We start from the raw sequence: 54,905 nt of genomic DNA on the forward strand, positions 1-54,905 counted from the left end.
CGGATCCCCCTTGCGGACCGGCTTGCCGCAGACGCACACGGCATCGTGCGGAGCCTCCCGGGTTCCGGCGAACGCGGGGAAACAGGTCGTGCAGATGATGTGGCGCAACCGGTCTCCGGGGTCGGTGCTCTGCGACTCCTCACGGGCCGTGTCCTTCCTGACGGGAGAGCCGAAGCCGGTGCGCGGCGCGGTCGTGTCCATCGGATTCCTTACCGTCGTCGCCGATCGTGCGGCGAGTTGCGCCCGGAGGGCAGGGCCCTTCTCCGCTACCCCCTACCAGGCTGCGCATGTCCACTGCCACGGGCATGGGCGGGGTCAGTGGTGCGTGGAACGCTGGGAACGGGTAGGCGCTGCCAGTGAGCGAGAGAGCGAGAGAAGGGGAGGGCTGCCAAGACCATGGGCGAAGCGTCGATCAGGGCAATGGGGTGGGCACGGTCCTTTCCCGCCAGCAGCGGTGTCCGGGCCGGGCGGCGCTGGGCACTGGAGCACTTGGAGCAGCTCGGTTGGACCACGCAGGCACCGGAGACTGTTGACGATGTGCTGCTGACGGTCAGTGAGTTGATCACCAATGCCCATGTCCATGCGCACAGTGACGCGCAGGTCGTGCTGACCTGGGACCGGGAGTGCCTTCACGTCAGTGTCAGCGACTCCTCCACCGACCTGCCCGCACCCCGGACGGCCGATCCCGACAGCGTTTCCGGGCGAGGAATGGCCATCGTCGACGCCCTGGCCGACGATTGGGAGGCCCGTCCGCAGGCGCGCGGCAAGACGATCAGGGCCTGCTTCCATCCGCCCGGCTCGCAGCTCCCGCATCCGCGGTGACCTGGCCCGGAGGAACTAGGCTGGGGGCTCGCTGTTCGTACCGTGGGAGATGCCGTGGATGTCGACTTGCGCAAGCTGCGGTACTTCGTGGCGGTGGCTGAGGAGTCGCACTTCGGACGGGCGGCCGAGCGGCTGCACATCACCCAGCCGGTGCTGTCCCGGCAGATCCGCGCGCTGGAGGGCGAACTCGGCGCGCAGTTGTTCAGCAGGGGCAAGCAGTCCACCGAGCTGACCGGGGCCGGCCGTCAGCTGCTGGAGGACGCCCGGCCCCTGCTGGCCTCCGCCCAGGCGCTCGGACGGCGGGTGCAGCGGGCCGCACGCGGGGCGTCCGTGTTCACGGTCGGGTTCATGCCCGGGATCACCGTGACCCGCGCCGTGCGGGAGTTCACCGCCAGGCACCCCGAGCTGGATCTGCAGGTGGTGCGCACCTCCTGGGACACCCAGGTCCGGGCGGTGCACGAGGGGGTGCTGGACGTCAGCTTTGTGCGGTTGCCGGTCGACCACCGCGGGCTGACGCTGCGCCCGGTGTTCCGCGAGCCGCGCGTCGCGGTGCTGCCCGCGCACCACCGCTTGGCGGGCAAGCAGTCCCTCGGCATCGCGGACCTGGCCGCCGAGCGTCTGCTGCAGGACCCCGACGCGGTGCCCGAGTGGCGCGACCTCCCGGACCGGCGGGTCGACGGGGAGGACGCCGGCCCGGTGGCCGCCTTCCGCAGTGTGGAGGAGAAGCTGGAGCATGTGGCGCTCTCCGGGGGCGTGCTGGTCCTGCCGTTGTCGACGGCGACCTACTACACCCGTACCGATGTCGTCCATGTGGCCATCGACGACATCGGCCCCAATGAGGTGTGTGTGGCCTGGAGCGCCGACCGGAACTCCCCGCTGCTGCCCGAATTCGCCGAGATCGCCGCGATCGCCGTCACCCAGGGCTGATGCCCGCAGGGCATCAGCCCTGACAGAAGAGGTCTTGGACGTCCGCCCCGGCGGGGCCGCAGGGTGGAGGGGCGGCGGAGTTCGATCCCCGTCGCATCGACCGTTGAAGGGATGATGAGGGCGATGAAGGTCTTTGTGACAGGCGGCTCCGGATACATCGGCCGTTCCACCATCCGGGCGCTGACCCGGCGCGGTTTCGAGGTGACGGCGCTGGCGCGCAGCGAGCGGTCCGCACGCACCGTGGCTGAGCTGGGGGCCACCCCGGTCGCGGGTTCGCTGACCGACTACGACGTGCTGCGGGACGCCGCCGGCCGGGCCGACGGGGTGATCCACCTCGGAGTGGACTACGCCGAGGACACCGCGGACGTGGACCGCGCCGCGGCCGAGGCGATGCAGGACGGCGCCGGCAGCCGTCCGTATGTGCATACCGGTGGTGTGTGGGTGTACGGCGACACGGACGGGGTCGTGGACGAGGACGCGCCGCGCAACCCGCCCGGCATCACCGCCTGGCGGCTGGACAACGAGAAGCGGGTGCTCGACCGGGCGGCCACCGGGGAACACCCCGTGCTGGTGATGCCCGGGCTGGTCTACGGCCACGGCGGCGGGCTCGCGCAGGCGTTCTTGGTGGAGCCGGGGCGCGCCGCCGGCGCGGTCCCCTGCATCGGGGACGGCTCCGCCCACTGGGCGCTGGTGCACGTGGACGACATCGCCGAGTTGTATGTGCTGGCCCTGAACGCCCCGGCCGGCTCCAGCTACGCCGGGGTCGGCGGACAGAACCTCCCGCTGGCGGACATCACCCTGGCGCTCAGCCGCGCCGCCGGATGCCCGGGCAGCATCGACTCGCTGACGCTGGACCAGGCGGTGCAGCGGATGGGCCCGATCGCCGAGGCGTTCGCGCTCGACCAGCAGTTCAGCGGCGCCCGGGCCCGGCGCGAACTCGGCTGGACGCCCGCACAGCGCGACGCGCTCGCCGAACTCGCCCAGGCCTGAACCACCCGCCCCCGCTGATAGGTTGCCTCGATGAGGGAGCACCTGCCCGAGGGCGGCACCGAGTTGTCACCGACCGAGATCGAGGCCCTCGGCGCCCGGTGGTCCTCCTGCTGGGCCCCGGGCGAGATCGCAAGCCGCCTGGCCGGCGTGGCCACGCCCTGGTGCGTGGCCGCCGGCTGGGCGCTGGACCTGTTCCGCGGCACGCAGACCCGCGAGCACGGGGACATCGAGATAGCGATCCCGGCCGCGGACTTCCCCGAGGTGCGCGACCGCTTCCCCGGATACGTCTTCGACGGGGCAGGCGGCGGCCGGATCTGGGAGGACGCCGCACCGGAGGTGCTGGCGGCGGTGCACCAGACCTGGCTGCGCGATCCGGCCACCGGCGACTACCTGGTCGACGTGTTCCGCGAACCGCATGACGGCGACACCTGGATCTGCCGCCACAATGAGGCGATCCGGCTGCCCTACCGCGCCATCATCCACCGTACCGGTGACGGGATCCCTTACCTGGCACCCGAATTGGTCCTGCTGTTCAAGGCCAAGCACGCCCGGGAGAAGGACCGGGCGGACTTCGACGCCACCGTCCCGCTGCTCAGCCCGGCTCAGCGCGGGACCCTGGCCGAGCTGATCGCCCGTACCTACCCGGGGCATCCCTGGCTCGCGGCCCTGTGAGCACCCGTGCGGCGGTCAGCCCAGGCGGAACTGCTGGGCCGCGGTGCTGTTGCAGTCGTAGAGCTGCAGCGGATCGCCGGACAGCCCGGCGCCGTTGCGATCGTCCAGGCAGCGGCCGGAGGCGGGGTTGAGCACGGACCCGTCGGCCCGGGTGACCCAGGTCTGCGCGCCGGTGCCGTTGCAGTCCCACAGTTGCACGGCGGTGCCGTTGCCGGTCGCGCCGCCCGCCGCGTCCAGGCACTTGCCGAAGTCGCGCAGGGTCTGGTCGCCCGGCGCCGACCAGCGCTGGGCGTCGGTCCCGTTGCAGCCGGCCAGTTGGACCGGGGTGGCCGAGGCGGGGTCGGCGTTGGCCACGTCCACGCACAGTCCGGCCGGTCCGGTGATCTGACCCGGTGGCAGCTTCCAGAGTTGCGCCGCGGAGCCGTTGCAGTCGTAGAGCTGCAACTGCACCGCGCCCGGTGTGGTGTTGGCGTTCGGGACGTCCAGGCAGCGGCCCGAGGCCGGGTTGACCAGGGCGCCGTTGGACCGGTGGGACCAGCTCTGGGCCGCCGAGCCGACGCAGCCGGCGATGCCGACGGCGGTGTTGTCGGCGGTCCCGCCGCCGCTGACGGTCAGACACTTCCCGAGGACCCCAACGGAGTTGTCGCTCTGGTAGGAGACCTGCTGGGCGGCGCTGTGGTTGCAGCCCCACAACTGGACGGCCGTGCCGTCGGCGGTGAGGCCGCCCCGCACGTCCAGGCACAGGCCGCCGTCGCCGAGGACCTCGCCCGAGGCCGGGTTGGCGGTGGCGCTGCCGGACAGGGTGACGGTGTGCGCGGATGACAGCGGCAGTGCCCCGGTGGTCACGGTGACGGTCCGTCGGTTCACGTTCCAGGACCAGGCCGTCTCCGGCACCTGGACGCCGTCCACCAGCACCGCGGTGGGGGCCGCCGAGTTCGACAGCCGCAGGGTGTAGCCGCGGGCGGTCGGGGCGCCGCTCCAACTGCCGCTCTGTGCGCCCACGGTGAGCGTACGGGTGGCGTCGTTCCAGGCCAGCGGGGCGGAGCTGGACTGCCCGCTCTGGTAGCCGGTGCCCTCGCCGGCGTCCTGGTAGAGCGAGAAGCTGCCGTTCGCCCCGGCCGCGACGTTCACGGTCAGCTGGGTCAGCGGGCGCTGCGCCTGGTTGTCCACGTAGTCGGTCCTGGTCGGCAGGATGCCGCCGGCCTTGACCAGCACCGGCAGTTGCGACAGCGGGTCGGTGATGGTGACCGTCGTCGGGCCGGTGTAGCTGCGGCCGGTGAAGTAGTCGGTCCAGGTGCCCGGCGGCACCCAGACCGAGGCCGAGCCGTTGCCCGAGGCGTCGTCGGGCGAGGTGATCGGCGCGACCAGCACATTGTCCCCGTACAGGTACTCGCCGGTGGCGGTGTACGCGGCGGCCTCGGCCGGGTAGTCCAGGTACAGCGGCTGGACGATCGGCACGCCGGTGCTGTGGACCTGCTGCGCCAGGGTGTAGGTGTAGGGGACCAGGGACTCGCGCAGCCGCAGCGAGGACTCGGCGCTGGCTGCCGCCGCGCCGGTGTAGTTCCACGGCAGCCGGTCGCCGTGGTCCGAGTGCAGCCGGTCCACCGGCTGGAACACCCCGAGTTGGAGCCATCGCGCGTAGAGGTCGTCGGGGAGGTGGCCGCCGTGGAAGCTGCCGATGTCGTCGCTGATGTTGGACAGGCCGGCCGCGGCCTCGTCCGGGGTGAAGCGCGCCTCGAAGGCCAGCATGTCCCAGGTGGCCGGGGTGTCCCCGGTGAACTGCATCGAGTTGCGCCGCTCGGACCAGGGGCCGATGGCGTAGTTGCTGTCGTCGCCGCCCTGCTCGGAGCCGCCGATCCGGGCGAAGGAGAAGCCGCGCAGGCCCTTGGCCGCGGCGTCGTCGGCGTACGCCTGGTTGATCAGGTTGTCGGGCGCGACCTGCGGGTCGGAGGCGGTGGAACCGCCGCAGTTGGTGCAGTAGTCCAGCCACCATTCGCGGACGCCCTGCTGTTCGAAGGGCTGGTGCAGCGCGAAGTAGGAGGCCAGTTGGGCGGGCTTGGACCAGTCGAAGGCGTAGGTGCTGCCGCCGTCCGGCAGCAGGCCGCCGGCCTGGCTGTCGGCCGCGGCGAACTTGGGGTCGGCGCTGTCGATGGTGGGGTGGATGTTGAGGGCGAGGGAGAGCCCCTGCTGCTTGGTCCAGTCGACGAAGGACTGCGGGTCGGGGAACAGCGCCGGGTTCCAGTTCCACCCGTTCCACTGGGAGGGCGACTTCCAGTCGGTGTCGGTGACCAGCCAGTCGATCGGGGTGTTGCTGCTGCGGAAGGCCGGGAGCAGGGTGTTCTCGTAGTCGGCGGTCGAGTAGGCGTAGTAGCGCGAGTACCAGACGCCGTAGGCGGACTCGGGCAGCAGCGCGGTGCCGCCGGTGAGTGTGTTGAGGTCGGCCAGGCCCTGCTTGTAGTTCTGGCCGTAGCCGAAGAAGTAGCCGTCCTGGTAGGGCTGGCCGCCGTGCGGGGGACGGTCGGTGACGGTGTGTCCGGTGCTGCCGCCGGTGCCGCTGCCGGTGCTGGTGAGCAGCGCGGTGCGGGTGTCGTCCAGCAGGTACCAGCCGTCCCGGTCCAGGATGCCCGGGTGCTCCGGGACCGGCAGGGTCTCCGGGTTGTCCAGGGTCCGCGACCAGCCGCCGAGGGTGTCGGTCGGACCGGCCCCGTACCCGGTGCTGGTGAGCGCGGTGGACGCGGCCGGGTAGGCGGTGGTGGACACCGGGGTGACCGCGAGGCTGTCGATGTTGACCTTGCCGGTGTCACCGGCGTTCTGCAGCAGGCCGACGGTATTGCTGCCCGCCGTCAGGTTCACCGTGACCGAGGCGGTGGACCAGGCGTTCCAGGAGGAGGTGACGGGCAGGCTGAGGGCGGGTCCGGCCGCGCCGTTGACCCGGGTGGACAGGCTGCCGGTGCTGCCGTTGGCGTTGGAGTAGCGCACCGACAGCCGGTAGCTGCCGGTGGCCGGGACCTGGGAGACGTCCTGCGACACGCCGCTGCCGGTGCCCTGGAACCCGGCGACAAAGCCCGTGCCGGTGTGCCCGGTGTGGTCGTAGGCCGTCGCCGCCAAGCCGCTGAACAGGCCGTTCTCCGCCTCGCAGGCGTTGCCGACGGTGCAGAAGGAGGGGAACGACGGCGCGGCCTGGACGCTGCTGCCGGCCAGGGTGACGGAGACGTTGGCCGAGGTGAACGGCCCGCTGCCCTGGCGGTAGCGCAGCGTCAGTCCGCTGGTGCGGATCTCGCGGTAGCCGTCCGCGCTGACGTCGGTGCTGAAGGCGGGCACCGGGAAGGCGCGGTTGACGGCGGTGAAGGTGGTCCCGTCCTGGAACGCGCCGTCGCCGGCGTACTCCAGCCGGACCAGGGTCGGACTGAGCACCTCGAAACGGGCGTTGCCGTCGGTCACCACATTGCTCGCGGCCTGGGCGGGTGGCGCTGACGCCAGTCCGGTCGCCGCCAGGGTGAGCAGCAGCGCCAGACAGCTTCCGGCCGAGAGCGCCGACGAACGGCGGGACAACCGGGACAACCGGGGGATCCAGGGGAGCCGACCTAGCCGCATGGGTCCTCCGAACGGGCGGGAGCGGAGCGTGCCTGACCACAGGCCGTCAGTGTGTTGTCATGTCCCTTTAAGTGTCAATGCCCCGAACAGAAGGAACAGAAGCGAACACGCTCATGCCGGCGCGGGGCGACTCGTGGCCAGGAGGTGGCGCCATGCCGCCCGGCGGGCCGACCAAGGCGGCTACCCGGCGGCAGACTTGACCCATGACCACTTCGGATCCCAAAGCCGACCTTCGGTTCTATCTGCAGTCCGCCCGCGATGCCCTGCTGTGGAAGCTCGAAGGGCTCTCGGAGTACGACATCCGCCGCCCGCTGACGCCGACCGGCACCAATCTGCTGGGGCTGGTGAAGCATGTGGCCGGGGTGGAGCTGGGCTACCTCGGTGACACCTTCGGCAGGCCGTCCGGCGAGACCCTGCCGTGGCTGGAGGACGGCGGGGAGCTCAACTCGGACATGTGGGCCACCGCCGCCGAGTCGCGGGAGCACATCGTCGAGCTCTACCGCCGGGCGTGGGCGCACGCGGACGCGACCGTCGACGCGCTGGAGCTGGACGCGGTCGGCCGGGTGCCGTGGTGGCCGAGCGGCGGGGACGAGGTGACGCTGCATCACGCCGTCGTCCGCGTGATCGCTGATACGCACCGGCACGCCGGCCACGCCGACATCGTCCGCGAGCTGATCGACGGCGCCGTGGGGATGAACGAGGGCAATGACAGCATGGCGCCCGGCGACGCGGCCTGGTGGGAGACCTATCGGGGCGAACTGGAACGCGTGGCCCGGCAGGCCGACCTCGACGGCGGGTGACTGCGCAGGGCGCTGGCGATTTTCCGTTGGAAGCTGTCACTCCGGCCACTGGGGTGCGTGGGAGCGTCCGGTTGCTGTACGCCGGCGGGTCGGCCTCCGGCGGAGCGGTGGGCGTGGAACTGGTGTCCGCCGAGGGTCCGCGTGAGGTGGTCAGCGGGACCGGCGGCTGATCCTGGTCCCCGGGGAGGAGGTCCCGCTCGACTCCCTCGCCCTCGACGGAGACCGGCTCAGCTGGAACCAGGCCGTCACCAAGCCCCTGCGGCTGAACCTGGCCTTCGCCGTGACGGTCGACGGCGGCACCCTGACCGGCACCTCCAGGGCCGGACGCCTGCCCGCCGCCAACCTGAGGACATCGCCCAGCAGTGCGGGGTGAGCACACGCACGCTGCTGCGGCGCGTCCGTGAGCAGGTCCGGCAGGCGCAGTTCCTGCTGGGGACCACGGCGCACCCGGTCGACCGGATCGCCGGTGTGAGCCCCCGGGCCTACCGGGACGCCGTCCAGTAGCCGGACGCCGACCGACAAGTTTTCTTGTCTTGACAAATTTTATGGTCGGTCCGATCCTGGAGTGGTGCTGGATATCGCTGTGATCGAAGAACCCGCCGCGGCCGAGTCGTCCCTGGACCCCATACGTTCCCGGATCCTCGCCGCCCTGGCCGCGCCCGGCTCGGCCGCCATGCTGGCCCTCCGCCTGGGGCTTCCCCGGCAGAAGGTCAACTACCACCTCAAGGAGCTGGAGCGGCACGAGCTGGTCGAGCTCGCCGAGGAACGACGCAGGGGCAATGTCACCGAACGGGTGTACCGCGCCACTGCCGCCTCCTACGTGATCTCGCCCACCGCCCTGGCCGCTGTCAGGCCCGACCCCTCCCGCTCGCCCGACCAGCTCTCCGCCGGCTGGCTGCTGGCCCTCGGCGCCCGGCTGGTGCAGGAGGTCGGAACGCTGCTGACCGGGGCCTCCAGGGCTGGGCGAAGGGTGGCCAGCTTCGGCATCGACGCCGAGGTCCGCTTCGCCACGGCGGCCGACCGGACGGCCTTCGCCGAGGAACTGTCCCAGACCGTGGCAGCCCTGGTGGGCCGCTACCACGACGAGGCCGCCCCCGGCGGCAGGAGCCACCGCCTGGTCGTCGGGCTCCACCAGATCCCCGCCGCGAAGCCGATCCCCGCCGCGGAGCCCACGGGGGCGCAGCCGGCCGAATCCGAATCCGATGCAGGACAGGAGAACTGACGATGACGCACCCGTTCGAGATCGAGCAGAGGGTGACCCTGCCGGGGAGTCCGGAGCAGGTCTGGGAGGCGATCGCGACCGGACCGGGGATCGACTCCTGGTTCATGGGGCGCAACGAGGTCGAGCCGCGCGAGGGCGGCGTCGCCGCCATGGACACCGGCGGCCACCGGGAGGAGGCGGTGATCACCGGTTACGAGCCGGGCAAACGCCTCGCCACCCGCACCGCCACCGCCGGCGACGGGCGGTTCATGGCCTTCGAGTACCTGATCGAGGGTCGGGACGGCGGCAGCACCGTGCTCCGTGTCGTCCACAGCGGCCTGCTCGGCGACGACTGGCAGGACGAGTACGACGCCCTGCGCCGCGGCTGGCCGTTCCACCTCCACACGCTCCGCGAGTACCTGGCCCACTTCCCGGCACGCACCGCTGTGCCCGTCTTCGGCTTCGCACCGTCGGCGGACAGGACGGCGCAGCAGACCAGGGCGGCCCTCAACCGCGGGCTGTCGCTGTCGGCCTCGCCCGCGGTGGGGGACCGGGCGCAGGCCGAGCCGGCGGGTCTGCCGCCGCTGGACGGCGAGGTGGTCTGGGCCGACGACGAACGCGTCGGGATCCGCACCGCCGACGGGCTCTACAGCTTCCACCACGGCTCCGGCACCGCACTGATGTTCCACCACCTGTTCGGTCCGGACCCGGACGGAGCCGAGGCCGCCTGGCAGCAGTGGCTGACCGGCGTCCTGGCCTGACCCGAACCACCCACACCGCACAGCAACTCCACACCGCACAGCAACTACAGACCCGAGGAAACCACCATGCGTACTCTGATCAGCTCCGCCTTCATCTCGCTCGACGGCGTCGTGGAGGCCCCGGGCGGCGAGCCCGGCTACCGCAACTCCGGATGGACCTTCAAGGACGTCCCGTTCCTCCCCGAGGCATTCGACATCAAGGGGCGGGAGCAGGAGGAGTCCACCGCGATCCTGATCGGCCGGGTCAGCTACGAGGCGTTCAGCCCGGTGTGGCCGGACATGGCCGAGTTCGCCCATTACCGGACCCTGCCGAAGTACGTCGTCTCCACCACCCTCGGCGACGACAAGCTCGTCGCCAACTGGGGCGAGACCACCATCCTGCGCTCCCTCGACGAGGTCGCCGCCCTCAAGGAGACCGAGGGCGGGCCGATCATCGTCCACGGCAGCGTCGCCCTCAACCACGGCCTCGCCGACGCCGGCCTGGTCGACCGCTACCACCTTCTCGTGTACCCGCTGCTGCTCGGCGCGGGCAAGCGGCTGTTTCCGGCCACCGACAAGGACACCCAGAAGCTGGAGCTGGTCGAGCACGCCGTGTACGCCAACGGCCTGCAGCTGAACGTCCTCGACGTGGTCCGCTGAGCCGTACCCGGACGGCGGCCCCCGGACGCCCCGTCAGGAGGGTTGGATCGAGCGGTAGTACTGGACCTTCCCCCTGAGGTGCAGCTGCTGGGCGCGGAGCAGCGCGATCTGCTCCTCGATGCCCCTGTCGTGGTCCTCCAGCAGGGCTATCCGCTCGGTCAGCGAGTGCGGCTCCTCGCTCCGGGCCAGCTCGGCGTAGCGGCGCATGTCCGCGATGGGCATCCCGGTGTCGCGCAGGCAGCGCAGGATGCCCAGCCACTGGAGGTCCTGCTCGGTGAAGCGCCGGTGCCCGCTGGGGGCGCGCTCCACGGTGTCGAGCAGGCCGATGCGTTCGTAGTAGCGCAGGGTGTCCAGGCTGAAGCCGGATCGTTCGGCGGCCTGGGCCGGGGTCAGGTGGTGCGTCGCGGAAGCGGTCATGGGAGGCATTCTGGCCGCTGCTTGACCTGGAGCGCGCTCCAGTTGTGAGCATCGTGGTGTCGCGTACGGCGGCACCGGCACCACGGTCGCGAGGAATCGCGGGCACACATCGCGATGAACGCGAAGAAGAGGACACCCATGCGCTACCGCACCCTTGGCTCCCGTCGGATCTCCGTTCTCTGCCTGGGCACGCTGCCCTTCGGCTCGGCCGTCGACGACGGGACGTCCTTCGCCCTGCTCGACCGGTTCGTCGAACGCGGGGGCACCTTCGTGGACACGGCCAACTGCTACTGCTTCTGGCGCGAGGGCAGTGACGGCGGCGACAGCGAGCGCCTGCTCGGGCGCTGGCTGAAGGCACGCGGCAACCGTGAGGAGATGGTGCTGGCGACCAAGCTCGGGGCGCTCCCGGCCGGAGCGGGCGAGTGGCCGGCCAACCGCGAGGGGTTGTCCGCGCGGACGGTGTCCGACGCCGTGCGCGGCAGCCTGAACCGGCTCGGCACGGACCGGGTGGACCTGCTGTACGGGCACGTGGACGATCCGCGTACCGCGCTGGAGGAGACCGTCGGCGCCTTTGCCGGGCTGGTCCGGGAGGGCCTGACCGAGCAGGTCGGCATGAGCAACCAGGGCCGGGAGCGCTTCGCCGCCTCCCGGGAGCTGGCCCGGCTGGCCGGTTTCCCCGGCTACGCCGCGCTGCAGCAGCGGCACAGCTACCTGCGGCCCGCGCCGGAGGCCGACTTCGACTACCAGGTGGCGCTGGACGAACCGATGCTCGACTACGTCCGCAGCCAGCCGGAGGTCACCGTCCTCGCCTACGCCGCGCTGCTGAACGGCGCCTACGCGCAGCGGGGGAGGGCGGTGCCGGCCGAGTACGAACACGCGGGTGCGGCGCGGTCGCTGACGGCGCTGGCCGAGGTGGCGGCGGAGACCGGTGCCACGCCCAACCAGGTGGTCTACGCCTGGATGCTGGGTGGTGACGTGGCTGTCGTCCCGCTGGTCGGGGTCAGCAGCCTCGCGCAGTTGGACGAGGCGCTGGACGCGGTCGAACTGGACCTGACCGCCGATCAGCGCGCACGACTGGACGCCGCCCGCTGAGCCGTAGGGTGGGGCGGGTGAGCCTCAATGAGAATCCTGCGGGCACGGCCCGGTTGATGTGGACGCTGTTCGAGCCCCTGCACGCGGTGACCTACTTCGCGCCGCAGGCGCGCGGCGCGTTCGAGCAGGTCGGCCTGCGCGGGTTCTGGCGGGGGTACTTCGCCGGACGGGCCGCACCGCTCGGTCCGGTCGGACCGGCTCCGGTGTTCGCCGCGTTCTACGGTTTCACCCGCCCGATGGTCGAGCGGGCGCTGCCGTCGGTGTGGGCGCTGGCCGAGCCGCAGCAGGTGCTGGACGCCCGTGCCGCCGGCGCCGGGGCCGCGCTGCGGGAACTGCTCGGGACCGCCGCGGCCGACGGGGCCGAGGTCGCCGAGGCGGCGCGGCTGTGCCGGACGGCCGCCGAGGCGGTCGAGGTGACCGGCCGGGTGCTCGCGGCGGCGAACGCCGCGCTGCCCTGGCCGGAGGACCCCCTGGCTGTGCTCTGGCACGCGGCGACCGTGCTGCGCGAGCACCGGGGCGACGGGCATGTCGCGGCCCTGCTGGTGGCCGGCCTGGACGGATGCGAGAGCCTGGTGTGGCGCGCGGCCGTGGACAACGAACGGCGGCTGCTGCAACCCGCTCGCGGCTGGTCCGACCAGGAGTGGGAGGCCGCCGAGGCCCGGCTGACGGCACGCGGCTGGCTGCACCCCGACGGCGGTCCCACCGACCTCGCCACCACCGCGCGGGAAGAGATCGAGGCGCGGACGGACGCGCTGGCCGCCGGCCCGTGGGAGGCGCTGGGCAGCGCGGGCGTGGCCCGGCTGGTCACCCTGCTGCGGCCGATCGCCCACGCGGCGGCCAAGGCGCTGCCCTTCCCCAACCCCATCGGACTGTCGCAGGCGTAGTTTCGAGACAGGAGGATCGCCATGACTGAGCTCAAGCCCGTGCGGACGAAGAACCTCGACGCCCAGTACGGCACCGTGACGCTGGAATGGGACCGGGTGGAAGCGGTGGTCGCCGCCTTCCGGGCCGGCCCCGGTCGTTCCTGGTTCCTGGGCACCGTGCGGCCGGACGGTCGCCCGCACGCGGCCGGGATCGGACACGTCTGGCACCAGGGGGCGATCTTCTTCACCACGCACCCCGAGGCGCAGAAGACCCGCAACCTGCTCGCGGATCCGCGCTGCACGGTCTCCGCCGGCCTGCCCGCCTGGGACTTCGTCTTCGAGGGCGAGGCCGTCCGGGAACGGGACCAGGTTCTGCTGGCCGCGGTCACCGCCAAGTACCGCGAGATCGGCTGGCCCGCGGAGGCGCAGGGCGACGTGGTGGCCGCTCCGTACAGCGCGCCGAGCGCCGGGGCCGGGCCCTGGCACCTGTACCGGATGACGGTGCACACGGTGGTCGCCACCGCGATGGAGGAGCCGAACGGTGTGACCAAGTGGTGGTTCCGCTGAGGGAGTCGAAGCCGGGGACGGCGTAGGGCTCAGTCCGCGTGGCGGCGACGGTAGGCGCGGGTCTTGTTGCGGTTCCCGCAGGCCTCCATCGAGCACCAGCGACCGCCGCCGTTGCGTGAGGTGTCGTAGAAGGCCCAGCGGCAGTCCGTCGAGGAGCAGAGCTTCAGGCGGCTCCAGCCGCCGCCGGCCACGTTCGACGCGACCGTCTCGACGATGGCGTCGAGGCCGGCCGTGCCGCTGGTGGCGGCGAGGCGCAGTCGGCCGGACGAGTCCGGCGCCAGCCGCAGCGGGAAGGCGGCGAGCGCCTGCGCGGTCTTCGCGCCGTCGCCGTCGTCGATGAGCGCCGCCCGCAGGCCGTCCCGCAGGGCGACGGCGGCGGTCAGGTCGGCCGGACCCAGTTCCTGCCCCGCGGTGACCAGGCCGTGCGCCTCGAGCCACCCGGACAGCGCCTGCACCGAGGTCAACCCGTCATGGCCGGTGTGACGCTCACCGTGCCAGCTGAAGGTCCGCTCGTCGAGCGTGTTGAGGAACTGCTCGACCACGACCAAATCCACGGTCACATCCACGATTCCATCATTCACGACACCAGTGTATCCCGAAGCTGGTGTTGACAATTTTCGACACCGGCTATAGCTTTTAGTGGTGTCGAAAACCTGGCAGACCCCGAAGACAGATACCCGCCCCCTGATCGCGGTGCCCGACGCCGCCCTCGACGACCTGCGAGCCCGTCTGCGCGGGACGCGATGGGCGGAACCGTGGCCCGTCGCCGAGTGGCAGGCGGGCACCGACCCCGAGGAGCTGCGGCGGCTGGTCGCGTACTGGGCCGACGGCTACGACTGGCGCCGGCACGAGGCCGCCGTCAACGCGCTGCCGTCCCGGTTCGCCGACATCGACGGCAGCACCGTGCACTACCTGCGCTTCGACGCCGAACGCGACGATGCGCTGCCGCTGGTGCTGACCAACGGCTGGCCGAGCTCGTTCTACGAGCTGGTCGAACTGGCGCGGAGGCTCTCCACGCCGTCGCGTTACGGCGGCGACCCGCGGGACGCCTTCACCGTGATCGTGCCGTCCCTGCCCGGGTTCACCTTCTCCGCCCGGCCCGCGAGCCTGGAGCACACGCTGCCCACGCACGAACTGTGGCACCGGCTCATGCACGACGAGCTCGGCTTCGACCACTACGGCGCGCACGGCGGCGACCTCGGTTCGGGGATCACCGCGCGGCTCGGCCAGGCCCACCCCGAGTGCGTCGTCGGGATCCACCTGCTGGACGTCCTGGGCACACCGCCCGACGCCGCCGCCGAGCTGAGCGACGAGGAGCGGGCCTACCTGGGCGGGTTCGGCGCCTGGGCCCAGACCGAGGGGGCGTACGCCCACCAGCAGCGCACCCGTCCGCTCACCCTGGCCCAGGGGCTGAGCGACTCGCCGGCGGGCCTGCTCGGCTGGATGGTGGAGAAGTACCGGGCCTGGAGCGACTGCGGCGGCGATCTCTCCACCCGGTTCACCGACGACTTCCTGCTCACCCAGGCGTCGCTGTACTGGTTCACCAACACCATCTCGACGTCGTTCATCCCGTACTACGCGTCCGGCCAGGGGCTCGTGCCCAAGGTGGAACGGGTGGAGGTGCCGACCGCGTTCGCGCTGTTCCCCGCCGACCTCGGCGTCGTCGCGCCCCGCGGCTTCGTGGAGCGCACCTACCACCTCGCCCGGTACACGACCATGCCGCGCGGTGGGCATTTCCCCGCCCACGAGGAGCCCGAACTGCTGGCCGCCGACCTCACCGCCTTCTTCCGGGAGCTCCGTGTCGCTGCTTGACGGAGTTACTTATACGAAGCACAATCATTGTTATGACTACAACTAAAGTGCTTCTGATCGGGGCGTCGCGCGGTCTGGGTCTCGCGCTGGCCCGGGAGTGGGCGCGGGACGGCCGACATGTCGTGGCCACCGTGCGCGGCTCGGGCCGCACCCCGCTGCACGACCTCGCCGACGCTGACGCCGGCTCGGACGGTGGGCCGGAGCCCGGGCGGATCGAGATCGAGACCGTGGACGTCACCGAGCCCGCGCAGGTCACGGCGCTGCGCGACCGCCTCGCGGACCGGACGTTCGACCTGCTGTTTGTGAACGCCGGTGTCACCAACCAGCCCGAGGGCACCGTGGCCGAGACCTCGACCGAGGAGTTCACCCGGGTCATGGTCACCAACGCGCTCAGCCCGCTGCGCGTCATCGAGACCCTGCAGGACCTCGTCGCACCCGGGGGCACCATCGGGGTGATGTCCTCGGGGCAGGGCAGCGTGGCCAACAACGAACGCGGCGGCCACGAGGTGTACCGGGGCAGCAAGGCCGCGCTCAACACCTTCATGCGCAGCTACGCGGCGCGGCACGAGGGCGAGCGCCGCGCCCTGGTGCTGATGGCCCCGGGCTGGGTGAGCACCGACCTCGGCGGTCCGGGCGCCCGGCTCAGCATCGACGAGAGCATCCCCAACGTCGTCAGGACACTTGACGCACTCCGGGACAAGCCCGGTCTGCACTACGTCGACTACCTCGGCCGGACCGTGGCCTGGTGAACGCGGCCCAGCAGCAGGCATGGGCGCTGATGCAGCGGTTCGTCGAAGCCCACAGCCGTCGGGGCGAACTCGCCGAGGCGCTCGGATTCCGACTCGGCGGCGGCCGGGGAAAGGTCCTCTTCCAACTCCGCGACGGACCGGCGACCCTGGTCCAACTCGCGCAGGCCAACGGCGTGGACGCCCCCTACGCCACCCTGATCGTCGACAAGTTGGAAGCCCACGGCCTGGTCGAACGCCGTCCGCACCCCGACGACCGCCGACGCAAACTGGTCACCCTCACCCCCGCCGGACACCGGGCCATCGCGACCGCCGACGCCATCCTGCTGCGCCCGCCCCCGGCGATGGCCGCCCTCCCGCCCGAGGACCTCGGCCGGCTCACCGCCCTCCTCGCCCGCCTCCTCGACGCGGACGCAGCTGGGCAGGACTAGCCGCGCTCGGAGGGGGTGCCGGGGGAGATGAGGCCGGTCTCGTAGGCCAGGACGACGGCCTGGACGCGGTCGCGCAGACCGAGTTTGGAGAGGATGCGGGCCACATGGGTCTTCACCGTGGTCGCGCTGAGGGTGAGGCGCTCGGCCAGTTCGGCGTTGCTCAGGCCGGTGGCCAGCAGGCGCAGCACCTCCAGTTCCCGGGGCGTCAGTTCGGAGAGGCCGCGGTGCACGGTGGACCTGGCCTCGTCACGCGGGGCGAAGCGCTCGATCAGTCGGCGGGTGATGGTGGGGGCGAGCAGGGCGTCGCCGGAGCGGACCACCCGCACCGAGGCCACCAGGTGCTCCGGGGTGACGTCCTTGAGCAGGAAGCCGCTGGCACCGGCGGTGAGGGCCGCGTAGACGTAGTGGTCCAGGTCGTAGGTGGTGAGAATGAGGACCTTGGTGCCGCCCGCGCCCTCGGTGCCGGCCGTGCTGTTCGCCATGATCTGCCGGGTGGCCTCCAGACCGTCCAGTTCCGGCATCCGGATGTCCATCAGCACCACGTCCGGCTTGGTGCGGCGGACGGCGGCGACGGCGTCCGCGCCGTTGACCGCTTCGGCGACGACCTCGATGCCGTCGGCGGCGAGGATCATCCGGAAGCCGGTGCGGACCAGCGCCTGGTCGTCGGCGATGACGGCGCGCAGGGGCGGTTGACTCACGTGGTGCTCCAGGGGATTCGGGCCATGATGCGGTAGCCGCCGCCGATCGTACGCCCCGCGTCGAGCGTCCCGCCGTAGACGGCCAGGCGTTCGCGCAGGCCGAGCAGGCCGCGGCTGTTGCCGGACAGGGAGTGGACCGCCGGGGTGCCGCCGGTGTCGACGACCTCGATGGTCAGCGCCTGCTCGTCGTGGTCGATGGTGATGGCCGAGGCGGCCCCCGCGGCGTGCTTGATGGTGTTGGTCAGCGCCTCCTGGACCACCCGATAGGCCGTCAGATCCACTCCGGAGAGCAGGGGTTCGGGCGGCAGCGACAGCGACAGCGTGACCGGCAGCCCGGCGCCCCGCACCCGCTGCACCAGGGCGGTGAGCTGGCCGAGACCCGGCTGTGGTTCGAGTTCGTCGGACGAGGGGCGGCCGTTGGCCGGCTCCCGGCTCCCGCCCGTTCCCGAGACTGCCAACAGGCCCATCACATGCCGGAGTTCGGCCATCGCGGCGCGCCCGCCGGCCTCGACCGCGAGCAGGGCCTCCTTGGCCAGCTCCGGCGAACTGTCCAACACCGTTCGCGCGGCCCCGGCCTGAATGACCATCACACTCACATTGTGGGTGACCACATCGTGCAGCTCGCTCGCGATCCGTGAGCGCTCCTCCTCGACCGCGCGGCGCATCGCTGCCGCCTGTTCCTCCTGCAGTTCGGTGAAGCGCAGCCGGGTCGCGGCCAACCGCAGTTGCCAGAACCGTCCGACGCCGCCGAGCAGGCCGAGGACCAGCATCATGACCAGCAGTCCGCGCAGGGTCGGCGTCGCGTTCTGGAAGGTCGTGGTGACCAGCAGCGCCCCCAGCACAAAACTGCCCATCACCGTGGCCGGGTTGCGACCGTGGATCGCGGCGGCGCAGATGGCGAGGCCGCAGGTCAGCACCGCGGCGAAGGTCGGCAGGTAGTAGGCGACCTCGACCGAGACCAGCACCACCCAGAAGGTGGCGAGGGGGAACCTGCGCCGCGCGGACAGGGCCAGCCCGGCCAGGGCGGGGACGACGTAGTCCTTGGCGTCCGGTGCCACCGGGAGCACCGGTGGCCCGAACTGGGCGGGGTCGGGCGGCCGAGGGGCCAGCGGCGGGATGCCCGGCATCGGCGACGCCCTGGGGTCCTGCCAGGCGATCACACTGTGACGCAGCGACAGCAGCACCACGGCCGTCACCAGCAGCGCGAAGATCATGTCGGCCCGCAGCGACCAGCGGGGCAGCACGGGTGACTGCCGTTCGGTGCGGAGCACCGCGCGCACATGTCGGCCCAGCTCGCGCCCTTGCAGTATGTCCATGCCGCCATTCTCGGAGCCGGGCGCCGGTCCGCGCATCCGTCTTGATGTCCCTCCCCGACGCCGAGCGGAGTACATCGCAGGGATGACCCCGCGACCGGGTCGTCCGCGCGGCCGACAGAAGGTCCGCTCGACGGCCGACGCGGGCCGACCCGGGTCGCTCGTAGCGTCGTTGCGGCCGGCCGGGAACAGCCGCCGGCCGCCGCAACGACGAGGACAAGGACGGACCCGCTGATGGGGAATGTGATCGAACTGGAGGGCGCGGTCAAGCAGTACGACGGCGCCGGCGCCCCCGCGCTGGGGCCGGTGACCCTGACCGTCGCCGAGGGGGAGGCCGTGGCGATCACCGGGCCCTCCGGGAGCGGGAAGTCGACACTGCTGAACCTGGTGGCGGGTCTTGACAGGCCGAGCGAGGGCCGGGTGTCGGTCGGCGGCCTGCGGATCGACGGCCTCGGCGAGAAGGCGCTGGCACGGTTCCGCCGGGAGCGGATCGGGATGGTGTTCCAGTTCTTCAACCTGCTGGACGATCTGACCGTGGTCGACAACATCATGCTGCCGGCCCAGCTCGCCGGTTCGCCCCGGAGCAGGGCGGGGGAGCGTGCGGCGGAGCTGATGGAGGTGCTCGGCATCAGCAAGCACGGCGGTGCCTACCCGGGACGGCTGTCCGGCGGTGAGCGGCAGCGGGTCGCCGTCGCCCGGGCGCTGATCAACCGTCCGGCGCTGCTGCTGGCGGACGAGCCCACCGGGGCGCTCGACACCGCGTCGGGGCAGGAGGTGCGGGAACTGCTGGTCGACCTGCACCGCAGCGGTCAGACCGTGGTCCTGGTGACCCATGACCTGGCGCTCGCCGAGGCCTGCGCCGAGCGTACGGTCCAACTGGTCGACGGGGTCGTCGCGGCGGACCGGGCCAGGAACGCGGAGGCGGTCCGATGAGCGCGTTCCGCGGCAACCCCGGTGGCGGCCGGAGAATCAGGTTGGGCCGGGTCGGCCGGCGGCGGGTGCAGACCGTGGTGATGACCCTGTCGGTGCTGATGGCGGTGGCTTCCGCGGTCGCCGCCGGGTCGCTGATGGTGAGCGCGTCGGCGCCGTTCGACGCCGCCTTCGCGCGGCAGCACGGTGCGCAGCTCACCGTGCAGATCGACGCGAGCAGCGCCGGCGCCGACCGGATCAGCGCCACCGCGCACCTGCCGGGGGTCACCGCGAGCGCGGGCCCGTTCCAGACCGCGCAGATCAGCCCGCCCGGGCCCGGCGGGCTGGACCTGCAGCAGTCGGAGACGGTCGTCGGGCGGTCCACCCCGACCGGCGGCGTGGACGACATCGTGCTGAGGTCCGGCCGCTGGGCGACCGGGCCGGGGGAGATCGTGCTCTCGACGGACGCGGACGTGGTGGGCCCCGGCACCAGGCCGGGCAGCACCATCAAGGCCTCCTCGGCCGCCGACAGCCCCACCCTGACCGTGGTCGGGCTGGCCTCGTCGGTCACCGGCAGCGCGGACGGCTGGGTGGTCCCGGCGGAGATCGCCCTGCTGCGTGCCCCGGGCGCACCCGTCAGCGCGCAGATGCTCTACCGCTTCAGCTCCGCCGCCACCACGGCCGAGCTGAACGCCGACCGGGCCGCCGTCGCCGCCGCGCTGCCGGCCGGCGCGGTCACCAGTGCGCAGTCCTACCTGGATGTGAAGCTGGCGGCCGACGAGAACACGGCGCTGTTCGTCCCGGTGATGCTGGCGTTCGGGGTCCTGGGCCTGCTGATGTCCGTGATCATCATCGCCAGTGTGGTGAGCGGGGCCGTCGGCGCGCAGATCCGCAGGATCGGCATCCTCAAGGCCATCGGGCTGACACCGGGTCAGGTGGTGCGGACCTACCTGGCCCAGGCGCTGGTTCCGGCCGGCATCGGGGCGGTGCTGGGGGTCGTCCTGGGCAATCTGCTGGCGATTCCGCTGATGAGCGACGCGGGGGAGATGTACGGGGGAGGGTCGCCGGGGGTGGCCTGGTGGATCGATCTGGCGGTGCCCGGCGCGGCGCTGGTCGTGGTCACCCTGGCGGCGCTGGTGCCCGCGCTGCGGGCGGGCCGGCTGCGCACCGTCGAGGCGCTCGCGGTGGGACGCGCGCCCCGCAGCGGGCGCGGCCAGTGGGCCCAGCGGCTCGCCGCACGGCTGCCGCTGCCCAGGGCCGTGACGCTGGGGCTCGCCTCGCCCTTCGCCCGACCGGTCCGCTCGGCGGCGCTGCTGGCGGCGGTGCTGTTCGGCACCGCGGCGGGGACCTTCGCCATCGGACTCACCTCCTCGGCCAGCGCGGTGACCGCGGCCCGGGAGCCGAGTCAGCGGATCCCGGTCACGGTGTACCTGGGCCTTCCCGTCGACGGCGCTCCCGGCGGCGCTGTTCCCGGCCCCCAGGGCAGCCCCGCGGCCACGCAGAGCACCCCCACCACCATCGACCCGGCGAAGACGCTGGCGGTCATCAGGGCACAGCCGGGCACCGCCGCGGTCGTCGGCCAGACCCAGGGCACCGTCACCGTGGCCGGCGCGACCGGGGCGATCCGGGCGCGGCTCTACCAGGGGCCCTCCGCCACCGAGGCCATCGCGCTGATCTCCGGCCGCTGGTTCAACGGCCCCGGCGAGGTGGTGGTGCCGACGCACTTCCTGGACACCACCGGCCACCAGGTGGGCGACAGCATCACCCTGATCGACCGGGGCGTCAGAATTCCGGTGCGGATCGTGGGCGAGGACTTCGACCCCGGCGAGGCCGGGCTGACCATCAACACCGACATCGGCACCCTCGCCGCCGCCCAGCCGGAGCTGCACCCCGACTTCTACGACGTGACCCTCAAGCCCGGCACACCGGTCGCCGGTTACGTCAGCGCGCTCAGCACGGCGCTGAAGTCGACCGACGCCCAGGCCGAGGCCAACCAGGCGGAGCACCTGAACCCCACCCAGATCGCCTTCGACGCCATGGCGGTGCTGCTCACCCTGATGCTGGTCTCGGTCGCCGGGCTCGGGGTGCTCAACTCGGTGATCCTGGACACCCGGGAACGGGTCCACGACCTGGGGGTCTGCAAGGCCGTCGGGATGACGCCGGGTCAGACCGTCACCCAGGTGCTGACCTCGGTCGCCGGTGCCGGGGTGATCGGCGGCGCGGTGGGTGTGCCGGTCGGGATCGCCCTGCACGACTACGTCATCCCGCTGGTCATGCGGGCAGCAGGCAGCGGCACCCCGGCCGTGGTCCAGGACGTCTTCGGCCTGCCGGAGCTGGCGCTGCTCGCCGTCGGCGGGGTGGCCATCGCCGTGTGCGGGGCGCTGCTCCCGGCCGGCTGGGCGGCCAGGACCCGCACGGCCACGGCGCTGCGCACCGAGTGATCCTGACGCAACAGGGCTGAAGCCCGGGTCGGGGCCCGGACTCGGGTCAGGGCCCGGGTCCGGCCGTCCGCTCGGGCGGCAGGACCCGGCCGACCGACCCCGCCAGGATCTTCTGCAGCAGGCTGTAGGCCAGGATCGGCAGCAGCACCGCCGGGTGGTCCGGTATCCGGGTCGCCGCCAGCACGGCACTGGCACTGCTGTTGTTCATGCCGGAGGCGTAGGTGAGCGCCACGGCGTCGGCGCGACCGCAGTTCAACCGCCCGGCGATGACCCAGCCGCAGAGGAACGACAGCGAGCACATCAGGGCCGCGACCAGGACCACCAGCAGCAGGAAGTCAGGATCGGGTCGGCTGATGACCGGCCGGAGCGCGCCGCAGGCGTTGGTGTAGCTGAGGGTGACCACAACCACCAGGTTGACCAGCCGGACCACTGGCAGGACGGGCGCGAGCAGCCCGCCGGAGCGGTTCGGCAGCCGGTTCGGGAGCAGGTTCGGCAGCCGGTTCAGCAGACGCCCCGTCAGCAGGCCCAGGAGGCAGGGCAGTACGACGGCCAGGACGGCGAACATGCTCCCGGCCGACCGCGCGGCGCCGTGCAGCTCGGCCGCGTAGGAGCCGGTGGTCAGCAGGCCGCCCAGATGCAGGCCGAGCGGGATGGTCAGCGGGCTGAGCAGGGTGGAGCCCAGTACCAGGCCCAGGCTGAGGGTGGCGCTGCCCTCGCTGCCCTGGGCGAAGACGGTGGCCCCGGCGGCCACCGGCATCGCCCCGATCAGGGCCAGTCCGGCCAGCATGCTCTGCGCCTCGCCGGCGCTGTGCCACGCCTCGGCGCCGACCGAGGCCAGCGCCAGCAGCAGGGTGGGCAGCAGGGCGTTGATGGCCACCCCCAGCGCCAGCGGGCCGGGACGGCGCAGCAGCAGCGGCAGCTGCTCCGCCCTGGCGGTCAGCCCGGCGTTGAACACCACGACCGCCAGCAGTCCCGTCTGCAGCGGGAAGGCGGTGCCGCCGACCCGTGCCAACGGCACCGCGCGGAGGGCCTCGCCCGGGCCGGGCAGCAGCCCGGCCAGCAGGTAGGCCCCGATCATGATCCATAACAGCTGCCGTTGGAGCGTTCCGGTGAGCTGTTGCAGTGCGTGCATCGGACGAGTCGGCGACCCGGCCATGGTGGTTCCCCCTGTTCGTCGGTCCCCGTCCCGGCCCTGGTCCCGGGCGCCGATCCGGCGGACTGTTCCGACCGCATCACGGCAGCGGAGGCGATGTCACGCCACACTCCGGATGATCACCTGATCGAGTGCCGCACCGGGACCTTCTGGATGGCTGGATGGTGAGGGGATCACCATTGACGAAGTTTCGATCGAGACTGATGATTCAATCAATCATTGGAGCCTGCGGGAACGGGAAGCCATGCACCCCCTTGTCCACGACCTTGTCCAGGACGCCGTGCCACCCCTCGGCGGCGCCATCGACGTCCATGCCCACTACCTGACCGATCGCCTCCGCACGGCGATGACCGACGCGGGCCACGGGATGCCGGACGGGATGCCGGCGATCCCCGAGTGGAGCCCGCGCGCCGCCCTGGAGCTGATGGACCAGGCGGGCGTCCGGGCCGCGCTGCTGTCGGTCTCCTCGCCCGGTGTGCACTTCGGGGACGACCGCGCCGCCGCCGCGCTGGCCCGCAGTGTCAACGACGAGGGACTGGCCCTGGTCGAGCGGTACCCGGACCGGTTCGGCCTGATGGCCAGCCTCCCGCTCCCGGACGTACCGGCGGCGATCGCCGAGGCCGAACGCGCGCTGGACGCGGGCGCGGACGGGATCACGCTCAAGACGCACTACGACGGCAGCTACCTGGGCGATGCCCGCTTCGATCCGCTGATGGAACTGCTGGACGAGCGATCCGCCGTGGTGTGCCTGCACCCCACCTCGTCCCCGTGCTGGGAGGCGACGAGCCTGGGCCATCCGCGCCCCATGCTGGAGTTCCCGTTCGAGACGACCCGTGCAGTGGCCAACCTGGCGCTGTCGCGGACCTTGGAGCGCTGCCCGCGGATCTCGTTCATCGTGCCGCACGCCGGCGCCGCGCTGCCGGTGCTGGCCGACCGGATCGCCGCCTTCGCGCTGATGGCGCAGCCGGGCCCGGCTGTCGACGTCCTGGTGGTACTGCGCCGCCTGTACTACGACACGGCGGGGTTCTCGCTGCCCCGCGCCCTTCCCGCGCTGCTCCACCTGGTCGACGGCGACCGCCTGCTGTACGGCAGCGACTACCCGTTCACGCCCGGCTGGGTCGTACAGGCACTGGCGCAGGGCCTCGCCGAGGACGGCGGGCTGACCCCGCCGCAGCAGGCGGCGATGCTGCACGGCAACGCCTCCCGGCTCTTCCCCCGCTTCGCCGTCCAGTCCGCGGTGTGAGCTAGGGTCCACTGCTGCTGGGTGGCAGCTGCCACCTCAGCTCGCCGTCCTGCCACTGGTCGGTGGGGGTGAGTCCGGCGGCGGTGGCGACGGCGGCGGACGCCCGGTGGTCCGGGTGGATGTGGGCGATCACCGCCCGGACCTGACGTCGACTCAGCCAGGCCACCAGTGCGGCGGCGGCCTCGGCGGCGATGCCCCGGCGCTGCCAGGGGCTGCCGATCACCCAGGCGATCTCGGCGACGGGACCGTCCGGCCGGGCGCTGACCGTCGCCTGGACGGTGCCCACCAGGCGGGCTTCGTCGCGCAGCCGGATCACCCAGTTCCACCAGGCGACGTCGGGGTCGGGCGACCCGGCGACCAGCCGCTCGTAACGTGCGCGCAGGGCCTCGGGCGCGGCGGGTGCCCCGCCTATGAAGGCGTGCAGAGCCGGATCGGACAGCACGGTGGCCATCTCCGCGGCATGCTCGACAGCCAGCGGCAGCAGGTCGAGCCGTCCGGTGGTGATGATCCGCGAGTCCACGATCATCACGCTACCGTCCGGCCGCGGTCCTCGACGTGGTGCACGCCATACCCCGCTGTCTACTCCGTTGTAGACATCCGTTTACGGATCTCTATAAGGTATGCCTAAGCTAAGCGAGCGTGCGAGCGAGTCGAACAAGAGGATCACCCATGTGGGACGACGCATTCCCGAGCTTTCTCATCGGGCTCAGGGAAGGCCTGGAGGCCGGGTTGGTCGTCTCCATCCTGGTGGCCACCCTGGTCCGCTCGGACCAGAAGGCCCGGCTGCCGCAGGTGTGGACCGGGGTGCTGGCCGCGATCGGCCTCTCGCTGAGCTTCGGCGCCGTGCTCACCTTCACCGCCAACAGCCTGTCAGCCACCGCGCAGGAAGCCTTCGGTGGGACGCTCAGCGTCATCGCCGTCGCCTTTGTCACCGCGATGGTGTTCTGGATGCGGCGCAACGCCCGCAACCTCTCCGGTGAGATCCGCGACAAGGTCAACGCGGCGCTCGCGGTCGGTGCCGGGATGCTGGTCGCCACCAGCTTCCTCGCCGTCGGCCGCGAGGGCCTGGAGACGGCGCTGTTCATCTGGACCACCGCGCAGACGGCCGGTGAGTCCACCGGTCCGCTGATCGGCGCGGCCGTGGGCCTGGTCCTGGCGACGGTGCTGTGCTGGGCGCTCTACCGGCGGGTGCTGACGATCAACCTCACCCGGTTCTTCAGCTGGACCGGCGCCGGACTGATCGTCATCGCCGCCGGGGTGCTCGGCTACGGCCTGCGCGACCTCCAGGAGGGCGGCGTGCTGCCCGGTGCGGGGAGCTTCGCCGTGGACCTGAGCGGCAGCATCGACGCCAACTCCTGGTACGCCACCCTGGTGCAGGGCGTGTTCAATCTGATGACCCAGATGACCTGGCTTCAGATCAGCGCCTATGTCGCCTACCTGGCGATCGTGATGACCCTGTTCGTCCGCGGGCTGCGCACCCCCAGGCCCGCGGTGACGCCCGCAGCCGAGCCGGGCGCTGAGCCGGGTTCCGAGCCGAGCGTTGAGCCCACCACCGGGTCCACGTCCACGCCCAAGTCTACGCCCGCCCCCGCGCGGCCCCGCCCGCGCTGGCTGGTGCCGGCCGCGGTCGTGGCCGTCCCGGCGGTGGTGGCCGTCGCCGTGATCGCGTCCAGCGGCGGCAAGCCCACCGCCACGGCCACCGTCTCGGTCTCCCCGACCGCCTGCGGCAAGGGCTTCACCGCGCCCAAGCCGGGCCAGCAGACCTTCCAGATGCACAACACCGGCAAGGCCACCTCCGAGGTCTATCTGATCGACCCGGCCAGCAACGCCGTCTACGGGGAGATCGAGGGCCTCGCCCCCGGCACCACCCGCACCCTGACCGCGACCATCGGCAGCGGCAGCTACGCCTGGCGCTGCGTGCCCACCGGCGGCACCGCGGTCACCTCCGCCGCGGTCCAGGTGCGCGGTGGCGGCGCGGCCGTCAAGCCGGTGCTTCCGCTCGCCGCCGCCGACCTCGACGCGCCGCTCGCGGCCTACAAGTCCTACGTCGAAGCGGGCCTGGCGACCCTGGCCACGGAGACCGCCGGGCTGCAGGCCGACCTGCACCGCGGCGACCTGGCCGCGGCCAGGGCCGACTGGCTCACCGCCCACCTCCAGTACGCCTCGCTGGGCGCGGCCTACGGCACCTTCGCCGACTTCGACCAGAGCATCAACGGCCGGGCGGACGGGCTGCCGGGCGGGGTCCAGGACAAGGACTTCACCGGTTTCCACCGGCTGGAGTACGGCCTGTGGCACGGGCAGTCCGCGCAGGCCCTGGCGCCCGTCGGCGACCGGCTGGCCGCGGACGTCGCCGGGCTGCGCAAGGCGTTCCCGACCCAGGACTTCGACCCGGCCGACCTGCCGCTGCGCACCCACGAGATCCTGGAGAACACGCTCCAGTTCGAGCTGACCGGCGACACCGACGAGGGCAGCGGCAGCAACCTCGCCACCGCCCGGGCCAACCTGGCCGGCACCAGGGAGCTGCTGTCGGTGCTGCGTCCGCTGATCGCCCAGCGCAGCCCCACTCTGCTGACCGCCGTGGACGCCGACGTCACCCGCCTCTCGGGCCTGCTCGACGCCGCGCACAAGGGCGCCGTCTGGACGCCGGTGCAGCAACTCGACCCGGCCGCCCGGGCCGCCATCAACGGCGCGACCGGACAACTGCTGGAAGACCTCGCCCCCATTCCCGACCTGCTCGAGATCCGGAAGTCCGCCTGATGACTGCTCAGCACCAGCCTGCTCAGCACCAGCCCTCGACGGGAAGCTGCCCCTTCGGCTACGGCACCTCGCGCCGCACCGTGGTGAAGTCGGCGTTGGGCGCGGGCGCGGCGAGCGCCGCCCTGGCCACCGGGGCGCTCACCCTCGGCAGCGGCTCCGCCTCCGCCACGAGCACCGAGTCGGCCGCCGCACCGAGCAACGGCGCGGTCCCGTTCCACGGCCCGCACCAGGCCGGGATCACCACCCCGGCCCCCGGTTTCGCGCTCTTCCTCTCCTGCGAGGTCATCGCCGCCGACCGGGCCGGCCTGGAGCTGCTGCTGCGGACCCTGACCGACCGGATCCGCTTCCTCACCACCGGCGGCACCCCGCCCGACCTGGGCGTCGGCTCGCCGCCGTCCGACAACGGCATCCTCGGACCGGTCGTCCCCACCGACGACCTCACCGTCACCGTGGGGGTGGGCGCCTCGCTGTTCGACGCCCGCTACGGCCTGGCCGCGCTGAAGCCGCGTCGGCTGACCCCGATGCGGACCTTCCCCAACGACAACCTCAGGGCCGCCGAGTGCCACGGCGACCTGTCGCTGCAGATCTGCGCCGACCGCCAGGACACCGTGCTGCACGCGATGCGCGACATCGCCAAGCACACCCGCGGCCAGATGCAGGTCAAGTGGCGGATCGACGGCTTCCAGAACACCCCGCGCCCCAGCGGCGCCCAGCGCAACCTGCTGGGCTTCAAGGACGGCATCGCCAACCCGGACACCACGTCCGCCCGGGAGATGGACCGGCTGGTCTGGGTGGACGCGGGCGGCGGCGAGCCGGCCTGGGCCACCGGCGGCAGCTACCAGGTCATCCGCATCATCCGGATGCTGGTGGAGTTCTGGGACCGGGTCTCGCTCACCGAGCAGGAGCTGATGTTCGGACGGCGCAAGGACACCGGCGCGCCCCTGGACGGCGCCAACGAGACCGACATCCCCGACTACGCCAAGGACCCGCAGGGCAACGCGATCCCGCTGGACGCCCACATCCGGATCGCCAACCCGCGTACCGCGAAGACCGACGACTCGCGGATCCTGCGCCGGGGCTTCAACTACGACCGGGGCATCGACGCGGTCGGCAACCTCGACATGGGGCTGGCCTTCTGCTGCTACCAGCAGGACGTCAAGCGCCAGTTCGAGGCGGTGCAGACCCGGCTGATCGACGAGCCCCTGGTCGACTACATCTCGCCGACCGGCGGCGGCTACTTCTTCGTCCTGCCCGGTGCCGCCGATCAGGCCGACTGGCTCGGACGCGGACTGCTCGCCGCGGCCGGCTGAGGGCTCGGCTGAAGGCCCGTCAGGGGTCCGGCATGATGGACCGGTGGACTTCGAGCCCTACCGCGGCGAACTGACGGCGTACTGCTACCGGATGCTGGGCTCCTACCAGGACGCCGAGGACCTGGTGCAGGAGTCGCTGCTGCGCGCCTGGAAGGCACGGGAGCGGTACGACCCGGCGCGGGCGTCGGTGCGCACCTGGCTGTACCGGATCGCGACCAATGTCTGCCTGACCGCGCTGGAGGGCCGGGCCCGCCGTCCGCTGCCGTCCGGGCTCGGCGCGCCGGGGCGGGACACCGGGGTGCCACTGGTGCCGGCCCCGGACATCCCCTGGCTGGGGCCGTTCCCCGACGCCCGCTTCGATCTGGAGGCGCGGGCCGACCTGCGGCTCGCCTGGGTGGCGGCGGTGCAGCTGCTGCCGGCCCGGCAGCGGGCCGTGCTGGTGCTGCGCGAGGTCCTCGGGTTCACCGCCGCGGAGGTCGCGGACCAGCTGGAGACCACGGTCGCGGCGGTCAACAGCGCACTGCAGCGGGCCCGGGGCGCGGTCGCCGGGGAGCGGATCCGGCTCACCGAGGTCGCCGAGCCGGACGATCCGGAGGCGCGTGCGGTGGTGCAGCGCTACGCCCGGGCCTTCGAGGCGGCCGATGTCCCGTCCCTGGTCCGGCTGTTGGCCGAGGACGCGATCCTGGAGATGCCGCCGGTCCCGCTCTGGTACCTGGGCCGCGAGGACTACGGCCGGTTCATGGACCGGGTGTTCGAGATGCGCGGTCCGGTCTGGGCCACCCGGGAGCTCAGCGCCAACGGCCAGCCCGCGCTGGCCGCGTACGCGCCCTCGGCCGAGGGTCTGCTCCAGCTCCACAGCCTGCAGGTCTTCACCGTCCACGGCGGCCGGATCACCCACAACGTGGTGTTCGCCGACCCCCGGCTGCTCGACCCCTTCGGCCTCCCTCGACAGATTCGCTGAATTCCCTCCGAAAAGCTGCGCCGGCGGCGATGAGTCCGGTGGGTGGCGCCGGTACGTACTGGTGAACACCACACCGAAGGAGACTCACCATGAGCGTCATCGTCATCGCGTTCAGCACCCTGGACGGGGTCGTGTCCGACCCCGACGGCTCGGCGGGCACGCCGCAGGGCGGCTGGATGTTCCGGTTCGGCCGCGAGGAGATCGACGGCGACAGGTTCGGCCTCGACGGCATCCTGGCGGAAGGGGTCCTGCTGCAGGGCAGGGGGACCTGGCAGCAGTTCTCCCAGCTCTGGCCGCACCGCGAGGGGCCGTTCGCCGCGCGGATGAACGCCGTCCCGAAGCTGGTCGCCACCCGTACCCTGACCGACACCTCCGCCTGGGCCAACTCCCGCCCCCTGGACGGGGATCTGATCGACGCGGTGAAGCGCGAGGAGCGCGACGTCGTGGTCATGGGCAGCCTGGGCGTGGTGCACCAGCTGATGGCCGAGGACCTGGTCGACGAGTACCGGCTGCTGACCTTCCCCACCGTCGTCGGCGCGGGCCGCCGGCTCTTCCCGGCCGACGGCCCGCACGCGGACCTGGAGTGCCTGACCGCGGAGCGGTCCGGCGCCCTCGTCCTGACCCGCTACCGGCGGCGCCCGTAGGCGGGGCGGCTCACGCGGGCAGGCGCTGGGCGAGGTTGTCGACGATCAGGCCGAGCGCGAAGTCGAAGCGCTCGTGCCCGGTGCCGGAGGTCAGCTCGGCCGCGTAGCGCCTGGTCTGCGGGAAGGTGTCGTCGGGCAGCGCGGCGAACCGCTGCACCAGTTCGTCGCGGCCGACCACCCAGTCGTCCTCCTGCCGACCGCGGCGCTGCGCGACCAGCGAGGTCTCCAGCGCGTAGCCGGCGACATAGAGCGAGAGGGCGTCGATCGCCCAGGCCGCCGTCTGCGGCTCGATGCCGCCGGCGAGCAGGATGGCCAGCATCCCCTCGTTGACCCGCAGCACGTCGAGGTTGGTGGCGACCATCGCCAGCGCGGCGCGGGAGATGCCCGGGTACCGCAGGTACTGGTCCCGGATCTGCGCGCAGACGTCGAGGATCTGCCCGCGCCAGGCCGCCGGGTCGGGCGCGGGCAGGGCCAGCTGCGAGCAGAGCCGGCCGATGATCAGCTCGTCGATGTCGGCCTTGTTGACGACATGCGCGTACAGCGAGGCGGGGCCGGTGTCGAGGACGGCGGCCACGCTGCGCATGGTCAGCGCGTCGTAGCCCTGGGTGGCGACGACCTGGAGCGCGGCGTCGGTGATCCTGGCCACGGTGATCGGCGGCTTCCGGCGCCGCTGCGGGGCCGGGGGGCTGGTCGGTTGGACGTGCCGGGCGGCGCGGCGACGTTCCGGATCAACGGTCATGGGGCTCAGCCTACCTTGACACGAACATTGTTCGTCACGTAGAACTTAGTTCGTGACTGTAGAACAAAGTTCGTTGGAAGCGCCGAGCGACATCGCCGCGCTTCCACTCCGCCGGGCCTGGCTGGTCCTCGCGGTGGTGTTCATCGCCGATGTGATGGACGTGATCGACTCGACCATCGCCAACCTCGCCGGACCCTCGATCCGCGCCGACCTCGGCGGCAGCGAGACCACCCTGCAATGGGTGCTCACCGCCTACACCGCGGCCTTCGCCATCGGCCTGATCACCTCGGGCCGGCTCGGCGACCTGCTCGGCCGCCGCCGGCTGTTCCTGCTGGGCATGGCCGGCTTCACCCTCGCCTCGCTCGCCTGCGGCCTGGCGCCCGGCGTCGGCTTCCTGATCGGCGCCCGCCTGGTGCAGGGCCTGTGCGGCGCGGTGATGATCCCGCAGGGCTTCGCCATGGTGAAGGTCGTCTTCCCGCCGCAGCAGCTCCGCAAGGCGCTCATCCCGTTCGGCCCGGTGATGGGCCTGGCGACCGTGGCCGGGCCGATCCTGGCCGGCTGGCTGCTGCACCTGGACCTGTTCGGCAGCCAGTGGCGCGCGATCTTCCTGATCAACGTGCCGGCCGGGGTGTTCGCCCTGGCCCTGGCCTGGCGGTTCCTGCCGCACCGGACCGGCGAGGACGCCACCGCCCGGCTCGACCTGGTCGGCGTCGCCCTGCTCACCCTGGCCTCGGCGCTGCTGATCATCCCGCTGGTCCAGGGCCGCGAGCTCGGCTGGCCGCTGTGGACCTACCTGTCGATGGCCGGTTCGCTCGTCGCGCTGGCCCTGTTTGTGGTCTCCGAGCGGCGCAGCAGCCACCCGGTGATCACCCCCTCGCTGTTCGGCAAACGCAGCTTCGTCGCCGGGCTGGCGATCGTGGGCGCGTTCTTCGCCGGACTGAGCGGATTCCAGCTGGCCTTCAACCTGCTGCTGCAGCTCGGCCTGCACTGGACCCCGCTGCACACCAGCCTCACCCTGATCCCCTGGGCCCTCGGCAGCGCCGTCGCGGTGGCGCTGGCCGGTGCCGTGCTCACCCAGCGGCTCGGCCGCGCCACGCTGCACCTCGGCCTCGCCGTCGCCGTGGTCGGCCTGCTCGCCCTGTGGTGGACCCTGGCCCACTCGGGCGGCGGCCTCAGCTCCGCGGCGCTGGCCCCCTCACTGCTGCTCATCGGCTTCGGCACCGGCCTGGTCTTCGTCCCGATCTTCGACTTCATCCTCGGCGCCGCCACCGCCGAGGAGGTCGGCACCGGCGCCGGCCTGCTCAACGCCGTCCAGCAGTTCTCCGGCGCCCTCGGCGTCGCCGCCCTCGGCACGGTGTTCTTCGCACGGGTCGGCACCGGCACGACCGCGGCCTTCGACCACGCCGGCGAACTCGTCATCGGCCTGGCCGGACTGCTGTTCCTGATCGCCTTCGCCCTGGTCCGGCTGCTGCCGAAGCACGCCCAGCAGCCGGAGGGCTGATCCCTCAGTTGTTCGGCAGGCCGGCGGTCCTGGCCAGCGAGGCGAGGACCCGCAGCTTCTCGTCGCTCTCGCTGCCCTGGTCCGGGTAGTAGAGGACCAGCAGGAGACCACCGACCGGGAGCTTGTCCCGGTGCAGCTGCAACTCGCCGACGACGGGATGGTTCACGGTGGTGCTGCCGCCGTCCAGGCCGCGGATGTCATGGCGGGCCCAGAGGGTGCGGAAGCGCTCGCTGGACAGGGAGAACTCGCCCACCAGCTCCACGAAGCGCGGGTTGTCGATGTCGTCGCCGATGGACTTCCTGAAGGCGGCGATGAAGCCCTCCGCGGAGCGGGTCCAGTCCTGCTGGAACGCCTGCTCCTCGGGATCCAGGAGCAGCGACCGCAGCCGGTTGTACCCGGGCTGGAGGCGCGGCGAGAGCGCGACCGCGAGCTGGTTGGAGGCGAGCACGTCGAACGCGCGCCCCTCCACGAACGCCGGGACCTGCACGCTCGCGAGCAACTGGTGCAACCGTGCCGGCACACGTTCGGGCTTGCGCTGCCGCCGCTGCGTCCGGGGGCGCGAGGCGGCCAGGCCGAGCAGGAAGTCCTGTTCGACCTCGTCCAGCCGCAGCACCCGCGCCAGCGACTCCAGCACCTGCGCGGAGGGGTTCTTGTCGCGACCGCGCTCCAACCGCAGGTAGTAGTCGGCGCTGATGCCGGCCAGCAGCGCCACCTCCTCCCGGCGCAGCCCGGGAACGCGGCGATTGGCCCCCGCTGCCAGCCCGGCCTGCTCCGGAGTGACCAGCGCCCGTCGCGCACGGAGATAGCCGCCGAGCGGATTGGCGCGATCGTCGTCACTCATAGTGAACAGCGTAGCGCCGGCCGCGTCGGCGATGGAGGCCCGAAGGGGGCCTGAAGGGGGCCCTGCGAGGACCACGGAAGACGGGGGTACTGCCTCCCGGCCGCGGAACCGGCCAAGAGTGGAGCCAGGACCGAAGGAGTCCTCCCAAGACCGCGCCCGCAGGATTTCCGCTGCCCGCGCCCTGAGCCTGGAGCAACCCATGGACATCAGCAACCGCACCGTCCTCCTGGTCGGAGCCACCTCGGGAATCGGCCTCGAACTTGCACGGCGCTTCGCGGAGGCCGGCAGCACCGTCATCGTCGGCGGCCGGCGCGCCGACCTGCTCGACCGGATCGCCGCCGAGGGGTTCGCCACCGCCGTCCGCATCGACGTGACCGACCAGGACAGCGTCGACCGCGCCCGTGACGCGGTCCTGCTGGCGCATCCGGACCTGGACACGATCGTGACGATGTCCGGGGTCATGATCCCCGAGGACCTCCGCGACCCCGCGCACTTCGGCGACGCGGAGCGGACGATCGACACCAACCTCCTGGGCACCATCCGGGTGATCGACGCTTTCACCCCGCACCTGATCGCCCGCGGCGCCGGGACCGTCATCACGGTCACCTCGGGCATCGGGTTCCTGCCCTTCCCGGCGATGCCCAGCTACGCCGCCTCCAAGGCCGGCGTGCACGCCTACTCCGAGGCGTTGCGGGTGCAACTGGCCGGTACCGGCGTCGAGGTCGCCGAACTCGTCCCGCCGGCCGTCGCCACCACGCCGGAGCACGCGCGGATCAACCCCCGCGCGCTCGCCCTGGCCGACTTCGCCACCGAGGTGATGGACCTGCTCCGGACCGAGCCCACCCCGCACGAGATCCTGGTGCGGGGCGTGCTGATGCACCGCTGGGCCGAACGCGACGGCACCTACGCCGAGTTGGTCGCGCAGCGGTCGCAGGGCCTGGCGATGCTGCCGAGCCGGCAGTGAGGACCGCGCCCCCGCGGTTCAGCCGCTGATGCGGCCCGTGTCCTCGGTGCAAGTTACCTATGGGTATGGTTTTCGCCCGGTCCGGCCTATGATCCGGGGTGTCGGATCAACCGGTCGAGTGAGGACTGAGCATGCACCCGTTCCGCGATGCCGTGGAGGCGCGCGACACCCAGGCCCTGGAAGCGCTGCTTGCCGAGGACGTGGTGTTCTCCAGCCCCGTCGCCCACAAGCCCTACCCGGGCAAGGCGATCACCGCGGCGATACTCCGCGGCGTGCTGCGGGTCTTCGAGGACTTCCGCTACGTCCGCGAGATCGGCGAACCGGACGGCCGTGACCACGCCTTCGTCTTCCGGGCGACCGTGAACGGTCGTGAGGTGCACGGCTGCGACTTCCTGCACTTCGACGACGACGGCCTGATCGACGAGTTCACCGTCATGGTCCGCCCGCTCTCCGCAGCCCACGCCCTGGCCGAGGCGATGGGCGCGCAGTTCGCGCAGATCGAGGCCGAGGCGGCGGGGGCGGCTGCGGCAGGGGCGTGAACAACGGCCTGTCCGACGGTCATTCGAGGTGGACGACGTCAGTCGAAGCAGAGGCAGAAGGGGTGTCCTGCGGGGTCGAACAGCACGCGGACGTTCTGCTGCGGTTGGAACTCCGCCACGGTCGCGCCCAGGGCGACCGCCTCGGCGACGGACGCGTCCAGATCGCCGACCTGGAAGTCGAAGTGCATCATCGGGCGCTGCTGCCCTTCGGCCGGAGGCCACACCGGGGACCGATAGCCGTCCGCCTGCTGGAAGACGAAGAACGGGCCCTGCGGGGAGGCGGCGACGACGGCCGTCCCGGGCCCGTCCTGGACGATGGGCCATCCGAGGAGTTCGGCGTAGAACGCCGCCAGGGCGCTGGGGTCCGGCGCCTCGATCGTCGTTCCCCACCACATGCCGCCGGTTCGCGATCTCATCGCGGTAGTCTCCCTCAGTCCTGTAGTTCGCCCTCCAACAGGCCCATGGTGAACATGTCGTACCACTGGCCGTCGCGTCGGAAGACCTTGCGCAGTCTGCCTTCGTCGACGAATCCGACCTTCTGGTAGATGTGGTGGGCGGCGTGGTTCTCGGTGACGACCGTCAGCGAGATCTTGTGCAGCCGCATCTTCTCAAATCCGTAGCGGCAGACGGTGCGCATCGCGTCGGTGGCGAAGCCGCGTCCCCAGTACTCCTTCTCGCCGAGGTAGATGTCGAGTTCGGCGCACCCGGTCTCCGGCTCGGCGTTGCCGAGCCGGACCAGGCCGATGAGCTGGTTGTCGGCCAGGACCTCGATCCCGAGCAGCAGGTCGCTGTAGGAGTTCCGCGGACGCTCCTCCATCCGCTTCCTGACCTGGGCCAGCGGCTGGGCGTAGCCGTCCTGCATCCAGCGCATCACCTCGGGGTCGTGGTTCCAGCGCCACAGCGCGTCGGCGTCGGACGCGTCCATCGGCCGCAGCCTGACCAGTTTTCCGAGCACCATGCCGGCGGATTCCTTCCAGGAGCTGATGACGGTGTTGCACGAACCCGCAAGTGGTAGCACGGTTCGCACACCGTCCTCAACGGATATACGCAGGCGGCGGCCCCGACCTAGCGGGGGCGGTGGGCGGCCAGGCGGTGGACTGCCGCGACCAGGGTGTCGACCTCCTCGTGGGTGTTGTAGAAGGCGAACGAGGGGCGGACGGTGGCCTCCAGGCCGTAGCGGCGCAGGATCGGCTGGGCGCAGTGGTGGCCCGAACGGACGGCGATGCCTTCCTCGTTGAGGGCGGTGCCGACCTCGGCCGGCTCGTAGCCGGCCAGGACGAAGGAGGCGATGCTCGCCTTGTGCGGGGCCGTGCCGACCAGGCGGAGCCCCGGCACACCGCGCAGGCCCTCGGTGGCGTGCTCCAGCAGGGTGTGCTCGTAGGCGGCGATGTTCGGCAGGCCGAGGCGCTCGACGTAGTCGATGGCTGCGGCCAGCCCCACCGCGTCGGCGATGTTGCCGGTGCCGGCCTCGAAGCGGCCCGGCGGCGGCTGGAAGCTGGACCGTTCGAAGGTGACGTCGGTGATCATGTTGCCGCCGCCCTCCCACGGCGGCATGTCCTCCAGGACCTCGCGCTTGGCGTAGAGCACCCCGATCCCGGTGGGGCCGAACAGCTTGTGCCCGGAGAAGACCAGGAAGTCCGCGTCCAGCGCCGTGACGTCGATCGGCAGGTGCGGGACCGACTGCGCCGCGTCGACCAGGACGCGCGCCCCGGCCCGGTGCCCGATCTCGATGACCTGCTCGACCGGCACGACGGTGCCGAGCGCGTTGGACATCTGGGTGACCGAGACCAGCTTGGTGCGGTCGGACAGCAGCGAGGTGTACTCGTCGAGCAGCAGTTGGCCGGAGTCGTCGACCGGGATCACCTTGATCACCGCGCCGGTCTGCTGCGCCAGCATCTGCCAGGGCACGATGTTGGCGTGGTGCTCCAGGTGGGAGAGGACGATCTCGTCGCCCGCGCGCAGGTGCTTGGGGCCCCAGGACTTGGCCACCAGGTTGATCGCCTCGGTGGTGCCGCGGACGAACACGATCTCCTCGGCGGAGCCCGCCCCGATGAACCGGGCGACGGTGCGTCGGGCGCCCTCGTAGGCGTCCGTCGCCCGGGCGGCGAGTTCGTGCGCCGCCCGGTGGATGTTGGAGTTCTCCCGTGAGTAGAACTCCACCAGCCGGTCGATCACCGCGCGCGGCTTCTGCGTGGTCGCGGCGTTGTCCAACCAGATCAGCGGACGGCCGTTGACCAGCTCGGACAGGATCGGGAAGTCCCGGCGCACGGCCCGCACGTCGAAGGCCGGGTGCGGGTCGAGCGGCAGGCCCGCGAACGTCCCGCCGGGCGTGCCGGGCGCGTCGGGTGCGCCGGACGGAACGGACGGAACGGACGGGGCGGGCTCCTGGACGAAGTAGTACGGCGCGGCCGTGGCGGTGGGCGAGCCGGGGTCGGGCAGCGGCGGCAGCCCGAGGTGCCCGAAGCCGGGAAGCTCCGGCGGCTCCGCCGGGAAACCGGGCGCCTCGTTGAGGAAGTAGAACAGCCCGGAGCCCGAACCCGAGGACGGTGCCGCCGAAGGCGCAGGCGCCGGTGGCGACATCGGCCCCGGCGCCGTTGGCAAGGGCGCCGTTGGCAAGGGCGGTGCCGCTGGTGCCGCCGGCAGGGCCGGCAGCTCCGGGGCGTAGCCGGCGACGCCGGGCGCGCTGGCCGCGTAGCCGGCCGCGGCGCTGGTCGGGGGCGGCCCGGACGGCGGGCTCATCCCGGCGGTCGGCGCCGGGGGAGGCGGGTCCGCGGACGGCAGGCCGGTCGGCGTCGGCCATTCCGACGGGCCGTCACCGACCGGGACCTGGCCCGGGCCCTGACTGTCCGTCGACTGGCCGGGCAGTGCTCGGAAGAACTCCCCGGCCATCCGGCTCAGCGTCGCCTCGTCCGGCAGCCACGCCGGCGGGGCGGCCTCGTTACCGGTAGTTGGGGGCGTAGTCATGGAATTTGTCCACCTCGACGTCGTCGAGCACGGCGAGCGCGTCCTCGGTGAGCACCGCCAGCGAGCAGTACAGGGAGATCAGGTAGGAGGCGATGGCACTGCGGTCGATCTGCATGAAGCGGACCGACAGCCCCATTCCCTGCTCGCCGGAGAGCCCGGGCTGGAACAGTCCGACCACGCCCTGGCGCGACTCGCCGGTGCGCAGCAGCAGGAACTTCGTCCTGCCGTTCTCCAGCGGGACCTTGTCCGAGGGGATGATCGGCAGGCCGCGCCAGGTCAGGAACTGCGAGCCGAACATGCTCACCGTCGCCGGCGGCACGCCCCGACGGGTGCACTCCCTGCCGAACGCGGCGATGCCTTCCGGGTGGGTGAGGAAGAAGGCCGGCTGCTTCCACACCTTGGTGATGAGGGCGTCCAGGTCGTCCGGCGTGGGCGGTCCCGCCAGCGTGGGGATCCGCTGGGTGTCCGCGCAGCTGGCCAGCATCCCGTAATCCGGGCTGTTGATCAGCTCGCCCTCCTGATGCTCCTTCACCGCCTCGATGGTCAGCCGCAACTGCTGGGCCGTCTGGTTGTGCGGGCTGGAGTACAGGTCGGCGATCCGGGTGTGCAGGTCAAGGACCGTCTGGACGGCCTTGAGCCGGTACTCCCTGGGTTCCTGCGAGTAGTCGACGAAGGTGTCGGGCAGCGGCGACTCGTCGTAGTTGTCGCACTGGATGCGCACCGACTCGGGATGGACGACCTTGTTCACCCGGTAGATGCCGGCCTCGACCGGAACCCAGGACATCAGGTGCACCAGCCAGCGAGGCGTGATGGAGGCCATCTGTGGAACGGTCTTGGTGGCGTTCGCCAGTGTCCGCGCCGCGCTGTCGCTCACCGACATCGATCGTGACGGTGGATTTGCAGCTGTGGTCATACAACGTCTCCTTCCGAAACTTCTCGCGCCAACTCTCGCACCACCCTCGCAGCGACCCCGGTAACGGTCCAATGCGTGTTTTCGAGCCTGTCATCGACGCGGGCTATGATTTGCGAATGATCGACTTGAGTCGACTGCGTGTGCTGGTGGCTGTCGCCCGCGAGGGCTCGGTCACGGCGGCTGCCGAGGCGCTGCACTATGCCCAGCCGTCGGTGAGCCATCAGCTCGCCAAGCTCGAGGCCGAGGTCGGGGTGCCGCTGCTGCAGCGGATGGGGCGCGGCATCCGGCTCACCGAGGCGGGCCGATTGCTGGTGGACCGCGCCGAGTCGATCCTCGCCCAGGTCGAGTCGGTGCACGCCGAACTGGACGAGCTGGCCGGGCTGCGCACCGGCCGGGTCCGCCTGGCCGCCTTCCCCTCGGCGCTGGCCACCCTGGTGCCGCTCGCTGCCGCCCGGATCTCCGCCCAGTTCCCCGGCATCGAACTGACCCTGGTCGAGGCCGAACCGCCGGACGCGCTGAGCGCGCTGCGCAACAACGACGTCGACGTGGCGCTGATCTTCGAGCACGGCGATCCGCCCCAGCGCGACCGCCGCGACACCACCATGATCCCGCTTCTTGACGAACCGTTGTACGTGGTCACCCCCGCCGAGCGCTCCTGGGACGGTCCCCGGGCGGAGCTGGCCACCTACGCCGAGACCCGCTGGATAGCCGGCTGCGAGCGCTGCCGCGAGCATCTGGTCGCGGCCTGCGGACGGGCCGGGTTCGCACCGATCGTCGAGTTCGAGACCGACGACTACGTCGCCGTGCAGGCGCTGGTCGCGGCCGGGCTCGGGGTGAGCCTGCTGCCCGGGCTGACCCTGGTCGCCAACCGCCACCCGGGGGTCAGGCTCGACCGGATCGTCGGCATGCGCCGACAGGTCGTGGCCGCCGTGTACGGGAAGCCGCCCGCCTCCCAGCCCGCCCAGGTGCTGCTCGACGCGCTCAGCGCGACGGTGACCGAACCGAACTGGCCGAGCTGACGGCGGATCACGACTGGTGCGCCACGGTCAGCGCGGCAGGTCGGCCAGCAGCTTCTCGGTGATCGCGTGCAGGCGCGCGGCGTCCCCGGGGTCGAACGCGCGGGTGTCGGTGGGGACCTGCCTGCCCTCCAGCACGGCGGTGAGCCGCGCGGGCGGCGCGTCCAGGAAGGGCAGGATCTGCGCGACGGCCTGGGAGGCCGGCTTGCCCGACGTCCGCAGCCGGTCGACGTGGGCCGCCGTGGCACGGTCGTACTCGCCCGCGAAGCTGGTGGCGACCACCCCGGGATGGTTGAGCACATAGCTGACCGGGGCGTCGGGGTAGGACCTGGTGAAGTGGACGCCGAGCAGGTCGCAGAGCGCTCCGCCGTGGCCGAGGGCGCCGGTGCCGGGGTAGTTCCGGCGCAGCTGCAGGTCGTCCCAGCGGACCGGGCCGGTGAGGCCCGCGCCGCCGAAGTTGAGCACGGTCGCGCGCTCGGCGCGGCGGAGGTGGCCGACCAGCCCGTGGCTGAGCAGGAAGCGGCTGAGGTAGTAGAGCGCGAAGTTGCTCTCGAACCCGTCCGGGGTCTCCACCCGGGTCGAACGGTGGTAGCGGGCCCCGAGGACCAGCACGTCGACCGCCGGATACGTCTCGGTGATCAGGTCGATGGTGCGCCGGTTCTCCGCGACCAGGCTCAGGTCGGCCCGGAGGAACCGCGCCCGGTCACCCGCCCCGCTCCGGGCGGCGGCGGCCAGGAAGGCGCTGCCCTTCTCGGGGCTGGTGCCCACGACCAGTACGTGGTGGCCGCGCTGGAGGTAGCTGTCGGCGAGGGCGCGGCCGATGCCGTCCGTCCCGCCGGTGATCACTGCTGTGGACATGGGTTCCCCGTCGATCCGGTGCGGGAGTGAGATACAACTAGTTTTATCAATCAAAGTATATCGTCCGGCAAGGCAGCCCGTCAGCGGTACTCGGTCACCGGTACTCGGTCACCCGACTGCCGGCCCCGGCAGGATCTCGCGGAGCGGCTCCCTGGGCGGGCGCGGCTTCCACTCGCGCGGATAGCCGATCGAGACCTCCTCGAAGCGCACCCCGTCGTACCAGGTCGTCCGGGGGATGTGCAGATGGCCGTAGACCACCGCGGCGGCGCGGAAGCGCAGGTGCCAGTCGGCGGTGAGGTCGCTGCCGCACCACTGGGCGAACTCCTGGTGGCGCAGGATCCTGGTGGGCTCGCGGACCAGCGGGAAGTGGTTCACCAGGACGGTCCGGTACGCGGGGTCGATCGCGGCCAGCCGCCGCTCGGTGAGGGCGACCCGGGCGCGGCACCAGGCGTCCCGGCTCGGATACGGGTCCGGGTGCAGGAAGTACTCGTCGGTGCAGACGATCCCGGCGTCGTGGGCGATCCGCAGCGACTCCTCCGCGGACGTCGCCCCGGGAGCGTGGAAGGAGTAGTCGTAGAGCACCAGCAGCGGCGCGACCACGACCGGGCCGCCCGGGCCGGCCCACAGCGGGTAGGGGTCCTCGGGCGTGCTGATGCCCAGGCTCCGGCACAATTCGACCAGGCCCAGGTAGCGCTTCTCGCCGCGCAGGTCGACCGGGTCGGACGGGTGCGTCCACAACTCGTGGTTGCCCGGCGCCCAGACCACCTTCGAGAAGCGCTCGGCGAGCAGGGTCAGCGCCCACGCCACGTCCTCGAAGCGCTCCGCCACGTCACCGGCGACGATCAGCCAGTCGGCGTCCGTGCCGGGGCGCAGTGTCGCGACCAGGTCGCGGTTCTCCTGGTGGGCGGTGTGCAGGTCGCTGACGGCGAGCAGCCGGGGCCGGGTCATCGGCGGAGCCCTTCTGCAGGTGGCACTCAAACCGTAGCGTGGATGCGCGCCGCGGTCAGTCGGTTGCGATCACTCGGCCGCCGTCACGTATCCCGCCTCGACCATCCCGGCCAGCATGTGGTCCTGAAGCTGGATCAGCACGTCGGCGGCCCGGTCGAGTTCGCCCGGTGACGCCTGGGTCAGCGCCTCGGCGAGCAGTTCGCAGCGGGCGGCCCGGATCCGCTGGAGGACGCGGCGGCCCTCCGGGCTGATGGCGATCACTCCGGAGCGGCCGTCGGCCGGATCCCGGTGGCGGCTGACGAGTGCGTCGGCCTTGAGCTGGCGGAGCTGCAACGAGACGGTCGAGATGTCGATCCGCAGGCAGTCCGCGATGTCCGACACCCGCATCGCCCCGGCCGCGTCGAAGTGCTCCAGCAGCCGCAGCGCGCTCGGCGGGATGTCGGCTCCCGAGCGGCGGGCCACCTCGGCCCGGGTGTGCTTGCTCTCGCTCCACCGCACCAGGGCCGACAGGGCGACCTCCAGGCGGGCCAGTTCCGGTGCGGCGGAGGGCGCGTTCGGCGTCGCGGCGGACCCGGTCCCTGATGAGCTCATCCGACCAGGTTACGCGGCGGCCCCTGGCGGGTCCGGTGGTTCTACTGTGGCGGGGTGACGACTCAGGTGATCGTGCTCAACGGCGGGTCCAGTTCGGGGAAGTCCGGCATCGTACGGTGCCTGCAGGCGGTGCTGCCGGATCCGTGGCTGGCCCTCGGGACGGACACGCTGGTGGACGCCATGCCGGCGTCCATGCAGGTGTCGGACGGCGGGATCGGGTTCGCCGCGGACGGGGAGGTGACCGTCGGGCCGGAGTTCCGGGCGCTGGAGGCGGCCTGGATCGAGGGGGTCGCCGCGATGGCCCGGGCGGGCGCCCGGGTCGTGGTCGACGAGGTGTTCCTCGGCGGAGCGGAGTCGCAGCGGCGGTGGCAGCGGGCTCTGGGCGGCCTGGCGGTGCTGTGGGTCGGCGTCAGGTGCGACGCCGCGGTGGCCGCGGGCCGCGAGGTCGCCCGGGGGGATCGGACCATCGGGATGGCCGCGTCCCAGGCGGAGCTGGTCCACCGGGGCGTGGCCTACGACCTGGAGGTCGACACCGCCCGGGCCGAGGCGATCGCGTGCGCGCGGGCCATCGCCGCCCGGGTGAAGTGACGGGGCGTCGGGCGGCGGTCAGTGTGCGGTCTGCCCGGACGCTGCGGACACCATGGGCCCGGCAGCTGTCGGCTGGTCGCGCAGCGCCTGGCGGCTGACGGTTCCGGTCACCCGGCCGCGGGCGAGGACCAGGGCGAGGCTGCCGTCGCCGTCGCTCCCGTCTCCGCCGTCCCAGCCGGTCACGGCGGGGGCGGTGAGGGGGAGGCCGGTGCCCAGCCTGGGTCCGAGCGGCTGGACCGTCTCGGCGACCGTGGCCGCGCCGCGCAGCCGGGCGGGTGTGGTCCAGCCGAGGATGTCGGAGGCGTGCGGGGCCAGGACGCGTCCCTCGCGCCGGTAGACCACCAGCACCGGGCCGTCGTCCGCGTGGCCGTCCGCGTCCAGCCGTCGCAGCGCCCCGGCGACGGTCTCGTCCCGCTCGACCAGCGGCGTCGGGGTGGCCCGGTCGCCGACGGTCGGGCCCTCGACCGGGGTCAGGGGCGCCGGTCCGGTGAAGCCGCCGGCCGCGAGCCAGCTGTCGTTGAAGTAGGTCGAGAGGTAGGCCCGGCCGGAATCGGGGAGCAGCACCACGACGGTGTCGTCCTCGGTGAGGTCCTCGGCGAGCTCGAGGGCCGCCGCCAGCGCGACTCCTGACGAACCGCCGGCCAGGACGCCCTCGGTGCGGGCCAGCTCCCGGACGGCGTCGATCGCGTCCTGGTCCTCGACCGGGAGGTAGCGGTCGATCACCCCGAGGTCCAGTGACTTCGGCCATTCGTCGACGGCCGTCTCGGGGTGGACGAAGTGGCCGGCGCCCTCGATGTACTTCTGGCTGCCGTCGCCGCCGGAGTAGCGGGAGGTGATCGGGTCGGCGCCGATGACCTGGACCCGGCCGCCGCTGACCTCCTTGAGGTAGCGGCCTGTGCCGGAGATGGTGCCGCCGGTGCCGACCGTGGCGACGAAGTGGGTGACCGTGCCGTCGGTGTCGTCCCAGACCTCGGGGCCGGTGGACGTGTAGTGGGCGGCCGGGTTGGCCGGGTTGTCGTACTGCTGGGCGAGCCACGCGCCCGGGGTCTCGGCGACGAAGCGCTCGCCCTGCGAGCGCAGGCTGTCGGGGTGGTCCCTGGGGACGAAGGCGTCCACCAGGCGCAGTTCGGCCCCGTAGGCGGCGAACTGGTCCCGCTTCTCCTGGGCGATCATGGAGCTGGTGAAGATCACCGCCCGGTAGCCGAGGTGGGCGGCTGTCAGGGCGAGCCCGATGCCGGTGTTTCCGCTGGTGACCTCGACCACGACACCGCCCGGGCGGAGCGAGCCGTCGGCCTCGGCCTGGCGCAGCATCGCCAGTGCCGCCCGGTCCTTGACGCTGCCGCCGGGGTTCTGCCACTCCGGTTTCACGTAGATGCGCGGGCGCAGGCCCTGGGCGGCCCGGGTCAGCCGGATCAGCGGCGTCCCGCCGATCGACTCGAGCACGGACTCGTATCTGGCCACGGTTCTCCTCAGGACTGCGTCGGCGCCACCTCGATCGTCACCGTATCGGGGCGGGGGCCACTCAGTCGCGGTTGGGTCGCCAGACGAACCAGGTGCCCCGGCCGTAGCTGCTGTCGGCGGCGACGGTGGCGATGAGGGTGTAGCCGTGACCGGTCGTCAGTGCGCTGTCGATCTGGCGGTCCAGGCCGGCGGTGGGGCCGTAGCGGAGGACGACCAGGTCGAAGTAGTCCTCGGTGAGGGCCGCGCGGTAGGCGGGGACGCCGGTGAGGTGCTCGCCCTTCTTGTCGGTGTAGGCGAAGAAGTAGGTGCCGCTCCACTGGTACGGCTGGGCCAGCGCGGCCTGGTAGTAGCGCGGCACCTCCGCCTCCTCGACCAGGTAGTGGCCGGTCTGCGGGCGGATCTGGGTGCGCAGCACCTGCTCCAGCCGGGTCGAGTCGGGCCACTGCCGGAACAGCGCGGCGGACTGCGAGATGCCCAGTTCGGTGGCCAGCAGGCAGACGCCGAGGGCGATGCCGAGGCGGCGCGGGCTGTAGTGGCCGACGTCGGCGATGCGGGCGAGGCCGTAGCCCGCGACCGGGGCGGCGAAGAAGAGGCCGAAGCCGATGTGCTTGTGCAGCGAGGTGAGGGTGTGCAGGTGCACCTGGTAGGCGGGGGCGAGCAGCGCGGTGCCGGTGAGCAGCCCGGCGAGCAGCAGCCGGGCGGTGCGTTGGCGCCCGGTCCCGGCCCGGACCAGCAGGACCGTGCCGACCACGGCCAGCAGCAGCACCAGTCCGCCGTACTCGGCGGAGAGCCGCAGCAGCAGCGGAGTGGAGTCGGTGCCGGCCTGCCGGGCGGTGGTGGTGCTGCGGACCCCCGCCAGGAAGGAGTGCCCGGCGAGCAGCAGGACCAGCGCCGCGCAGCCGACGGCGCTGCCGAGCGCCAGCAGGCCGCGCAGCAGCGCCTGCCGCAGCCCGCGTTCCGGCAGCGCGGCCAATGCCACCAGCCCGAGCACCGTCCCGGCGAACAGCAGCGCCGCGTACTTGGCGGTCCCGGCCAGGGCCAGCGGCACGCCCACCAACGCGGTCACCGGCCAGGGCAGCCGGGCCGCCCGCACGGCCGTCCAGGCGCCGACCGCCAGCAGGAACAGGGCCATCGCGTCATAGGTGGCGAGGTGGCCGAGGAACAGCACCGGGCCGCTGAGCGCGAACAGCGCCGCGCCCATCAGCGCCGCGCGGCGGCCGAACAGCCGCCGCGCCAGCCCGTGCAGCAGCACCGTGCAGGCCAGCATGAACAGCAGGCTGAGCGCCCGGGCCCCGGCCAGGCCGGCGAAGCGGTCCGCCATCGCGCCCAGCACCGGGTAGAAGAACGGCGCGCCGGAGAAGTAGGAGGCGTAGTTGTCGTAGGTGGGGGTGCCGTGCAGCAGCAGGGCGATCTCCCGGTGCCCGGCGTAGAGGTAGAGCGACTCGTCCTGGAAGGCGCTGTTCTGGAGCCGCCAGCTGAGCACCGCCTGCAGTGCCAGCAGGCACAGCAGCGGCAGCCGGACCAGCAGCGGTCGGCGGGGGCGGACGGCGGCCGGGAGCGCGGGGCGCCGTCCGGCGAGTGGGAGCAGGGTGGTCAACGTCCACTGCCTTCCGGGAGTCCGCGCAGCAGCCGGGCGGCGGCGGCGCCGGTGAGCGGGTCGGTGAGGGGCGACCAGCGTCGGGCGGCGGCCGACGCGGTGTCGGTCTCCGGGCCGGTGAGCTGGTAGACCACGGCGGCGACGTCCCGGCGGTCGGCGACCGCGGCGCCGAGCCGGTCCAGCCAGGCCGCGCGCTGCTCGGGGGCCCCGGCGACGCTCGTGGTGACCAGCAGCGGTTTGCCCGGGTGGGCGGCGGCGGCCTCGGCGAGGGCGGCGGCCGGATCGGTCCAGCGGGTGCCCGGGTACTCGAACAGGGTGACGCCGACGGCGTCCACGCTGCCGGGCGCGGGGGCGTAGGGACGGTCGTGGGCCGGGTCGGCCGGGTTCCAGACCAGGGCCGCGTTGCTCGCCCCGGCCTGCCGCAGCAGCTTTCTGATGTGCTGCCAGGCCCGGGCCGAGTCCTGCGGGATGCCGCCGCGCGCCACGGCGGAGCTGATCGCGTAGTCGCGGTCGTCCTCGGGGAGCACGGTGAGGTAGACCGGGTGGGCGTAGCCGGCGAGCGAGCGGCCCCAGCGGAGCAGGGCGGCGTCGTCGACCCCGTTGGCCACGGCGGTGAGTGAGGAGTCGAGGCCGCCCCTGCCGTTCCTGGAGATGACCAGGGTGATCCAGGGCACCCCGCCCCCGGTGCGCACGGCCTCGGCCCAGTCGGTGTCCAGGCTCGCGCCGAGCTCCTGGGTACGGCCCTGGACGCCGAAGCTGACGCCGAGGGCCGCGCTGAGCGTGCCGCTCTGGCCCAGCGTCGCGCTGCCGAGCCCGGCGCGCGGATGCGCGGGCCGGGCCAGCGGCGCGGGGCCGCCGCCGGTGGACGCCGCCCCCGCGGTGCTGAGCGTGCCGAGCACGGCCGCGCCGACCAGGGCGGTCACGCCCAGCCCGATCCAGGCGGCCCGGCGGCGGGGCAGCCGCCGCCGTCCGGACGGCCGGGGGCGGCGCGGCGCTGACGGTCCCTCACCGCGCACCACCAGCGGGGGTTCCTCCGCCGCGGCCGGGGAGCGTGCGGCGGTACGGGCCGCGCGGGCGTCCTGCAGCACCAGCCACAGGTGCGAGCCGATCATCACGCACAGGTAGACCAGCCAGAACGCCGCCAGGTAGTACGCGGGGGAGTGGCGCAGCGCCACCGCCAGGCCCAGCGAGCCCAGGCAGGCGGCGAGGGCGGCCAGGTGCCAGCGGGCGGTGCGCCAGGGCGAGGCGGCGGTGCGCTGCTTGGGGGTGATGGTGAACAGGCCCCGGGTGCCGACCAGGGTCATCCAGGCGGCCCGGATCAGCGCGGGGAAGGAGCCGAAGCCGACCACCACGCTGCGCCAGCTGGTGGTCCGCCAGGCGGCGTGCGCGAAGGCCAGGGTGGCCAGCAGGTAGTACGGCACGAAGTGGGCCAGGAACGAGCCCAGGGTCGCGCCGCGCACCCCGGTCGCGCCGGTCGCCAGGTAGAGCACCGGCGCGACCAGGAACACCAGGTCGCGGACCCCGGCCAGGTAGTGGGTCACTGCCAGCCCGTACTGGAACCGCTGCTGCGCCCGCAGGCCGCCGCGCCGGGGCAGCAGCAGGTCGCGCCAGTGCGAGCGGAGCACCGAGAGGGTGCCCCGGGCCCAGCGCTCCTGCTGCTTGAGGTAGGAGGGCAGGTCGACCGGGCCGAGTCCGACCGCCAGCACCTCCGGCAGGTAGACGCTGTGCCAGCGCGGCGCGAGCCGGATCGAGGCGGCGAAGTCCTCGGTCACCGAGTCGGTCGGCAGCCCGCCGATCTCGTCCAGCGCCGCCGCCCGCAGCACCACATTGGTGCCGCAGATGAACGCGGAGTCGTGCAGCGCCTTGCCGGGGCAGAGCAGCCGGTAGAACAGCGACTGCTGGTCGTCGGCCCAACGGGCCACCGGGTTGTGCCGGTTGCCGTAGAACTGCCCCGACTGCACCCAGCCGACGGTGGCGTCGGCCATCGGCGCCAGGCTGTGCAGGAAGAAGTCCTCGCGGGGGACCTGGTCCGCGTCGAACACCACCAGCAGCGCGTCGCCGCTGCCGCCGACCAGTTGCCGGGCGTGCTCGATGTTCCCGGCCTTGGCCCCGCCGCCGACCGTCCTGGTGACGCAGCGGACGTCGAGCCGGGCGCAGAGCTGCTCGACCGCGTCGCTGCAGTCCGCCCCGGCGACACCGCCGTCGTTGCAGACCAGGACGGTGATCGCGGCGTGCGGGAACTCGGCCAGATAGCGGCGGCGGGCGGCCAGCACCCCGTGCAGGGTGGCCTCGACCACCGCGGTGCCCTCGTCCACGGTCGGCACGAAGACGAACACCGGCAGCCGGGAGGGGTCCAGGTCCTGCCGGGCGCGGCGCGGCCGGTGCGGCCAGACGGTGGCGTGCAGGCCCACGGTGTGCACGGCGGCGTGCAGTTCGGCCAGGAACAGCGGGACGCCGATCCACCAGCCGGCCCAGGAGAGCACCGAGAGCCGCCAGGACAGGTAGTCCACCGCGCTCACATAGACGCCCAGGGCCAGGGCGATCAGCCGCAGTTCGCGGCCGTGCCAGCCGCCGACCCAGGCGAAGCCCACCCCGAGCAGCAGGGTGGCCAGGGCCAGCAGCGGGCCGGGCTGGAACCAGGCGATGGCGGCGGCGGCCAGGGCGATGACCACCCGGCTGGCCCACACCGTGCGCCGGCCCGGCTCCCGGTAGGGGCGCGGCGGGGTCGCGGTGGTGAAGCTGCCGGTCTCGGCCGTGCTGAAACTGCCGGTCTCGGCCGTGCTGAGCTGAGTGCTCATCAGTTGCCTCCGGAGTGGCTGACGGTGGACTGCTGCGGTCCGGCGGTGAGGGACACCGCGCTGATCAGGTGGTCGTCGTTGCTGCCGCCGTTGGCCCCGGTGAAGCCGAGCAGCACGGTCGGCGGGAGGGCCACGGCACGGTCCAGCAGCGGGGTGCCGTCCAGGGCCGCGAGCAGATGGCCGCCGGTGCAGTCGACGGTGAGCAGGTGGGTCCCGGTGCGCAGCGGGGTCGGCGCCACGGCGGTGGCCAGGAACACCGGGTCGCCGCTTGCGCCGGGGGCGGACGTGGTGAAACCGAGGAAGTTGCCGGAGCCCACCGCGCCGTTCCAGGAGGTGGTCAGCGCGACGGCGGTGCCCGGCAGCCCGACGAAGCCGAGGCCGCTGCCGGGCTGGCCCAGGGCGGTGGCGTCGGCCCGGGCCGGGTCGAGCAGGACCAGCGCCAGCCCGTCGCCGCCGGTGCCGCCGCCGAGCCGGACCGTGAACGAGGCATGCAGTCCGGCGCTGGGCACCGGGGTGGGGTAGAACGAGGACCCGGCCCCGTAGCCGGAGGCCGCGGTGGTGAGGGCGAGGGTGTCGCCGTCCAGCGCGGCCTGGCCGTTGCGGGTCCAGCTCGGGTCGGTCGGGCCGGGGACGGTGGTGCCGACGGCCGCCGGCGGTCCGGTGCTGATGCTGATGTCGCTGACCCGGTGGGCGTCGGCCCCGGCCCCGGTGGCGGCGGTGAAGCCCGGGAACACCGAGGCGGGCAGCGGCGGGGTGGTGTCCAGCAGTTGCGTCCCGTCCACACTCACCGTCAGACGGGTGCCGCTGACGGTGGCCACCACCCGGTGGGTGCCGCTGCGCAAGTTGGTCGGGACCGGGGCGGTGGCGAGGTAGCTGAGGTTGTCGCCGGTGCCGCCGGCGCTCACTCCGACGAAGTTGCCCGAGCCCACCTGGGTGTTCCAGGAGGTCACCAGGTCCACCGAGATGCCCGGCAGCCCGGAGGAGCCGAGACCGCCGCCCGCGACGCCCAGCCCGGCCGGGGTGCTCCGGGAGGCGTCGAGCAGCATCAGCCCCTCGCCGTCGGCTCCGGTGCCGGGGCCGAGGGCGGCGGTGAAGGCGGCGGTGAGCCCGGCGCTGGGGACCGGCCGGTCGTAGAAGGAGGAGCCGGCGCTCAGCGTGGTCGCCGGGGTGAGCGAGACGCTGCCGTCGCCGGGCAGCACCGCGCTGCCGTTGGCGGTCCAGCCGGGCTTTCCCGGCCCGGCGGCGGGAGCCGGGGCCGGCAGCGTACCGGTGCCGGCGCCGGTGAGCTGCTCCAGCATGGCGCCCTGCCCGGCGTCCCCGGTGACCTCGTAGGTCGCGGTCTGGGCGCCGGGCGCGGTGGGCGTGAAGGTCACGGTCTGGTGCACCACCTGCCCGGGCCCGATCACCAGCCCCTCGGCCAGCGGGTCGGTGCTGCTGAAGTCGCTGTCGGGGGCCTTGGCCTTGCTGATCGTCACCGGCAGGTTGCCGGTGTTGGTGAGGTCGAAGCCGGCGGTCCTGCTGCCGCCGACCGCGAGGCTGCCGAAGGACAGCGTCGGCGGGTTGAACACCAACTGCCCCTGCCCGGCCACACCCTGGCCGCTGACCGGCACGGTGAGCGTGCCCGAGGTACTGCCCAGGACCAGCGCGGAGCTGTCGGCGCGGGCCGCGGTCGGGGCGTAGCTGACCGAGACCACCAGTGAGGCTCCGGGGGCCACGGTGCTGCCCACGGCGGGCAGTCCGGCGGTGCTGAACGGAGCGGCCGGGGCCTGCGCCGAGGTGATCGTCTCGGGTGCCGTCCCGGTGTTGCTGATCTGGACGTTGAGGGTCTCATTGCTGCCGGTCGGCTCGTCCTCGAAGGCGAGCTGGGCGGGGGCGGCCAGCAGACCGGCCCGGGTGCCGGTGCCGGTCAGGCCCAGCCCGAGCGATCCGGCGTCGGTGACGGCCTGCAGCACGCCGTTGCTGCTCCCGGCCGAGGTCGGGCTGAACGTCACCGGGACGGTCAGCTGCTGACCGGCCGTCAGCTGGAGCGGCAGCGCGGGCGGGGTCACCCCGAACGGCGCGGAGGCGGTCAGCCCGGTCAGCGTCACCGTCCGGGTGGCGGTCAGGGTCGCGGTGGCACGGCCGGTCGCGCCGACGGCGACGCCGCCGAAGTCCACCGGGGAACCGTTCACGGCGGTGGCCGCCGGGCGGCCGAAGGCCATCAGCAGCCCGTCCCGGTTGCCCAGGTAGAGCCGGCCGCCGTCGGTCGCGGGCACCGAGAACTTGGACGCGGTGCCGATCGGGGCGGACCAGACCAGGTCCAGCGTCCCGTCGGCGTCCGGCACCGGGCGGTACGCGCGCAGGGTGGAGTCCTCCCCGGTGGGTCCGCCGGACTGGACCACCCAGACCAGGGCGCTGCCGGAGGCGGTGCCGGTGGAGGTGACCACGGGCGAGCCGCTGGTGTACGGGAAGCTGTCCTTGCTGGTGCCGGTGGCGGTCAGCGCCGGTCGGCCGTCGCCGGTGACCCCGTACTTCAGGGCGCGCAGCGGGCTGCCGTTGTCGACCAGGTAGACATAACCGCCGTCGCCGCCCCAGAAGGCCGGGTGGCCCCACTGCCCCTGGAACGGCCCGGTGCTGCCGACCACGGCGTCGCTGCCGCCGGGGCCCTGGGAACGGCCGCCGAGCTGGTCGCGGTCGAGCAGGAACACCCGGCCGTCCTTGCCCTGCTGCACCAGCAGGTGCGGGTGCGCGGCCGTGCCGAAGCCGTCCGGCAGGCCCATGCCGCCGCCGGAGCCCAGGTCGGTGTCGTTGAGGTCCAGGGTCGGGGCGTCGGAGGGGCTGAAGAAGTCCGCCGCGGCGAGGTCGCCGTCCGGGCCGACCTGCAGCCGCACCACCGATTCGGAGAGCGTACCGGGCGGTGAACTGCCGGGTCCGGTGGGCGGGTTGATGCCGTTTCCGGTGGCCAGGAAGATCCGTCCCGGACCGTCCGAGACCAGCCCGCCACCGGCCGCCCAGATGCCGCCGCCGTCGTTGCTGGCTCCCATCTCGGTGGCCCACATGGAGGTGATCCGGGCGGTGCTGGTGCTCACCCCCACCACATAGCCGCGGTAGGGGCCGAAGTCGCAGTGCGCGCCGAAGCCCAGGTAGACCACGCCGTCCAGGAGCAGCAGCCCCGGCCGCTGCAGCTGGTGCGCGGCGTCGAAGGGCAGGCTGGGGTCGGCCTCGGGGGAGCCGGTGATGGTCACCGGGAAGCCGGCCCGCTCGGCGCCGTCGGCGGGGTCCACGGCATGCAGGTAGTAGTGCGGGTGCAGCTGGTCCGGGCCGTCGTCGACCTTGCTGGTGAAGTAGACGGCGTCGGTGGCCGGGTCGTAGACGGGGGTCGAGGTGACGCCGATGTTCGGGACCAGGTCGCCGCAGCCGATGGCCGAGGCGGGCCAGGACGGGCCGACGTCGCGGGTCCAGCGGATCGCGCCGGTCGCCGCGTCCAGGCCGTAGACCTTGTCGTTCTCGGTGGCGACGATCAGGACGCCGCCGACGCTGAGCGGCTGGGCGTAGATCTGGCCGTCCAGCTGGGTGGCGAAGAGCCGTCCGAAGTCGGAGGCCTGGACCGAGGCCGGGCTGAGGCCGGGTTCGTCGGAGTCCCAACCGGTGCGGAGGTTGTCGACGGACACGGTGCCGACTTCGGCGTGCGCGGTACTGGTGACGATGCCGAACAGCGCCAGCAGCGTCAGCGCCAGGGCGCCCGCTGTTGCTCCGATCCGGCCGTGCGCGGTCGCGTGCGGCATCGTCGTCCCCCCGGACAGCGGTTGAGTGGTGCGGGTGGTGCCCTGGCGCGGTGGTGGCTGAGTGCCTACGTGGTGGCGCTCGTCGGAGTCGGAACGCGCTGCGGGAGGTAGATGGAGCGTTCCGCGATCAGGAAGCGGACGGCGAAGGAGACCACCAGGGACAGCGCGGTGGCCCACAGCACCCCCATCCCCAGCCCGCCGACCAGCAGCGCCAGCAGCGGCACCCGCAGCAGCAGGTCGGCGTTGCCGAGCAGCCAGAACCGGCCGGCCCGGCTGGCCCAGTGCCGGGTGCGGCGGTCGCGGAACACGGTGAGCTCCAGCAGCGCGAAGTTCCACAGCAGCGCGCCCTGGTTGGCCAGCACCTCCGCCGGGAGGTAGTGCATGCCCGCGCCGCTGGTCAGCAGCCGCAGCAGGCCCAGGTTGGGCAGCACCCCGGACAGCCCGACCAGGGCGAAGGCGATGGCCCTGCCGCCCGGCGTGGAGAGCCTGAGCATCGCCAGGTGCCGCAGGAACCGCAGTCCCTCCCTGACCGTGGACTTCGACTCGCCGGCGAAGCGCTCGCCGAAGCGGTACGGCACCTCGGCCACCCGGCGCGGCCGGGAGCGGACCGCCAGCTCCATCAGGATCTTGTAGCCCAGCGGACGCAGCGCCATCGGCTCCACCGCCGCCAGCCGCACCGCGAAGAAGCCGCTCATCGGGTCGCTGATCCGGTGCAGCTCACGCGGGAAGAGCAGCTTGGCGAGCAACGTCGAGGCCCCCGACACCACCAGCCGGTACGCCCCGGACAGGCCCTGCCGGCTGCCGCCCTGGGCGTAGCGGCTCGCCACGACCAGGTCGGCCTGCCCGCTCCGGCCCGCGGCGACCAGCTCGGGGACCAGCGCGGGCGGGTGCTGGAGGTCGGCGTCCATCACCACCGCCCAGGCGCCGGTGGCCTCCCGCAGCCCCGCCACCACCGCTCCGCCGAGGCCGCCCTCGGGCGTCTCCCGGTGCAGCACGGTGATCGGCAGCGGGCAGTCCGCCGCCGCCTCGCGCAGCAGGACCGGGGTGAGGTCCGTGCTGTCGTCGACGAACAGCAGCCGTGGCACCGGGCCGCCGTCGTGTCTCGGCGACAGGGCTGCCACCAGCCGCCGCAGCAGCTCCGCGACGTTCTCCTGCTCGTTGTAGGTCGGTATGAGCACGGTGAAATCGGGCGGTGGCGCACTGGCAGGTTCGAGCATGGGGGAAGCCCCTTCTGATGTCCTGGGTGACCGCAGGACCAGTGAATAGCATCAGAAAGGGAGTCACGGAGATCCGGTAAAGGTTTAACAGAGACTCAATTACCGTGAAATAAGCGGTAGTTGTAATCAGCCAGGCAGTCCTGAATCCATGCCGCGCCCCCCGTTCCCGGTTACGGCGCCGACATCTCCCGGCTATCCGGCGGGCGCGAGGAAGTCCAGCAGGAGCTGGTTCACCAGGGCCGGCTTCTCCAGCGGAAGCGCATGGGTGGTGCCGGGCACGACCGCGAGCCGGGCGTCCGGCAGGGCGGCGACAGCGGCGGCGCTGTACTCGACCCGGAGGCCGTCGTGGTCACCCTGCATCACCAGCACCGGCATCAACAGCCCTGCGAGGGCGGAGAGTTCGACGTCGGGCTCCTCGCGCCACATCCGCAGCCACTTGGCGAAGACCACCGGGAAGTGACCGGGGCCGTCCGGCGAGAGCGGCTCGTACTGCGGTCGGAACAGCGCCGCCAGGGCCTCGGTGTCAGGGCCGTGCACCAGGGCCAGGTCGGCCGGGGTGGAGGCGTCCCGGCTCAGGGCGGTGCTGATCAGCGTCAGCGTGCGGACCAGGTCGGGGCGGCGCAGCGCGAGCCGCAGGGCGACCGTGCCGCCGGCGCTCCAGCCGACCAGGTGCGCCGGGCCGGTGCCCAGTGTCTCCAGGAACGCCGCGGTGTCGTCGGCCATGAGGTCCGTGGTCACCGGCCCCTCGACGTCGGGCGTCCGCCCGTGTCCGCGCCGTTCCGGCGCGTAGACCGTGAAGTACTGTGCCAGGAAGGGCAGTTGGGCGTACCAGCTGTCCGCGGTCACCCCGCCGCCGTGCAGCAGGACCAGCGGGTCGCCTTCGCCGAGGGTCTCGTAGTAGGTCCGCAGGCCGTTGACCGTCGCGTACTGCCCCATGCCGTTCTCCCCACCGGTTCCAAGCCATCGACTTGAGCGTTGCTCAGGTCGATGATAGCCCGATTTCTTGAGCTAAGCTCAAGTGTTATGGCACTGCACCGCGAGGACGTCGTCCGGGCCGCCGTCGGGCTGCTCGACGAGGTGGGCCTGGACCGGCTCACCACCAGGGCGCTGACGACCCGTCTGGGCGTGCAGCCCGGCGCGCTGTACTGGCACGTACGGAGCAAGAGCGAACTGCTGAGCGCAATCGCGGACGAGATCCTGCGGGAGGTGTTCGTCCCCGAACCGGGCTGGGAGGATGTGAATGGCGACTGGGCCGAACAGACCGGCGCCTTCGCCCACCGGCTGCGCCGGGCCCTGCTCGCCCACCGCGACGGCGCCCGGGTGGTGGTCGGCCACCTGGCGCTGAGCGGCGCCGCCGTCGAGGTCGCCGAACAGGGCCTGGCCCTGATGCGCGCCGCCGGGCTCACCCTGACCGAGGCGGCGTACTTCGGTGACACCGTCACCAGCTATGTCACCGGCTTTGTGCTCCAGGAGCAGGCCGTGTCCCCGGCCGCGGTGGCGCCGCCGGTGCGGTTCGAGCCGACCCTGCACCCCAATCTGTGGGAGTGGCAGGCGAATCGGCCCGCCTCGCGGGACCAGGCCTTCGCCTCCGGCCTCGCGCTCATCATCAGGGGACTACGGCTTTCCTGAGGGCTTCCCTGATTCGCCAATGTGTTCTGTTTTTGATGCCGGGCCGGGGGCAGGAGCGGCTCGACGCGATATCCGACAGCGGGTCGCGCACTGAACAGAGGAGCCTGTTGTGGGAATCATCGCGTGGATCGTCCTCGGCCTGCTGGCCGGTCTCATCGCCAAGGCGCTCATGCCGGGCCGGGACCCGGGCGGCCTGATCGTCACGACCCTGCTG

52 protein-coding genes and 1 pseudogene (2 of these 53 cut by a window edge) are annotated in these 54,905 nt (G+C 72.5%); 30 read left to right on the plus strand and 23 right to left on the minus strand.

The genetic code is table 11. The features are described 5' to 3' along the window. A protein-coding gene (locus ACEZDG_RS21310; RefSeq protein ID WP_380511976.1) for a hypothetical protein crosses the window boundary here: on the minus strand, nucleotides 1-201 show its 5' portion. Its footprint begins 78 nt before the window's first position; only the first 201 of its 279 coding nucleotides appear in the window; the start codon lies at nucleotides 199-201; the stop codon falls past the left edge of the window. A gap of 195 nt (nucleotides 202-396) precedes the next feature. Here ACEZDG_RS21310 and ACEZDG_RS21315 point away from each other — a divergent pair, with 195 nt between their 5' ends. The 4 genes from ACEZDG_RS21315 to ACEZDG_RS21330 all read left to right on the plus strand — a co-directional run bounded on the left by ACEZDG_RS21315 (nucleotide 397) and on the right by ACEZDG_RS21330 (nucleotide 3,411). Next, nucleotides 397-822, plus strand: coding sequence for an ATP-binding protein (locus ACEZDG_RS21315; RefSeq protein ID WP_380511978.1), 426 nt, complete (start codon nucleotides 397-399; stop codon nucleotides 820-822). Nucleotides 823-876: 54 nt separating this feature from the next. Further along, entirely contained in the window at nucleotides 877-1,749 is an 873-nt protein-coding gene (locus tag ACEZDG_RS21320) for a LysR family transcriptional regulator (RefSeq protein WP_380511980.1), read from the plus strand. A 123-nt stretch (nucleotides 1,750-1,872) separates the two neighbouring features. Further along, nucleotides 1,873-2,739, plus strand: a complete 867-nt coding sequence (locus tag ACEZDG_RS21325; RefSeq protein WP_380511982.1) for an NAD-dependent epimerase/dehydratase family protein — start codon at nucleotides 1,873-1,875, stop codon at nucleotides 2,737-2,739. A 30-nt stretch (nucleotides 2,740-2,769) separates the two neighbouring features. After that, entirely contained in the window at nucleotides 2,770-3,411 is a 642-nt protein-coding gene (locus ACEZDG_RS21330; RefSeq protein ID WP_380511984.1) for a nucleotidyltransferase domain-containing protein, read from the plus strand. A 15-nt stretch (nucleotides 3,412-3,426) separates the two neighbouring features. Here the strand turns inward: ACEZDG_RS21330 and ACEZDG_RS21335 are convergent, their stop codons facing one another. Continuing rightward, complete coding sequence (locus ACEZDG_RS21335; RefSeq protein ID WP_380511986.1) at nucleotides 3,427-6,972, minus strand: ricin-type beta-trefoil lectin domain protein; 3,546 nt, start codon at nucleotides 6,970-6,972, stop codon at nucleotides 3,427-3,429. A 236-nt stretch (nucleotides 6,973-7,208) separates the two neighbouring features. Here ACEZDG_RS21335 and ACEZDG_RS21340 point away from each other — a divergent pair, with 236 nt between their 5' ends. The 6 genes and pseudogenes from ACEZDG_RS21340 to ACEZDG_RS21365 all read left to right on the plus strand — a co-directional run bounded on the left by ACEZDG_RS21340 (nucleotide 7,209) and on the right by ACEZDG_RS21365 (nucleotide 10,406). After that, the gene (locus ACEZDG_RS21340; protein WP_380511987.1) at nucleotides 7,209-7,805 is read left to right on the plus strand and encodes a DinB family protein; all 597 of its coding nucleotides are present in this window, start codon (nucleotides 7,209-7,211) and stop codon (nucleotides 7,803-7,805) included. Nucleotides 7,806-7,986: 181 nt separating this feature from the next. Then, nucleotides 7,987-8,178: pseudogene (locus tag ACEZDG_RS21345) on the plus strand (hypothetical protein); the annotation flags it as partial. Next, nucleotides 8,175-8,309 carry a hypothetical protein gene (locus ACEZDG_RS21350; protein WP_380511989.1) on the plus strand — a complete coding sequence of 45 codons (135 nt, stop codon included), beginning with the start codon at nucleotides 8,175-8,177 and terminating at the stop codon, nucleotides 8,307-8,309. The pseudogene ACEZDG_RS21345 and the gene ACEZDG_RS21350, both read left to right, overlap by 4 nt. Before the next feature lie 64 nt (nucleotides 8,310-8,373). After that, a complete protein-coding gene (locus ACEZDG_RS21355; protein ID WP_380511991.1) occupies nucleotides 8,374-9,027 on the plus strand; it encodes an ArsR/SmtB family transcription factor in 654 nt (217 codons plus the stop codon). 2 nt (nucleotides 9,028-9,029) lie between these two features. After that, the gene (locus tag ACEZDG_RS21360) at nucleotides 9,030-9,767 is read left to right on the plus strand and encodes an SRPBCC family protein (protein ID WP_380511993.1); all 738 of its coding nucleotides are present in this window, start codon (nucleotides 9,030-9,032) and stop codon (nucleotides 9,765-9,767) included. Nucleotides 9,768-9,833: 66 nt separating this feature from the next. Beyond that, nucleotides 9,834-10,406, plus strand: coding sequence for a dihydrofolate reductase family protein (locus ACEZDG_RS21365; protein ID WP_380511995.1), 573 nt, complete (start codon nucleotides 9,834-9,836; stop codon nucleotides 10,404-10,406). Between the two features lie 33 nt (nucleotides 10,407-10,439). Here ACEZDG_RS21365 and ACEZDG_RS21370 read toward each other — a convergent pair whose 3' ends face one another. Beyond that, nucleotides 10,440-10,823 (minus strand): MerR family transcriptional regulator, encoded by a 384-nt coding sequence (locus ACEZDG_RS21370; protein WP_380511997.1) that lies wholly within the window; start codon nucleotides 10,821-10,823, stop codon nucleotides 10,440-10,442. A 138-nt stretch (nucleotides 10,824-10,961) separates the two neighbouring features. Between ACEZDG_RS21370 and ACEZDG_RS21375 the strand changes: the two genes are divergently transcribed. From ACEZDG_RS21375 to ACEZDG_RS21385, 3 genes are read left to right on the plus strand one after another with little or no spacing between them, the layout of a single operon-like run. Then, nucleotides 10,962-11,915 carry an aldo/keto reductase gene (locus tag ACEZDG_RS21375; RefSeq protein ID WP_380511999.1) on the plus strand — a complete coding sequence of 318 codons (954 nt, stop codon included), beginning with the start codon at nucleotides 10,962-10,964 and terminating at the stop codon, nucleotides 11,913-11,915. Nucleotides 11,916-11,971: 56 nt separating this feature from the next. After that, nucleotides 11,972-12,799, plus strand: a complete 828-nt coding sequence (locus ACEZDG_RS21380; protein WP_415860283.1) for an SCO6745 family protein — start codon at nucleotides 11,972-11,974, stop codon at nucleotides 12,797-12,799. Between the two features lie 21 nt (nucleotides 12,800-12,820). Continuing rightward, entirely contained in the window at nucleotides 12,821-13,345 is a 525-nt protein-coding gene (locus ACEZDG_RS21385; RefSeq protein WP_380512003.1) for a pyridoxamine 5'-phosphate oxidase family protein, read from the plus strand. Between the two features lie 29 nt (nucleotides 13,346-13,374). Here the strand turns inward: ACEZDG_RS21385 and ACEZDG_RS21390 are convergent, their stop codons facing one another. After that, the gene (locus tag ACEZDG_RS21390) at nucleotides 13,375-13,926 is read right to left on the minus strand and encodes a CGNR zinc finger domain-containing protein (protein ID WP_380512005.1); all 552 of its coding nucleotides are present in this window, start codon (nucleotides 13,924-13,926) and stop codon (nucleotides 13,375-13,377) included. Nucleotides 13,927-14,038: 112 nt separating this feature from the next. Between ACEZDG_RS21390 and ACEZDG_RS21395 the strand changes: the two genes are divergently transcribed. The 3 genes from ACEZDG_RS21395 to ACEZDG_RS21405 are packed head-to-tail and all read left to right on the plus strand — an operon-like array spanning nucleotide 14,039 to nucleotide 16,334. Then, complete coding sequence (locus ACEZDG_RS21395) at nucleotides 14,039-15,157, plus strand: epoxide hydrolase family protein (protein WP_380512007.1); 1,119 nt, start codon at nucleotides 14,039-14,041, stop codon at nucleotides 15,155-15,157. Between the two features lie 32 nt (nucleotides 15,158-15,189). Further along, nucleotides 15,190-15,906, plus strand: coding sequence for an SDR family NAD(P)-dependent oxidoreductase (locus ACEZDG_RS21400; RefSeq protein WP_380512009.1), 717 nt, complete (start codon nucleotides 15,190-15,192; stop codon nucleotides 15,904-15,906). Further along, nucleotides 15,903-16,334 (plus strand): MarR family transcriptional regulator, encoded by a 432-nt coding sequence (locus tag ACEZDG_RS21405; RefSeq protein WP_380512011.1) that lies wholly within the window; start codon nucleotides 15,903-15,905, stop codon nucleotides 16,332-16,334. The genes ACEZDG_RS21400 and ACEZDG_RS21405 overlap by 4 nt, the downstream gene beginning before the upstream one ends. On the opposite strand, the gene ACEZDG_RS21410 is transcribed toward ACEZDG_RS21405, so the two are convergent. Both ACEZDG_RS21410 and ACEZDG_RS21415 read right to left on the minus strand, forming a co-directional pair. After that, nucleotides 16,331-17,032, minus strand: a complete 702-nt coding sequence (locus tag ACEZDG_RS21410) for a response regulator (RefSeq protein WP_380512013.1) — start codon at nucleotides 17,030-17,032, stop codon at nucleotides 16,331-16,333. The two genes, ACEZDG_RS21405 and ACEZDG_RS21410, sit on opposite strands and share 4 nt — an antisense overlap. Continuing rightward, nucleotides 17,029-18,348 carry a sensor histidine kinase gene (locus ACEZDG_RS21415; protein WP_380512015.1) on the minus strand — a complete coding sequence of 440 codons (1,320 nt, stop codon included), beginning with the start codon at nucleotides 18,346-18,348 and terminating at the stop codon, nucleotides 17,029-17,031. The genes ACEZDG_RS21410 and ACEZDG_RS21415 overlap by 4 nt, the downstream gene beginning before the upstream one ends. A 231-nt stretch (nucleotides 18,349-18,579) precedes the next feature. Here ACEZDG_RS21415 and ACEZDG_RS21420 point away from each other — a divergent pair, with 231 nt between their 5' ends. Both ACEZDG_RS21420 and ACEZDG_RS21425 read left to right on the plus strand, forming a co-directional pair. Continuing rightward, on the plus strand, nucleotides 18,580-19,278 hold the full coding sequence (locus ACEZDG_RS21420; RefSeq protein ID WP_380512017.1) for an ABC transporter ATP-binding protein: 699 nt from the start codon (nucleotides 18,580-18,582) through the stop codon (nucleotides 19,276-19,278). Further along, nucleotides 19,275-21,695, plus strand: a complete 2,421-nt coding sequence (locus ACEZDG_RS21425) for an ABC transporter permease (RefSeq protein ID WP_380512019.1) — start codon at nucleotides 19,275-19,277, stop codon at nucleotides 21,693-21,695. Before ACEZDG_RS21420 ends, ACEZDG_RS21425 begins: the two co-directional genes overlap by 4 nt. A 46-nt stretch (nucleotides 21,696-21,741) precedes the next feature. Here the strand turns inward: ACEZDG_RS21425 and ACEZDG_RS21430 are convergent, their stop codons facing one another. Further along, nucleotides 21,742-22,827: a sodium-dependent transporter gene (locus ACEZDG_RS21430; RefSeq protein ID WP_380512021.1), complete on the minus strand. Its 1,086-nt coding sequence runs from the start codon at nucleotides 22,825-22,827 to the stop codon at nucleotides 21,742-21,744. 265 nt (nucleotides 22,828-23,092) lie between these two features. On the opposite strand from ACEZDG_RS21430, the gene ACEZDG_RS21435 reads away from it, so the two are divergent. Then, nucleotides 23,093-24,091, plus strand: a complete 999-nt coding sequence (locus ACEZDG_RS21435) for an amidohydrolase family protein (RefSeq protein ID WP_380512022.1) — start codon at nucleotides 23,093-23,095, stop codon at nucleotides 24,089-24,091. A 1-nt stretch (nucleotide 24,092) separates the two neighbouring features. Here ACEZDG_RS21435 and ACEZDG_RS21440 read toward each other — a convergent pair whose 3' ends face one another. Continuing rightward, nucleotides 24,093-24,611 (minus strand): GNAT family N-acetyltransferase, encoded by a 519-nt coding sequence (locus ACEZDG_RS21440; RefSeq protein WP_380512024.1) that lies wholly within the window; start codon nucleotides 24,609-24,611, stop codon nucleotides 24,093-24,095. A 149-nt stretch (nucleotides 24,612-24,760) separates the two neighbouring features. On the opposite strand from ACEZDG_RS21440, the gene efeU reads away from it, so the two are divergent. From efeU to ACEZDG_RS21460, 4 genes are all read left to right on the plus strand, one after another. Then, complete coding sequence (gene efeU / locus ACEZDG_RS21445; protein ID WP_380512026.1) at nucleotides 24,761-26,848, plus strand: iron uptake transporter permease EfeU; 2,088 nt, start codon at nucleotides 24,761-24,763, stop codon at nucleotides 26,846-26,848. Then, complete coding sequence (gene efeB, locus ACEZDG_RS21450) at nucleotides 26,848-28,158, plus strand: iron uptake transporter deferrochelatase/peroxidase subunit (RefSeq protein ID WP_380512027.1); 1,311 nt, start codon at nucleotides 26,848-26,850, stop codon at nucleotides 28,156-28,158. Before efeU ends, efeB begins: the two co-directional genes overlap by 1 nt. Beyond that, on the plus strand, nucleotides 28,103-29,119 hold the full coding sequence (locus ACEZDG_RS21455; RefSeq protein ID WP_380512029.1) for a sigma-70 family RNA polymerase sigma factor: 1,017 nt from the start codon (nucleotides 28,103-28,105) through the stop codon (nucleotides 29,117-29,119). The genes efeB and ACEZDG_RS21455 overlap by 56 nt, the downstream gene beginning before the upstream one ends. A gap of 89 nt (nucleotides 29,120-29,208) precedes the next feature. Then, nucleotides 29,209-29,763 carry a dihydrofolate reductase family protein gene (locus ACEZDG_RS21460; protein ID WP_380512031.1) on the plus strand — a complete coding sequence of 185 codons (555 nt, stop codon included), beginning with the start codon at nucleotides 29,209-29,211 and terminating at the stop codon, nucleotides 29,761-29,763. Between the two features lie 10 nt (nucleotides 29,764-29,773). On the opposite strand, the gene ACEZDG_RS21465 is transcribed toward ACEZDG_RS21460, so the two are convergent. Beyond that, nucleotides 29,774-30,502 (minus strand): TetR/AcrR family transcriptional regulator, encoded by a 729-nt coding sequence (locus tag ACEZDG_RS21465; RefSeq protein ID WP_380512033.1) that lies wholly within the window; start codon nucleotides 30,500-30,502, stop codon nucleotides 29,774-29,776. A gap of 52 nt (nucleotides 30,503-30,554) precedes the next feature. Here ACEZDG_RS21465 and ACEZDG_RS21470 point away from each other — a divergent pair, with 52 nt between their 5' ends. After that, nucleotides 30,555-32,003: a DHA2 family efflux MFS transporter permease subunit gene (locus ACEZDG_RS21470; RefSeq protein ID WP_380512035.1), complete on the plus strand. Its 1,449-nt coding sequence runs from the start codon at nucleotides 30,555-30,557 to the stop codon at nucleotides 32,001-32,003. A gap of 4 nt (nucleotides 32,004-32,007) precedes the next feature. Here the strand turns inward: ACEZDG_RS21470 and ACEZDG_RS21475 are convergent, their stop codons facing one another. Then, nucleotides 32,008-32,844, minus strand: a complete 837-nt coding sequence (locus ACEZDG_RS21475; RefSeq protein WP_380512037.1) for a helix-turn-helix domain-containing protein — start codon at nucleotides 32,842-32,844, stop codon at nucleotides 32,008-32,010. A gap of 199 nt (nucleotides 32,845-33,043) precedes the next feature. Here ACEZDG_RS21475 and ACEZDG_RS21480 point away from each other — a divergent pair, with 199 nt between their 5' ends. Continuing rightward, nucleotides 33,044-33,808: an SDR family oxidoreductase gene (locus ACEZDG_RS21480; protein ID WP_380512038.1), complete on the plus strand. Its 765-nt coding sequence runs from the start codon at nucleotides 33,044-33,046 to the stop codon at nucleotides 33,806-33,808. A gap of 131 nt (nucleotides 33,809-33,939) precedes the next feature. Beyond that, nucleotides 33,940-34,347 carry a nuclear transport factor 2 family protein gene (locus ACEZDG_RS21485; RefSeq protein ID WP_380512040.1) on the plus strand — a complete coding sequence of 136 codons (408 nt, stop codon included), beginning with the start codon at nucleotides 33,940-33,942 and terminating at the stop codon, nucleotides 34,345-34,347. Between the two features lie 38 nt (nucleotides 34,348-34,385). Here the strand turns inward: ACEZDG_RS21485 and ACEZDG_RS21490 are convergent, their stop codons facing one another. From ACEZDG_RS21490 to ACEZDG_RS21505, 4 genes are all read right to left on the minus strand, one after another. Then, nucleotides 34,386-34,763 carry a VOC family protein gene (locus tag ACEZDG_RS21490; RefSeq protein ID WP_380512041.1) on the minus strand — a complete coding sequence of 126 codons (378 nt, stop codon included), beginning with the start codon at nucleotides 34,761-34,763 and terminating at the stop codon, nucleotides 34,386-34,388. Between the two features lie 14 nt (nucleotides 34,764-34,777). Further along, entirely contained in the window at nucleotides 34,778-35,305 is a 528-nt protein-coding gene (locus tag ACEZDG_RS21495) for a GNAT family N-acetyltransferase (protein WP_380512043.1), read from the minus strand. A gap of 107 nt (nucleotides 35,306-35,412) precedes the next feature. Then, nucleotides 35,413-37,311 (minus strand): family 2A encapsulin nanocompartment cargo protein cysteine desulfurase, encoded by a 1,899-nt coding sequence (locus ACEZDG_RS21500; protein WP_380512045.1) that lies wholly within the window; start codon nucleotides 37,309-37,311, stop codon nucleotides 35,413-35,415. Next, complete coding sequence (locus tag ACEZDG_RS21505; RefSeq protein WP_380512047.1) at nucleotides 37,286-38,224, minus strand: family 2A encapsulin nanocompartment shell protein; 939 nt, start codon at nucleotides 38,222-38,224, stop codon at nucleotides 37,286-37,288. Before ACEZDG_RS21505 ends, ACEZDG_RS21500 begins: the two co-directional genes overlap by 26 nt. Nucleotides 38,225-38,340: 116 nt before the next feature. Between ACEZDG_RS21505 and ACEZDG_RS21510 the strand changes: the two genes are divergently transcribed. Further along, a complete protein-coding gene (locus ACEZDG_RS21510; RefSeq protein WP_380512049.1) occupies nucleotides 38,341-39,243 on the plus strand; it encodes a LysR family transcriptional regulator in 903 nt (300 codons plus the stop codon). Nucleotides 39,244-39,270: 27 nt separating this feature from the next. Here the strand turns inward: ACEZDG_RS21510 and ACEZDG_RS21515 are convergent, their stop codons facing one another. The 3 genes from ACEZDG_RS21515 to ACEZDG_RS21525 form a co-directional block, all read right to left on the minus strand. Next, a complete protein-coding gene (locus tag ACEZDG_RS21515) occupies nucleotides 39,271-40,098 on the minus strand; it encodes an SDR family NAD(P)-dependent oxidoreductase (RefSeq protein ID WP_380512051.1) in 828 nt (275 codons plus the stop codon). Between the two features lie 108 nt (nucleotides 40,099-40,206). Beyond that, a complete protein-coding gene (locus ACEZDG_RS21520; protein ID WP_380512053.1) occupies nucleotides 40,207-41,046 on the minus strand; it encodes a metallophosphoesterase family protein in 840 nt (279 codons plus the stop codon). A gap of 69 nt (nucleotides 41,047-41,115) precedes the next feature. Then, nucleotides 41,116-41,637 carry a MarR family winged helix-turn-helix transcriptional regulator gene (locus ACEZDG_RS21525; RefSeq protein WP_380512055.1) on the minus strand — a complete coding sequence of 174 codons (522 nt, stop codon included), beginning with the start codon at nucleotides 41,635-41,637 and terminating at the stop codon, nucleotides 41,116-41,118. 54 nt (nucleotides 41,638-41,691) lie between these two features. Between ACEZDG_RS21525 and cpt the strand changes: the two genes are divergently transcribed. Beyond that, entirely contained in the window at nucleotides 41,692-42,225 is a 534-nt protein-coding gene (gene cpt, locus ACEZDG_RS21530) for a chloramphenicol phosphotransferase CPT (RefSeq protein ID WP_380512057.1), read from the plus strand. An 18-nt stretch (nucleotides 42,226-42,243) separates the two neighbouring features. Here cpt and ACEZDG_RS21535 read toward each other — a convergent pair whose 3' ends face one another. The 6 genes from ACEZDG_RS21535 to ACEZDG_RS21560 all read right to left on the minus strand — a co-directional run bounded on the left by ACEZDG_RS21535 (nucleotide 42,244) and on the right by ACEZDG_RS21560 (nucleotide 53,998). Beyond that, nucleotides 42,244-43,686 carry a PLP-dependent cysteine synthase family protein gene (locus ACEZDG_RS21535; protein WP_380512059.1) on the minus strand — a complete coding sequence of 481 codons (1,443 nt, stop codon included), beginning with the start codon at nucleotides 43,684-43,686 and terminating at the stop codon, nucleotides 42,244-42,246. 61 nt (nucleotides 43,687-43,747) lie between these two features. Beyond that, nucleotides 43,748-45,283: an ArnT family glycosyltransferase gene (locus tag ACEZDG_RS21540; RefSeq protein WP_380512061.1), complete on the minus strand. Its 1,536-nt coding sequence runs from the start codon at nucleotides 45,281-45,283 to the stop codon at nucleotides 43,748-43,750. Continuing rightward, entirely contained in the window at nucleotides 45,280-48,081 is a 2,802-nt protein-coding gene (locus tag ACEZDG_RS21545) for a glycosyltransferase family 2 protein (protein WP_380512063.1), read from the minus strand. Before ACEZDG_RS21545 ends, ACEZDG_RS21540 begins: the two co-directional genes overlap by 4 nt. Beyond that, complete coding sequence (locus tag ACEZDG_RS21550) at nucleotides 48,081-51,845, minus strand: choice-of-anchor D domain-containing protein (RefSeq protein ID WP_380512065.1); 3,765 nt, start codon at nucleotides 51,843-51,845, stop codon at nucleotides 48,081-48,083. The genes ACEZDG_RS21545 and ACEZDG_RS21550 overlap by 1 nt, the downstream gene beginning before the upstream one ends. A gap of 65 nt (nucleotides 51,846-51,910) precedes the next feature. Then, nucleotides 51,911-53,098, minus strand: a complete 1,188-nt coding sequence (locus ACEZDG_RS21555) for a glycosyltransferase (RefSeq protein ID WP_380512357.1) — start codon at nucleotides 53,096-53,098, stop codon at nucleotides 51,911-51,913. A gap of 156 nt (nucleotides 53,099-53,254) precedes the next feature. After that, on the minus strand, nucleotides 53,255-53,998 hold the full coding sequence (locus ACEZDG_RS21560) for an alpha/beta fold hydrolase (RefSeq protein ID WP_380512066.1): 744 nt from the start codon (nucleotides 53,996-53,998) through the stop codon (nucleotides 53,255-53,257). An 87-nt stretch (nucleotides 53,999-54,085) separates the two neighbouring features. Between ACEZDG_RS21560 and ACEZDG_RS21565 the strand changes: the two genes are divergently transcribed. Both ACEZDG_RS21565 and ACEZDG_RS21570 read left to right on the plus strand, forming a co-directional pair. After that, complete coding sequence (locus ACEZDG_RS21565; protein ID WP_380512068.1) at nucleotides 54,086-54,691, plus strand: TetR/AcrR family transcriptional regulator C-terminal domain-containing protein; 606 nt, start codon at nucleotides 54,086-54,088, stop codon at nucleotides 54,689-54,691. A 109-nt stretch (nucleotides 54,692-54,800) separates the two neighbouring features. Then, on the plus strand, nucleotides 54,801-54,905 hold the start of the coding sequence (locus tag ACEZDG_RS21570) for a GlsB/YeaQ/YmgE family stress response membrane protein (protein WP_380512070.1). It continues 162 nt past the right edge of the window; only the first 105 of its 267 coding nucleotides appear in the window; it begins with the start codon at nucleotides 54,801-54,803; its stop codon lies off the right edge, out of view.

It is taken from the genome of Streptacidiphilus alkalitolerans (assembly GCF_042511045.1).
Lineage (GTDB): Bacteria > Actinomycetota > Actinomycetes > Streptomycetales > Streptomycetaceae > Streptacidiphilus > Streptacidiphilus alkalitolerans.

Bases quoted from the DNA above. Each gene is read 5' to 3' on its own strand.
- ACEZDG_RS21495 (WP_380512043.1), bottom strand. From the start codon at position 35,305: ATGGTGCTCGGAAAACTGGTCAGGCTGCGGCCGATGGACGCGTCCGAC.
- ACEZDG_RS21560 (WP_380512066.1), bottom strand. From the start codon at position 53,998: ATGGGGCAGTACGCGACGGTCAACGGCCTGCGGACCTACTACGAGACC.
- ACEZDG_RS21565 (WP_380512068.1), top strand. From the start codon at position 54,086: ATGGCACTGCACCGCGAGGACGTCGTCCGGGCCGCCGTCGGGCTGCTC.
- ACEZDG_RS21385 (WP_380512003.1), top strand. From the start codon at position 12,821: ATGACTGAGCTCAAGCCCGTGCGGACGAAGAACCTCGACGCCCAGTAC.
- ACEZDG_RS21430 (WP_380512021.1), bottom strand. From the start codon at position 22,827: ATGCACGCACTGCAACAGCTCACCGGAACGCTCCAACGGCAGCTGTTA.
- ACEZDG_RS21380 (WP_415860283.1), top strand. From the start codon at position 11,972: ATGTGGACGCTGTTCGAGCCCCTGCACGCGGTGACCTACTTCGCGCCG.
- ACEZDG_RS21365 (WP_380511995.1), top strand. From the start codon at position 9,834: ATGCGTACTCTGATCAGCTCCGCCTTCATCTCGCTCGACGGCGTCGTG.
- ACEZDG_RS21490 (WP_380512041.1), bottom strand. From the start codon at position 34,763: ATGAGATCGCGAACCGGCGGCATGTGGTGGGGAACGACGATCGAGGCG.
- ACEZDG_RS21325 (WP_380511982.1), top strand. From the start codon at position 1,873: ATGAAGGTCTTTGTGACAGGCGGCTCCGGATACATCGGCCGTTCCACC.
- ACEZDG_RS21465 (WP_380512033.1), bottom strand. From the start codon at position 30,502: ATGACCGTTGATCCGGAACGTCGCCGCGCCGCCCGGCACGTCCAACCG.
- ACEZDG_RS21510 (WP_380512049.1), top strand. From the start codon at position 38,341: ATGATCGACTTGAGTCGACTGCGTGTGCTGGTGGCTGTCGCCCGCGAG.
- ACEZDG_RS21485 (WP_380512040.1), top strand. From the start codon at position 33,940: ATGCACCCGTTCCGCGATGCCGTGGAGGCGCGCGACACCCAGGCCCTG.
- ACEZDG_RS21360 (WP_380511993.1), top strand. From the start codon at position 9,030: ATGACGCACCCGTTCGAGATCGAGCAGAGGGTGACCCTGCCGGGGAGT.
- ACEZDG_RS21500 (WP_380512045.1), bottom strand. From the start codon at position 37,311: ATGACTACGCCCCCAACTACCGGTAACGAGGCCGCCCCGCCGGCGTGG.
- ACEZDG_RS21520 (WP_380512053.1), bottom strand. From the start codon at position 41,046: ATGACCCGGCCCCGGCTGCTCGCCGTCAGCGACCTGCACACCGCCCAC.
- ACEZDG_RS21315 (WP_380511978.1), top strand. From the start codon at position 397: ATGGGCGAAGCGTCGATCAGGGCAATGGGGTGGGCACGGTCCTTTCCC.
- ACEZDG_RS21420 (WP_380512017.1), top strand. From the start codon at position 18,580: ATGGGGAATGTGATCGAACTGGAGGGCGCGGTCAAGCAGTACGACGGC.
- ACEZDG_RS21330 (WP_380511984.1), top strand. From the start codon at position 2,770: ATGAGGGAGCACCTGCCCGAGGGCGGCACCGAGTTGTCACCGACCGAG.
- ACEZDG_RS21340 (WP_380511987.1), top strand. From the start codon at position 7,209: ATGACCACTTCGGATCCCAAAGCCGACCTTCGGTTCTATCTGCAGTCC.
- ACEZDG_RS21525 (WP_380512055.1), bottom strand. From the start codon at position 41,637: ATGAGCTCATCAGGGACCGGGTCCGCCGCGACGCCGAACGCGCCCTCC.
- ACEZDG_RS21375 (WP_380511999.1), top strand. From the start codon at position 10,962: ATGCGCTACCGCACCCTTGGCTCCCGTCGGATCTCCGTTCTCTGCCTG.
- ACEZDG_RS21415 (WP_380512015.1), bottom strand. From the start codon at position 18,348: ATGGACATACTGCAAGGGCGCGAGCTGGGCCGACATGTGCGCGCGGTG.
- ACEZDG_RS21475 (WP_380512037.1), bottom strand. From the start codon at position 32,844: ATGAGTGACGACGATCGCGCCAATCCGCTCGGCGGCTATCTCCGTGCG.
- ACEZDG_RS21515 (WP_380512051.1), bottom strand. From the start codon at position 40,098: ATGTCCACAGCAGTGATCACCGGCGGGACGGACGGCATCGGCCGCGCC.
- ACEZDG_RS21460 (WP_380512031.1), top strand. From the start codon at position 29,209: ATGAGCGTCATCGTCATCGCGTTCAGCACCCTGGACGGGGTCGTGTCC.
- ACEZDG_RS21480 (WP_380512038.1), top strand. From the start codon at position 33,044: ATGGACATCAGCAACCGCACCGTCCTCCTGGTCGGAGCCACCTCGGGA.
- ACEZDG_RS21435 (WP_380512022.1), top strand. From the start codon at position 23,093: ATGCACCCCCTTGTCCACGACCTTGTCCAGGACGCCGTGCCACCCCTC.
- ACEZDG_RS21545 (WP_380512063.1), bottom strand. From the start codon at position 48,081: ATGAGCACTCAGCTCAGCACGGCCGAGACCGGCAGTTTCAGCACGGCC.
- ACEZDG_RS21400 (WP_380512009.1), top strand. From the start codon at position 15,190: ATGACTACAACTAAAGTGCTTCTGATCGGGGCGTCGCGCGGTCTGGGT.
- efeB (WP_380512027.1), top strand. From the start codon at position 26,848: ATGACTGCTCAGCACCAGCCTGCTCAGCACCAGCCCTCGACGGGAAGC.
- ACEZDG_RS21425 (WP_380512019.1), top strand. From the start codon at position 19,275: ATGAGCGCGTTCCGCGGCAACCCCGGTGGCGGCCGGAGAATCAGGTTG.
- ACEZDG_RS21550 (WP_380512065.1), bottom strand. From the start codon at position 51,845: ATGCCGCACGCGACCGCGCACGGCCGGATCGGAGCAACAGCGGGCGCC.
- ACEZDG_RS21370 (WP_380511997.1), bottom strand. From the start codon at position 10,823: ATGACCGCTTCCGCGACGCACCACCTGACCCCGGCCCAGGCCGCCGAA.
- ACEZDG_RS21505 (WP_380512047.1), bottom strand. From the start codon at position 38,224: ATGACCACAGCTGCAAATCCACCGTCACGATCGATGTCGGTGAGCGAC.
- efeU (WP_380512026.1), top strand. From the start codon at position 24,761: ATGTGGGACGACGCATTCCCGAGCTTTCTCATCGGGCTCAGGGAAGGC.